Origin of the sequence: Wolbachia endosymbiont of Drosophila aff. chauvacae BK-2020 (assembly GCF_032848195.1) — a bacterium.
GTDB classification, from domain to species: domain Bacteria; phylum Pseudomonadota; class Alphaproteobacteria; order Rickettsiales; family Anaplasmataceae; genus Wolbachia; species Wolbachia pipientis.
Map to the genome: position 1 here is coordinate 980,412 of NZ_CP136586.1, position 57,671 is coordinate 1,038,082.

General features: G+C 35.1%; 48 protein-coding genes and 3 pseudogenes (1 of these 51 only partly in view). 25 read left to right on the plus strand and 26 right to left on the minus strand.

The window, feature by feature from the left end; genetic code table 11:
- The first annotated feature begins 108 nt into the window (after positions 1 to 108).
- Positions 109 to 276: a hypothetical protein gene (locus R0F62_RS05230; protein ID WP_155975180.1), complete on the plus strand. Its 168-nt coding sequence runs from the start codon at positions 109 to 111 to the stop codon at positions 274 to 276.
- Positions 277 to 1,018: 742 nt separating this feature from the next.
- Here the strand turns inward: R0F62_RS05230 and ccmA are convergent.
- Complete coding sequence (gene ccmA, locus R0F62_RS05235; RefSeq protein WP_007548816.1) at positions 1,019 to 1,642, minus strand: heme ABC exporter ATP-binding protein CcmA; 624 nt, start codon at positions 1,640 to 1,642, stop codon at positions 1,019 to 1,021.
- A gap of 3 nt (positions 1,643 to 1,645) precedes the next feature.
- A complete protein-coding gene (locus R0F62_RS05240) occupies positions 1,646 to 2,077 on the minus strand; it encodes a hypothetical protein (protein WP_274979327.1) in 432 nt (143 codons plus the stop codon).
- Between the two features lie 190 nt (positions 2,078 to 2,267).
- Here R0F62_RS05240 and aspS point away from each other — a divergent pair, with 190 nt between their 5' ends.
- Positions 2,268 to 4,070, plus strand: a complete 1,803-nt coding sequence (gene aspS / locus R0F62_RS05245; RefSeq protein ID WP_038198726.1) for an aspartate--tRNA ligase — start codon at positions 2,268 to 2,270, stop codon at positions 4,068 to 4,070.
- Between the two features lie 61 nt (positions 4,071 to 4,131).
- The gene (locus R0F62_RS05250; protein WP_274979328.1) at positions 4,132 to 5,394 is read left to right on the plus strand and encodes an MFS transporter; all 1,263 of its coding nucleotides are present in this window, start codon (positions 4,132 to 4,134) and stop codon (positions 5,392 to 5,394) included.
- A 7-nt stretch (positions 5,395 to 5,401) separates the two neighbouring features.
- Here R0F62_RS05250 and R0F62_RS05255 read toward each other — a convergent pair whose 3' ends face one another.
- Together R0F62_RS05255 and pdhA are read right to left on the minus strand one after the other, a co-directional pair.
- Positions 5,402 to 6,325: an RluA family pseudouridine synthase gene (locus R0F62_RS05255; protein WP_006279888.1), complete on the minus strand. Its 924-nt coding sequence runs from the start codon at positions 6,323 to 6,325 to the stop codon at positions 5,402 to 5,404.
- A 408-nt stretch (positions 6,326 to 6,733) separates the two neighbouring features.
- The gene (gene pdhA / locus R0F62_RS05260) at positions 6,734 to 7,714 is read right to left on the minus strand and encodes a pyruvate dehydrogenase (acetyl-transferring) E1 component subunit alpha (protein WP_006279887.1); all 981 of its coding nucleotides are present in this window, start codon (positions 7,712 to 7,714) and stop codon (positions 6,734 to 6,736) included.
- A gap of 55 nt (positions 7,715 to 7,769) precedes the next feature.
- Between pdhA and hemJ the strand changes: the two genes are divergently transcribed.
- The 3 genes from hemJ to miaB all read left to right on the plus strand — a co-directional run bounded on the left by hemJ (position 7,770) and on the right by miaB (position 10,463).
- A complete protein-coding gene (hemJ, locus tag R0F62_RS05265; protein WP_010082641.1) occupies positions 7,770 to 8,198 on the plus strand; it encodes a protoporphyrinogen oxidase HemJ in 429 nt (142 codons plus the stop codon).
- 53 nt (positions 8,199 to 8,251) lie between these two features.
- Positions 8,252 to 8,530: a hypothetical protein gene (locus R0F62_RS05270; protein WP_138265071.1), complete on the plus strand. Its 279-nt coding sequence runs from the start codon at positions 8,252 to 8,254 to the stop codon at positions 8,528 to 8,530.
- Between the two features lie 613 nt (positions 8,531 to 9,143).
- The gene (gene miaB / locus R0F62_RS05275; protein WP_010962578.1) at positions 9,144 to 10,463 is read left to right on the plus strand and encodes a tRNA (N6-isopentenyl adenosine(37)-C2)-methylthiotransferase MiaB; all 1,320 of its coding nucleotides are present in this window, start codon (positions 9,144 to 9,146) and stop codon (positions 10,461 to 10,463) included.
- A 139-nt stretch (positions 10,464 to 10,602) separates the two neighbouring features.
- On the opposite strand, the gene R0F62_RS05280 is transcribed toward miaB, so the two are convergent.
- Entirely contained in the window at positions 10,603 to 12,069 is a 1,467-nt protein-coding gene (locus R0F62_RS05280) for a peptide MFS transporter (protein ID WP_317051351.1), read from the minus strand.
- Between the two features lie 176 nt (positions 12,070 to 12,245).
- Here R0F62_RS05280 and R0F62_RS05285 point away from each other — a divergent pair, with 176 nt between their 5' ends.
- Together R0F62_RS05285 and R0F62_RS05290 are read left to right on the plus strand one after the other, a co-directional pair.
- A complete protein-coding gene (locus R0F62_RS05285) occupies positions 12,246 to 15,581 on the plus strand; it encodes a class I tRNA ligase family protein (RefSeq protein ID WP_274979330.1) in 3,336 nt (1,111 codons plus the stop codon).
- Between the two features lie 67 nt (positions 15,582 to 15,648).
- Complete coding sequence (locus R0F62_RS05290; RefSeq protein ID WP_274979331.1) at positions 15,649 to 18,126, plus strand: hypothetical protein; 2,478 nt, start codon at positions 15,649 to 15,651, stop codon at positions 18,124 to 18,126.
- Here the strand turns inward: R0F62_RS05290 and pheT are convergent.
- Together pheT and R0F62_RS05300 are read right to left on the minus strand one after the other, a co-directional pair.
- On the minus strand, positions 18,117 to 20,456 hold the full coding sequence (gene pheT / locus R0F62_RS05295) for a phenylalanine--tRNA ligase subunit beta (protein WP_274979332.1): 2,340 nt from the start codon (positions 20,454 to 20,456) through the stop codon (positions 18,117 to 18,119). The genes R0F62_RS05290 and pheT overlap by 10 nt on opposite strands.
- Positions 20,457 to 20,568: 112 nt before the next feature.
- Complete coding sequence (locus R0F62_RS05300) at positions 20,569 to 20,832, minus strand: hypothetical protein (RefSeq protein WP_010962582.1); 264 nt, start codon at positions 20,830 to 20,832, stop codon at positions 20,569 to 20,571.
- A gap of 229 nt (positions 20,833 to 21,061) precedes the next feature.
- Here R0F62_RS05300 and R0F62_RS05305 point away from each other — a divergent pair, with 229 nt between their 5' ends.
- Genes R0F62_RS05305 through R0F62_RS05330 form a run of 6 tightly spaced genes read left to right on the plus strand, consistent with a single transcriptional unit; the run spans position 21,062 to position 25,656 of the window.
- Entirely contained in the window at positions 21,062 to 21,787 is a 726-nt protein-coding gene (locus R0F62_RS05305; RefSeq protein WP_022626288.1) for a F0F1 ATP synthase subunit A, read from the plus strand.
- A 59-nt stretch (positions 21,788 to 21,846) separates the two neighbouring features.
- On the plus strand, positions 21,847 to 22,074 hold the full coding sequence (locus R0F62_RS05310; protein WP_274979333.1) for a F0F1 ATP synthase subunit C: 228 nt from the start codon (positions 21,847 to 21,849) through the stop codon (positions 22,072 to 22,074).
- Between the two features lie 3 nt (positions 22,075 to 22,077).
- Positions 22,078 to 22,557, plus strand: coding sequence for a F0F1 ATP synthase subunit B family protein (locus R0F62_RS05315; RefSeq protein WP_010962584.1), 480 nt, complete (start codon positions 22,078 to 22,080; stop codon positions 22,555 to 22,557).
- Positions 22,558 to 22,565: 8 nt separating this feature from the next.
- Positions 22,566 to 23,042, plus strand: a complete 477-nt coding sequence (locus R0F62_RS05320; RefSeq protein ID WP_274979334.1) for a F0F1 ATP synthase subunit B family protein — start codon at positions 22,566 to 22,568, stop codon at positions 23,040 to 23,042.
- Between the two features lie 5 nt (positions 23,043 to 23,047).
- Entirely contained in the window at positions 23,048 to 24,646 is a 1,599-nt protein-coding gene (locus R0F62_RS05325; protein WP_038198745.1) for a glycosyltransferase family 2 protein, read from the plus strand.
- Positions 24,628 to 25,656, plus strand: a complete 1,029-nt coding sequence (locus R0F62_RS05330; protein ID WP_038198748.1) for a COX15/CtaA family protein — start codon at positions 24,628 to 24,630, stop codon at positions 25,654 to 25,656. The genes R0F62_RS05325 and R0F62_RS05330 overlap by 19 nt, the downstream gene beginning before the upstream one ends.
- Here R0F62_RS05330 and R0F62_RS05335 read toward each other — a convergent pair.
- Together R0F62_RS05335 and R0F62_RS05340 are read right to left on the minus strand one after the other, a co-directional pair.
- Complete coding sequence (locus R0F62_RS05335; protein WP_317051352.1) at positions 25,605 to 27,680, minus strand: acetyl-CoA carboxylase biotin carboxylase subunit; 2,076 nt, start codon at positions 27,678 to 27,680, stop codon at positions 25,605 to 25,607. The two genes, R0F62_RS05330 and R0F62_RS05335, sit on opposite strands and share 52 nt — an antisense overlap.
- Before the next feature lie 72 nt (positions 27,681 to 27,752).
- Positions 27,753 to 28,508: an ankyrin repeat domain-containing protein gene (locus R0F62_RS05340; RefSeq protein WP_274979337.1), complete on the minus strand. Its 756-nt coding sequence runs from the start codon at positions 28,506 to 28,508 to the stop codon at positions 27,753 to 27,755.
- Positions 28,509 to 28,658: 150 nt separating this feature from the next.
- On the opposite strand from R0F62_RS05340, the gene gltX reads away from it, so the two are divergent.
- Both gltX and sdhA read left to right on the plus strand, forming a co-directional pair.
- Positions 28,659 to 30,080 (plus strand): glutamate--tRNA ligase, encoded by a 1,422-nt coding sequence (gltX, locus tag R0F62_RS05345; RefSeq protein WP_274979336.1) that lies wholly within the window; start codon positions 28,659 to 28,661, stop codon positions 30,078 to 30,080.
- A gap of 745 nt (positions 30,081 to 30,825) precedes the next feature.
- Positions 30,826 to 32,625, plus strand: a complete 1,800-nt coding sequence (gene sdhA / locus R0F62_RS05350) for a succinate dehydrogenase flavoprotein subunit (RefSeq protein ID WP_317051353.1) — start codon at positions 30,826 to 30,828, stop codon at positions 32,623 to 32,625.
- Here the strand turns inward: sdhA and R0F62_RS05355 are convergent.
- The 6 genes from R0F62_RS05355 to ychF form a co-directional block, all read right to left on the minus strand.
- The gene (locus R0F62_RS05355) at positions 32,597 to 34,495 is read right to left on the minus strand and encodes an ankyrin repeat domain-containing protein (RefSeq protein ID WP_274979229.1); all 1,899 of its coding nucleotides are present in this window, start codon (positions 34,493 to 34,495) and stop codon (positions 32,597 to 32,599) included. The genes sdhA and R0F62_RS05355 overlap by 29 nt on opposite strands.
- A 294-nt stretch (positions 34,496 to 34,789) precedes the next feature.
- Positions 34,790 to 35,395: a guanylate kinase gene (gene gmk / locus R0F62_RS05360; protein ID WP_022626283.1), complete on the minus strand. Its 606-nt coding sequence runs from the start codon at positions 35,393 to 35,395 to the stop codon at positions 34,790 to 34,792.
- The gene (locus tag R0F62_RS05365) at positions 35,379 to 37,184 is read right to left on the minus strand and encodes a pentapeptide repeat-containing protein (protein ID WP_070356815.1); all 1,806 of its coding nucleotides are present in this window, start codon (positions 37,182 to 37,184) and stop codon (positions 35,379 to 35,381) included. The genes gmk and R0F62_RS05365 overlap by 17 nt, the downstream gene beginning before the upstream one ends.
- On the minus strand, positions 37,177 to 38,370 hold the full coding sequence (locus tag R0F62_RS05370; RefSeq protein WP_274979228.1) for an ankyrin repeat domain-containing protein: 1,194 nt from the start codon (positions 38,368 to 38,370) through the stop codon (positions 37,177 to 37,179). Before R0F62_RS05370 ends, R0F62_RS05365 begins: the two co-directional genes overlap by 8 nt.
- A gap of 146 nt (positions 38,371 to 38,516) precedes the next feature.
- Entirely contained in the window at positions 38,517 to 38,645 is a 129-nt protein-coding gene (locus R0F62_RS06690; protein ID WP_348994354.1) for a hypothetical protein, read from the minus strand.
- Entirely contained in the window at positions 38,638 to 39,732 is a 1,095-nt protein-coding gene (gene ychF, locus R0F62_RS05375) for a redox-regulated ATPase YchF (RefSeq protein WP_010962597.1), read from the minus strand. Before ychF ends, R0F62_RS06690 begins: the two co-directional genes overlap by 8 nt.
- A 117-nt stretch (positions 39,733 to 39,849) precedes the next feature.
- Between ychF and R0F62_RS05380 the strand changes: the two genes are divergently transcribed.
- Together R0F62_RS05380 and R0F62_RS05385 are read left to right on the plus strand one after the other, a co-directional pair.
- Positions 39,850 to 40,782 (plus strand): OTU domain-containing protein, encoded by a 933-nt coding sequence (locus tag R0F62_RS05380; protein WP_274979227.1) that lies wholly within the window; start codon positions 39,850 to 39,852, stop codon positions 40,780 to 40,782.
- 75 nt (positions 40,783 to 40,857) lie between these two features.
- Complete coding sequence (locus R0F62_RS05385) at positions 40,858 to 42,033, plus strand: CCA tRNA nucleotidyltransferase (protein WP_010962599.1); 1,176 nt, start codon at positions 40,858 to 40,860, stop codon at positions 42,031 to 42,033.
- Here the strand turns inward: R0F62_RS05385 and R0F62_RS05390 are convergent.
- Positions 42,017 to 43,747 (minus strand): coiled-coil domain-containing protein, encoded by a 1,731-nt coding sequence (locus R0F62_RS05390; protein WP_317051354.1) that lies wholly within the window; start codon positions 43,745 to 43,747, stop codon positions 42,017 to 42,019. The genes R0F62_RS05385 and R0F62_RS05390 overlap by 17 nt on opposite strands.
- Positions 43,748 to 43,882: 135 nt before the next feature.
- A pseudogene (locus tag R0F62_RS05395) lies at positions 43,883 to 44,416 on the minus strand (HK97 family phage prohead protease).
- 568 nt (positions 44,417 to 44,984) lie between these two features.
- Here R0F62_RS05395 and R0F62_RS06830 point away from each other — a divergent pair.
- The 3 genes and pseudogenes from R0F62_RS06830 to tatC all read left to right on the plus strand — a co-directional run.
- A pseudogene (locus R0F62_RS06830) lies at positions 44,985 to 45,065 on the plus strand (WPE palindromic element domain-containing protein); the annotation flags it as partial.
- Positions 45,066 to 45,669: 604 nt separating this feature from the next.
- Complete coding sequence (locus R0F62_RS05405; protein ID WP_010962604.1) at positions 45,670 to 46,767, plus strand: type I glyceraldehyde-3-phosphate dehydrogenase; 1,098 nt, start codon at positions 45,670 to 45,672, stop codon at positions 46,765 to 46,767.
- On the plus strand, positions 46,764 to 47,525 hold the full coding sequence (tatC, locus tag R0F62_RS05410) for a twin-arginine translocase subunit TatC (protein WP_274979079.1): 762 nt from the start codon (positions 46,764 to 46,766) through the stop codon (positions 47,523 to 47,525). The genes R0F62_RS05405 and tatC overlap by 4 nt, the downstream gene beginning before the upstream one ends.
- A 53-nt stretch (positions 47,526 to 47,578) precedes the next feature.
- Here the strand turns inward: tatC and R0F62_RS05415 are convergent, their stop codons facing one another.
- Positions 47,579 to 48,034: an arginine repressor gene (locus R0F62_RS05415; protein ID WP_010081874.1), complete on the minus strand. Its 456-nt coding sequence runs from the start codon at positions 48,032 to 48,034 to the stop codon at positions 47,579 to 47,581.
- A gap of 125 nt (positions 48,035 to 48,159) precedes the next feature.
- On the opposite strand from R0F62_RS05415, the gene R0F62_RS05420 reads away from it, so the two are divergent.
- From R0F62_RS05420 to R0F62_RS05430, 3 genes are read left to right on the plus strand one after another with little or no spacing between them, the layout of a single operon-like run.
- Positions 48,160 to 48,894: an ABC transporter substrate-binding protein gene (locus R0F62_RS05420; RefSeq protein WP_274979080.1), complete on the plus strand. Its 735-nt coding sequence runs from the start codon at positions 48,160 to 48,162 to the stop codon at positions 48,892 to 48,894.
- Complete coding sequence (locus tag R0F62_RS05425; RefSeq protein WP_022626279.1) at positions 48,894 to 49,541, plus strand: amino acid ABC transporter permease; 648 nt, start codon at positions 48,894 to 48,896, stop codon at positions 49,539 to 49,541. Before R0F62_RS05420 ends, R0F62_RS05425 begins: the two co-directional genes overlap by 1 nt.
- Entirely contained in the window at positions 49,525 to 50,166 is a 642-nt protein-coding gene (locus R0F62_RS05430) for an amino acid ABC transporter ATP-binding protein (protein WP_274979081.1), read from the plus strand. The genes R0F62_RS05425 and R0F62_RS05430 overlap by 17 nt, the downstream gene beginning before the upstream one ends.
- A gap of 390 nt (positions 50,167 to 50,556) precedes the next feature.
- Here the strand turns inward: R0F62_RS05430 and R0F62_RS05440 are convergent.
- Positions 50,557 to 51,754, minus strand: a pseudogene (locus R0F62_RS05440) (phage major capsid protein).
- A 48-nt stretch (positions 51,755 to 51,802) separates the two neighbouring features.
- Here R0F62_RS05440 and R0F62_RS05445 point away from each other — a divergent pair.
- Positions 51,803 to 52,096, plus strand: a complete 294-nt coding sequence (locus R0F62_RS05445) for a hypothetical protein (protein ID WP_010962608.1) — start codon at positions 51,803 to 51,805, stop codon at positions 52,094 to 52,096.
- 192 nt (positions 52,097 to 52,288) lie between these two features.
- Here the strand turns inward: R0F62_RS05445 and R0F62_RS05450 are convergent, their stop codons facing one another.
- From R0F62_RS05450 to R0F62_RS05480, 7 genes are all read right to left on the minus strand, one after another.
- Complete coding sequence (locus R0F62_RS05450) at positions 52,289 to 53,086, minus strand: hypothetical protein (RefSeq protein WP_274979083.1); 798 nt, start codon at positions 53,084 to 53,086, stop codon at positions 52,289 to 52,291.
- Between the two features lie 49 nt (positions 53,087 to 53,135).
- A complete protein-coding gene (gene pyrF / locus R0F62_RS05455) occupies positions 53,136 to 53,810 on the minus strand; it encodes an orotidine-5'-phosphate decarboxylase (protein ID WP_274979084.1) in 675 nt (224 codons plus the stop codon).
- A 30-nt stretch (positions 53,811 to 53,840) separates the two neighbouring features.
- Positions 53,841 to 55,163, minus strand: coding sequence for a coiled-coil domain-containing protein (locus R0F62_RS05460; RefSeq protein ID WP_274979085.1), 1,323 nt, complete (start codon positions 55,161 to 55,163; stop codon positions 53,841 to 53,843).
- Positions 55,164 to 55,331: 168 nt separating this feature from the next.
- The gene (locus R0F62_RS05465) at positions 55,332 to 55,784 is read right to left on the minus strand and encodes a hypothetical protein (RefSeq protein WP_274979086.1); all 453 of its coding nucleotides are present in this window, start codon (positions 55,782 to 55,784) and stop codon (positions 55,332 to 55,334) included.
- A 162-nt stretch (positions 55,785 to 55,946) separates the two neighbouring features.
- On the minus strand, positions 55,947 to 56,450 hold the full coding sequence (locus R0F62_RS05470; RefSeq protein WP_274979087.1) for a hypothetical protein: 504 nt from the start codon (positions 56,448 to 56,450) through the stop codon (positions 55,947 to 55,949).
- A 183-nt stretch (positions 56,451 to 56,633) separates the two neighbouring features.
- On the minus strand, positions 56,634 to 56,870 hold the full coding sequence (locus R0F62_RS05475) for a hypothetical protein (RefSeq protein WP_274979088.1): 237 nt from the start codon (positions 56,868 to 56,870) through the stop codon (positions 56,634 to 56,636).
- 92 nt (positions 56,871 to 56,962) lie between these two features.
- A protein-coding gene (locus R0F62_RS05480; protein WP_274979089.1) for an ATP-binding protein crosses the window boundary here: on the minus strand, positions 56,963 to 57,671 show its 3' portion. The gene runs 461 nt beyond the window's last position; 709 of the gene's 1,170 nt are visible here — the last part of the coding sequence; the start codon falls outside the window, past its right edge; the stop codon is at positions 56,963 to 56,965.

The window sequence follows — 57,671 nt, forward strand, 5'->3', positions numbered from 1 at the left end:
AACTTCATATTTAATCTACTAAATAAATAGCACATGTAGCTTATTGCTTGACAATAGGATCTAATTGTTGTCTAGATTCCAGCATCACGCGCACAACTGTACGAACATTTGTTTGCGAAGAAATGTTATAGCTGGTTTTGCCTCAAACACAAAGATGTCATCCGAGTAGCTGACTACTTGGATCCAGAAAATTTTGCTGCGAGTAAGCAAATTTGTTTGGTCAGCATAGAAAGTGGAATGTGTAAGCGCAGCCTCAACAGGTTGTCATCCAAGTAGCTGACTACTTGGATCCAGATTGGATACTGAGTTGGTGAGTATAAAAGTATAGCTAACGCGAGCTCTACGTCATACCGCCGCAGAATAATTAACCGTCATACCGCGATTCATTCGCAGTATCCCTTCGCGGTATCCCTTAGCCGCTAACAAGCAGCGGGATGACGAGCTTATCGTCATGCCACCGCGAACCGTCATACCGCGATTCATTCGCGGTATCTCTAGATCCCGCTAACAAGCAGCGGGATGACGGTTGTCGTTTAGCTATAAATATTTAAGAAATTTACTAAACAGAAAAAAAGGCAAAAGAAGCCCCGTAGTTGGCTAATTACTTACATTATACTTTCAAGTATGGCGTTTTTTTATTCTAAACGCTTAATAACCGCGACTCAGCTGCTTTTAAATGCAACTAACCTTAGCTATAAATATTTAAGAAATTTACTAAACAGAAAAAAAGGCAAAAGAAACCCTAGGGTAGCTAGTTATTCACTATCCATTTTTTAAGTTGGCGTTTTTTTATGTTTTAAACGCTTTATAAGCGCGTTTCAGCTTATGTAGGTAGAAGTTTGATAAAGACATAAGGTGCACATAGTGCAAAAAATTAAACATGAGACGCCAGATACGTGAGTTTTTTTGTCATTTAATCTGTACAGAGAAGATAAATAAATAGCTTCAGTGTTTATGATAAGGGGGCTGGCGGAGTTTGTCAAGCAAGTTTTTTATTTCTAGCGGTTATTGCCAAAAACTATACAAGAAGTCTATTGAAATTACGTATATCAATCGTTGTAAAATCACACAATTGCTCTGTAGAGCTATGCCCTGTAATAATTACTATACCATTTTGCTCAGAGCGTATTGAGATTAGGTTCAGCACTAATTCACACGTTGCACTATCAAGATTACAAAATGGTTCATCTATCAGCCAAACGTTTGCATTAGAAATCAAGAGGCGAGCAAGCGCAACTCTCCTTTTCCAACCTGCAGAAAGTTCGCCATATCTAATATTAAGTACAGGTTGCAACTGCAAGCAACAAATAGCTGCCACAATCAATTCTCTAGTATTGCGTATTCCTGCCCAGAATTCTACGTTTTGAGCAACAGTTAAGCTATCTTTACAGGCATTCTTATGGCCTATATAGACCATAGAAGATATATAGGATTTTGGATCATCATATATATCTTTTCCGCAGTGCCTTATATTGCCTGATACCGGCGGTAAAAGTCCAGATAAACTTCTAATTAAGCTGGTTTTACCACTACCATTTGGACCAGTGATTAGAATCTTTGATTTTAGCTCAGCTTTAAAACTGAGATTCTTAAATAGTACCTTATTATTACGAGTGCAGGATAAATTTTCACATTCAAGCATGGATTATCTGCCCTTTCCCTTATGTTTACCTTGAGTTGAAGCCTGAGCTTTTACAAACAGCTCCCAAAATCCTTTCTGTCCGCCTTCTCTATGTATCAATTGTGCAAAACGCTGCATTAAACCATTACCCATCATAACCATCTTTGTCCATTTACCTACCGGTTTTGCTATGTCAACTATTTCTGGATCTTCTTTATAAACTTGCACATCTTTTTGCTTCTCACGCAGTATTTCCTGTTGTTTCATCAACTCTTTTTGCTTATTTTTTTGATATAATTCATTGAATTTTCTGTCTTCTTCCCACTCTTCTTTAAAAACTTTTCTAGGCAATATGATTTTTCTAATGCGATTTTTGTATATTTTTCTCAAAAAGAGAAATACTTTGACTATAGCAAGTAATGCTATACTATATATAATAATTTGTCCGAAAGACATTTTCTGTACTCAGCTTACGCCACATTATATTATACCATAATTATAGAAATTGTGCAATTTTTGTGTGAGTAAAGACAGTATAAAAGTAATACTGCTCTATTTCGTAAACTGGACAAATATCTGACGAATGGGCTTGTATGTGGTAAGGTTTATTTCTATACTTTTTAAAGAATTTAGAAGTGAAACAAATATGAACTGCTACAAGACTCACACGTGTGAAGAATTAAGAAAGAATGATGTAGAAAAGGAAGTTACCCTTTCTGGATGGTTATATCGTAAGCGCGACCATGGTAACCTAATTTTTGTTGATTTAAGAGACTTCTACGGAATCACTCAGCTAGTATTTAATAATGACAAAGACTTTTTTGATGAGATATCAAATTTAAAATTGGAGAGTGTAATTACTGTTACAGGAATAGTTGAAGCTAGAACTGAAGATACGGTAAACAGCTCTATTTCTACCGGAGAAATCGAGGTGATAGTCAACAATTTGCGCGTTGAGTCGGAAGTTGAGTTCCACTTTGATGAAGAAATAGCAAAAGAAGAAAGAAGTATATTGGCAAGCATTACCGGCGAGCAAGAATACCCAGAAAACATGAGATTTAAATATCGATTTCTTGACTTAAGACGTGAAAAAGTCCGCAACAATATTATTTTGCGCTCACAAATTATTGCAGAGCTCCGCAAGCTCATGATAGAGCGAGGATTTTTAGAGATTCAAACTCCAATACTCACTGCTTCCTCTCCTGAAGGAGCACGCGACTACCTAGTGCCAAGCAGGCTAAATCCTGGCAAGTTCTATGCATTGCCACAAGCTCCGCAGATTTTCAAACAGTTGCTCATGGTTTCAGGGTTTGATAAATATTTCCAAATTGCACCGTGTTTTCGTGATGAAGACGCAAGGGCTGACCGTTCTCCGGGAGAGTTTTATCAGCTAGATCTTGAAATGTCTTTTGTAACTCAAGAAGACATCTTTCAGATTATTGAGTCTACCTTATATAGAGTGTTTGCTAAATTTTCTCGCAAGTCTGTCGATAAAGATTTTCCACGCATTACATACAAAGAGGCAATGCTTAAGTATGGTTCTGACAAGCCAGATTTGCGTAATCCACTATTAATCAGCGATGTTACAGAAATTTTTCGTGATTCAGGGTTCAATATTTTCAAAAGCAATATTGAGCGTGGTATGGTAGTGAGAGCCATCCCTGCACCTAAAACAGCAGAGGAACCACGCAGCTTCTTTGATAAAAAGATAGAACATGCGCAAAAAGAATTCGGTGCTAAGGGTCTCGGATATATAACGTTTGATAAAGATGGAACTGCGAAAGGCCCAATTGCTAAATTTCTTGATGAAAATAGGCTAAACCACATAAGAGAAGCAACAAACATAGAGCCAGGAGATAGTGTATTTTTTGCTTCTGACAAAGAGAATGAGGCGGCAAACATTGCAGGAAAAGTACGCACTCTTTTAGGGTCAGAACTCAGTCTTATAGATGATAATATCTTCAAGTTTTGTTGGATCATTGATTTTCCATATTTTGTATATGACGATAAAAGTAAAAAAATCGATTTCTTTCATAACCCATTCTCCATGCCACACGGTGGTCTGAAAGATTTAGAGGACAAAAATCCACTGGATATCCTTGCTTACCAATATGATCTTGTTTGCAATGGAATAGAACTGTCAAGTGGGGCGATTCGTAATAACAAACTGGATATCATGTATAAAGCTTTTGCCATTGCAGGTTATAGCCGGGGAGAAGTTGATACAAGATTCGGTGCACTTGTACGTGCATTCAGATTTGGTGTTCCTCCTCATGGTGGAATAGCACCAGGAGTTGATAGAATAGTTATGCTGCTTGCTGATGAGCCAAATATTCGTGAAGTAATCTGTTTTCCTATGAACCAGCAAGGTGAAGATGTTCTAATGGGTGCTCCTTCCAAGGTGGAGGATAAGCATTTACGTGAATTATCCTTGAAGGTTATTGAATGAAAAATTTTATAGCAAGGAGCACCGGTTAATGATATATTAGGTTATGTTAAATTGAAAGACCATGAATAATATCCAAAAAGCAATACTATCGGGCATGATCTGTAACATGATTGTGTGGTATGAACTCACTCTTTTTGGAGTATTAACAGATACAATCATCAACGTTTTTTTCCCATCAGAAGATCATTATTTGAGTACACTCAAATTCCTTGGTGTTTTTGCAATTGGTTTTGCGTTTAGACCAATTGGTGCAGTAATTTTTGGTTATATGGGAGATAAGTATGGCAGAAGAAAGACTTTACTTACTTCAGTAATATTAATTTCAATATCATCCACAATTATGGGAATTATACCTGGGTATAAAGAAATAGGGTTGCTTTCACCTGTATTGCTTGTGTTTTGTAGAATAGTGCAAGGAATAACTGCAGGAGGTGAAACAAGCATTAATACAGCATTTACGATAGAGCATTCAAAAGATAAAAAAAATCTAGGTTTCTTAGGAAGTATGAAGCCCTTTAGCGGAGCCCTTGGAACGCTCTTATGCATAACAATGATATTTATCTGCAAAAGAGTTACAGGTGAGAACTATGAAATATGGGGATGGAAGTTGCTTTTTTATTTTTGCTTTTTTTGGGGGACAATAGGTTTTTTAACTAGGTACATATTAAAAGAAAGCTTAGCATATAAAACTAATAAGTACGCTAATAATTTAGCACATTCACCATTGTTAGAACTAGTAAGAAACTATAAAAGACCGCTTATTATTTCAATCAATCTGGGAATTGCTCAGAATGCAATTGTCTACGCAGCAATAATGTTTTATAATATATCAATAAAAGAGCTAGTTATTTTATCTATTAGTGTTAAAGATTTAATGAGGATAGTAATACAGGCTGTATTTGCAGCATCTGCGGTACTTTTTGCAATTTTATCTGATAAAGTTGGAAGAAAACGCGTAATGATTCCTGTACTGATTATGCTATCTCTGATTGGTACATGTGTATTACCATTATTATCTTCCGTTAACCACTATGTCGTAATAATAACTTACTTATTGATTACTATACCAGTAGGTGCATCTTTTGGAATATATGGTTCTGTTATTTGTGAACTGTTTCCAACAAAAGTAAGATGCACTGGCGTAAGCTTAGCAAATAATATATCTGCAGGAATTTTTGGTGGCCTTTCTCCATACATATGCATGTGGCTTATAGAAAAAACCGAAACAAAACTTGCAGCAGGCATTTATCTTACTGCCTGCGCATTAATTAGCCTAATATCTGTGCTTCAAATTAAAGCCAAAGACAGAAAAGTTGATTGGTGAAATCGTTTCAGTCGAAAAATAGCGCTTCAATGGATTTTTCGATGTGTTTAGTGATAGGAGCGGTGATAGTGATTTCTTTATTGTTTGGCAGTTTTAAAGATAAAGAATGCGAATGAAGGTGAATTTTATTTGCTATCCCATCAATAAAAGCTTTTTTACCACCATATTTACCGTCACCAAGAATAGGGCAATTTATATGAGCTAAATGTGCACGTAACTGATGGGTTCTGCCGGTAATTGGTTGTAATTTTAAATAAGCAACATTGTGTTTGGATTTTGCTATAATTGAAAAATGCGTAGTGGCATTCTGAGGTGAATTTTCATCAACGACCACTTTTTCTTGACCTGAAACATATTTTTTCACCAATGGATAGTCTATTGTTCCACTATCCTTGCTCGGTATGCCAGAAGTTAATGCTAAATAAGTTTTTTTTACTCTTCGTCCTTTAAATTCTTCCATAAGGTATCTGGCAACATTAGCGTTGCGTGCGAATATTATCACTCCACTCGTATCTCTATCTAGCCTATGGACAATTTTAAATGTTTCTCCCTCTCTTATTTGGTCAAGCAAATCACTCATGCTAATCTTTACTTTTACGCCACCTTGAACGATGACCCCTGCGGGTTTGTTTATAGCTAGTATATATTCGTCTTCATATAATATGTTCTCTCTTAGTAGATTCACTAACTTTTCATTATATTTGCGATCAGAATTAGCGTTTTCAATATAATTCAAGTGCTTCAGCGTTATAGTTTGCCCAGAATTTACTCTATCACTGGACTTTGCTTTGCAATCATCAACTTTGATTAATCCTTTCCTTAAAGATTTTTCAATTACAGATTGCTTTAGATCAGGAAAGATTCTTCTGATGTACCTATCCAGCCTAACGTTATCGTCTTCTATTAATATGGTTTTTATACTTTGTAGCATTCCATTATTTATAATGAATATCTAGTGAAATGTCAATTATTGGTGTCATTCCAGTGTCAAGCACTGGAATGACACCGAAGGGGCTACTGCCGTCATAAAGGAACCAGTGTCAGCTACTCGGATGACAGGAGAAGGAGACTACTGAGATGACAGCTAGCCTGACAACCGTCATCCCGCTGCTTGTTAGCGGGATCTAGAGATACCGCGAATGAATCGCGGTATGACGGTTCGCGGCGGCATGACGTAGAGCTTGCGTTAGCTATACTTTTATACTCACCAACTCAGCTGGATCCAAGTAGTCAGAGCACTGGGATGACAAAAAAAGGAGGGCACTTGGATGACGGGAGAAGGAGCTATTTGGATGACATCGTTTACTATACAATGTTTGTACAGTTCTGGATAAAAAAATTAGCTAACAAATTTATAAACATCAGTATACAGCTCATCAACGCTTGGTTCTTTACTATTTTTGGCAAAATCTTCCGACTTTTTTACTAAATCACGTATTTCCTTATCAATTACTTTGCACTCTTCTTCTGAAGCCATTTTATTATCTGTCATGTATTTCTTTAAAGTGCTTATAGGGTCATGATTTTGCTTCATATCTTCAACTTCTTCTTTTAAGCGATAAGTAGCAGGATCTGACATTGAGTGACCGCGATATCGATATGTCTTCATTTCAAGCAGGATAGGCCCTTTTCCGCTGCGTGTGTGTTCCGCTGCTTCGCTTGTAGCCTCATAAACAGAGAAAAAATCCATTCCATCAACTTGTTTTCCAGGAATACCAAAACTTTCTCCTCTTTTATATAACTCTGTTACTAAAGTTGACCTTTGCACGGAGGTTCCCATTGCGTATTCATTATTTTCTATGATGTAAACCACAGGCAACTCCCACAAAGATGCCATATTAAACGATTCATATACTTGTCCTTGATTTGCAGCACCGTCGCCAAAATATGTAAATACCACATTATCTTTTTTCTTATATTTATTAGCAAATGCTATTCCTGTGCCAATTGGAACTTGTGCTCCCACTATTCCATGCCCGCCGAAGAATTTTTTTTCAACGTCAAATACGTGCATCGAACCACCTTTACCTTTCGAGCATCCTGTTTCTTTGCCGGTAAGCTCTGCCATTACAACATTTGGATCAGAATCACATGCGAGCATTAAGCCATGGTCTCTATAACTTGTGATAAAAGCGTCACCTAATTTTGATGCAGCTTGAGTTCCAACTGCAACTGCTTCTTGTCCTATTGATAGGTGACAGAACCCGCCTATTAATCCCATCCCATATAATTGTCCTGCTTTTTCCTCAAATCTGCGTATGAGTAGCATTTTCCTGTAGAATCCAATTATCTGTTCTTTAGTGAAATTTTCTGCTTTCATATCGATTTCTTTTTCATTAAACTAACACAATACCAGGAATTTTAAATTTTTGCTAATGAACTATTACCACTGGCTTGAGGCTTTTCACGTTATCTCTGTTATCATGTGGATGGCAGGTATGCTTTATTTACCCAGGCTTTATGTCTACCATGCAACTGTAAAACCGGGATCGGAAAATGATAGCTTGCTTCAAACAATGGAAAAGAGGCTACTTAGATATATCATAAACCCTGCAATGCTTTTCTCACTTGGTCTTGGAATTACACTAATGGTTATTAGGGAAGCATATCGTGAAGGATGGTTTCATGTAAAAGCATTTGCAATACTTTTGATGTTAATTATTCATATGCTACTTGCAAAATATAGGAAAAATTTTGCAATGGGTTCGAATAAGAAGTCACATATTTATTTTCGCGTTTTAAATGAAGCAGTTACAGTATTGATAATAGTTATAGTTATTATGGTTGTTGTAAAACCTTTTTGACTGACCTTACCCAAAAAAAGCAGAAAGCTCGTATCTGTTCAGATGCATGGCTAATGTACAATACTGAAATAAAAATTCCAGTGCTCCCTTTCTTGTCATCCCAGTGCTTGACACTGGGATCCAGCTTTCTTTACAAATTCACCAAAAGTGCTTCATTCTATAACGCAAAACCCATACTCACCAAACTCAATGCATTACTTGCAATTAAGTCTCCTGGATGCCAGTGTCAAGCTACTCGGATGACACCATTCTTTTTCCTGGATCCCAGTGTTAGCTACTTGCATGACACCATTCTTTTTCCTGGATCTCAGTGGGCTTTGTTGCATCGCTAGCTATGATGGATAAAGATAAAAAAGGTAGAGAATATCAGTAGCTTATTATTCTGGTATTTATAACAAGAACGGTCAGTGAATACCTAAATTTGAGTAAAAGAAATTTCACTACCACTCACTAATCCGGCTAAAATTCAAGAATTTCAATGCTTTAGCTATTTTCAATAGAATTAAATTTATTAATATAAATAATAAATTACTATTCTTAAATTTGATCAGATTGATTGCAAAAAAACAAGATTTTCAATAGGTTGCTTATAATCCTAACTATAGTTAGCCTTTCATAAGTAGCGATGCAACAAAGCCATCCCAGTGTCAAGCACTGGGATGACAAGAAGAGGGCACTGCCCTCTTGGATGGAAGCCAGTGTTAGCTACTTTCATGACACCCTGACAACCGTCATCCCGCTACTTGTTAGCGGGATCTAGAGATACCGTGATGGTATGACGTAGGGGTTGCCGAGAACTTGTCATCCCAGTGCTTGACACTGGGATCCAGTTTTTCGTATAATTTTGTCAAAATCTATTGTGCTAGCAAGTTCACTAGCGTCACGCGCTGGTCTGTTAGACATTTACGTGTAGGGTGAAGAAATTTTGAAAAAGACATACCAAATATGAAAGGCCTATATATTAAAACTTACGGCTGTCAGATGAACGTTTATGACTCCGTTTTAATGGAAAATGTAATTAAACCTTTGGGGTTCAACGTTGTTAGTGATGCAGGGAAAGCCGATTTAGTGATACTGAATACTTGTCACATTAGAGAGAAGGCAGCAGAAAAACTTTACTCAGAGCTTGGGAAGATTCATTCGTTACGAAAAGAAATGACTATAGTGGTGGCTGGGTGCGTAGCGCAAGCAGAGGGAGAAGAAGTGTTCAGAAGGGCTCCTTTTGTTGATATTGTTGTTGGTCCGCAGAGTATCGCTACCTTACCGGAGCTGATAGTCAAAGCAAGCAGAAGTAAAGGTCATGTAATAAACACTGATTTTCCTGAAGTTGCAAAGTTTGATAAATTGCCAGATGAATGCTATGGCAATAGCCAGGGGTCTTCTGCGTTTCTTGCCATACAAGAGGGTTGTGATAAATTTTGTACGTTTTGTGTAGTGCCCTATACTCGTGGAGCTGAGTATTCACGGCCAGTGAATGAAATATTTCGTGAAGCATTGAAATTAGTTGCAAATGGGGCAAATGAGATCAATTTGCTTGGTCAGAACGTCAATGCTTACCATGGGGAGTGCGAAGGGGAAGTGTGGGATTTAGGAAAATTAATTAGTCATATTGCTAAAATTGAAAAGCTAGAGAGGATTCGTTATACAACTTCTCATCCAAGAGATATGCATGAATCTCTCTACTTGGCACATGCGGAAGAGCCAAAGCTCATGCCGTTTGTTCACCTGCCTGTGCAGTCTGGTTCGAATAAAATATTGCACGCGATGAACAGGAAACACACTGCAGAGGAGTATTTGGAAATAATAGACAGATTTCGCAAATTGAAACCTGAAATCGAATTTTCTTCTGATTTTATTGTTGGTTTTCCTGGAGAAACCGAAAAAGATTTTGAAGAAACTATGAAATTAGTAGAAAAAGTTAGATATGCTCAGGCTTATAGTTTTAAATACAGCCCAAGACCAGGCACACCGGGAGCGGAAAGAAAAGATCAAGTACCAGAAGAGGTTAAAACAGAGCGCCTTCTTCGTTTACAGAAATTAATTAGTAAGCAACAACTTGAGTTTAACCAGAGTATGGTAGGTAAAACTATACCTGTTCTATTTAGCGATAAAAAAGGTAAACACCAAAACCAAATTATTGGTAAAAGCCCATATATGCAATCAGTGTGCATTGATGATTCTGAAGATAAATACAGGGACAAAATAGTAAATGTGAAAGTGTTGGAAGCTCGGCAGAGTAGTTTGCTGGGGTGTGCATTTCACTGATTTTAAGCAGCGTTAAATATAAATCTTAAGCAAAGAGTATTGAAAAAATGCAATCATAATCTTTTTCAAAAGTTACAAAGTTTAATTGCTACCTCTGCTGAACGGGTACCTTAAACCTACAAATTTGAGCTTACCTATATCAATTTTTTGTACAAGATGAGTTAGTAACAACTTTATGTATAAAATTGAAGAAGAATAAAAATACAATAACGAGCATTAAATTAAATATTCCCACCTTTAAAAAACCCTCTTTATATATTTCTAAAGATTCTAAATAATTTATTTTACCATTTACTGAAGGAACTGACATAAATTTTGATATTACAACTCCGGCTAGGTTAGAAAACGCTAATGACAGCATTACTATACCCATCACTACTCCTCTAAGGTTTTTGGGGGCTAGTGTAGTTGCTTGTTCTTGGACTAATGGAGCAATACATAATTCTCCCAGTCCCATAAAGGAGATAGCAATTATTAAATATAAGTATTCTACTTTACCTTCAATGTTAGAGTTTAAACATCCTATGTACAGTGTGAAAAAACACATAGCCATTGTCAGAAGGCCAAGGGTAAACATGGAAGTTGCATATTTTTGCTTAAACTTCATGTATGTTCCAAAAAGAAAGCCAAATATTATAATTGACAAAGGATTTATGGCTTGAGAAACTGAAGCTGGGATTGTTATACCTAATACATTGTTAATAACGTTTCTTTCGGTGAATAAGTTAACCAAAGAGCCAAGCTGCATTTCTAAAGCAAAAAAACACAAGAAAAATACCACAAGAATAGATAATGCCACTAATTTTCGTCTTTGTTCTGCTGATAATTTAGATATTATATAAATAAATATGCCCAGAGCTGTTATTCCAATAAATATGAGCATATTAGTAAAAAATTCACTATGTATAAGCATTTTAGCAATTATTGATGATGACAGAAAGCTTCCTATCAATACTATACCAAAAATTTTAATCCCTAATATGCGCTTATTCATAAGCTCTGGATAAGGAGAAAGGCCGCTATCTCCTAAAAGATTCTGAAATTTGAGAAAAAAGATTAGCCCTATAGACATCCCAATACCAGCTAAACCAAAGCCGTAGTGCCAGCCAAACAAGTGGGCTACATAACCACATGAAATAGAAGCCAATATTGCTCCAATATTCACACCTACGTAAAATAAAGTAAAGCCTCTGCTACGTTCAGGATCGTCTTTGCCATAGCATGAACTAAGTAAGTTAGTTACGTTCCCTTTAAACATACCAGTACCTATGGCTATTAGAGATAAACCTAAATATAATAAACCTGGTTCAAACTTAACCAATGACATGCAAGCATGACCTGCTATCATCACTATCCCTCCAAGCAACACCATGTTGCGGAATCCCATCAACTTATCAGCTAAAAAACCTCCAAGTATTGGTATAGCATAACCTGTTGCAGCAAATAATGAGTAAATAGTAAAGGCCCTCTCATCAGTGAAACCTAAGTGAGAAGTCAAAAATAGGACCAAAAGTGCCCTCATTCCATAGTAAGAGAAACGTTCCCACATTTCAACAAAGCACAACATTTTTAAAAATTGTGGAAACTTATCTGTCTTCTGATCCATAAAATACCCCTAAAGCTTGGGTTAATGTTAAGTAAAACAATAAAAACTGCAAGTAAAACTTAAAAAAAGGTATTGGAAGCTCGGCAGAATAGTTTGTTGGGGTGTGAGCTACGGAAATATTTTTGAATTTGTAATTTTTCAGAAAGCCCTATATTCTTTAGTTTTACATAGCGAATATGAAGTCAAAGCATTATCCTGATACAGTAAGTAGTCCTGATTTTTTATCGTTAGAAAAGGAAATCATAAAATTTTGGCAGGAAAACAAAGTTTTTGAGCGGTCAGTTGAAGAACGTTCCAAGGATAATTGTTTTGTCTTTTACGATGGGCCTCCGTTTGCAAATGGACTTCCGCATTATGGACATTTACTCACTGGTTTCATCAAAGACGCATTTGCAAGATACCAAACTATGCTTCAAAAAAGGGTTGAACGTAGATTTGGCTGGGATTGCCATGGATTGCCGGCTGAGATGGGTGCAGAAAAAGAACTTGGAATATCTGGTAGAACTGAGATAGAGAAGTTTGGTATAGATAAATTTAACGATCATTGCCGTACTTCTGTGATGAAATTTTCATCAGAGTGGGAGAAGTATGTAAATAGGCAAGCAAGGTGGGTAGACTTTCACAATGACTATAAGACTATGGATAAATCATTCATGGAGTCGGTCATGTGGGCATTCAAGCAGCTTTATGATAAGGGTCTGGTGTATGAATCAGTGCGCGTTGTACCATATAGCTGGGCATGCGAAACTCCATTATCTAATTTCGAAACAAGGCTTGATAACGCGTATAGAGAAAAAGTTAGCAAAGCTGTAACTGTTGCATTTGAGCTTTTAGAAAACCCACAGCAATTTAAAAGTGTTAAACGAAAGTGTAAATTACTTGCTTGGACTACAACTCCTTGGACGTTGCCGAGCAACTTGGCTTTAGCAATAGGAAAAGATATTAAGTATTGTGCAGTGTCAGTCCACCCTTTGATGTCATTCCAGCGCGTGACGCTGGAATCTATTTCTGGATCCCAGTGTCTGGGCACTGGGATGACAGGGAGTAGTGAAGGAAGTTCAATGAATGGTGAAATATACATTTTTGCTGAAAGCTACTTAGAGAAATTTATCAGCCACTCTGAACAAAACAATATTCCATATGAAAACTGCAATATAAAACTTAAAGCGAATGATCTTGCAGGTCTTTCTTACAAACCACTGTTTGACTATTTTAAAGACACAAAAAATGCATTTCGCGTTTTTATTGCTGATTATGTGACGGAAGAAGACGGTACTGGCGTTGTGCATACTGCCCCTGGATTTGGTGAGGAAGATTTTTACCTTTGCCAAAGCCATGATATTCCAGTTATTTGTCCAATTGATAACAGTGGAAAATTTACTGCTGAAGTTTCAGATTTGGCAGGGGTTCATGTTTTTGATGCCAATGATACAGTAATAAAAAAATTGAAAGGGCAGGGAAGTTGGTTTAAGACTGAGCAATATATTCACAATTATCCACACTGCTGGAGAACTGACACTCCTTTGATCTATCGAACTATGCCTTCTTGGTATGTTGCTGTTACAAAATTCAAAAGCAGAATGGTAGAGCTAAATAAGAGAGTTAATTGGATACCAAACCACATTAGAGATGGTCAATTTGGAAAATGGCTTGAAGGGGCACACGACTGGTCAATTTCACGCAATCGATTCTGGGGTACGCCAATCCCTGTATGGAAATCAGATGATGCGAGATATCCAAGAGTAGATGTATATGGTTCAATAGAAGAACTGGAGAGAGATTTTAATGTTAAAATAGACGACTTGCACAGACCATTTATCGATACTTTAACAAGACTAAATCCTGATGATCCAACAGGAAAATCAGTTATGCGCCGTGTACCTGACGTGTTTGACTGCTGGTTTGAATCTGGCTCGATGCCATTTGCGCAAATCCACTATCCGTTTGAAAATAAGGAGTGGTTTGAATCTGCGGATTTTATCACTGAATACATAGCGCAAACCAGGGGGTGGTTTTATACGCTCTTTGTATTGTCCACTGCTTTGTTTAATAGGGAACCATTTAAGAACTGCATATGCCACGGTGTTGTTTTGGATGTAAAAGGGCAAAAATTGTCCAAACGTTTGAATAACTATGCAGATCCAATGGAGGTTTTTGATAGATACGGTTCTGATGCACTGCGTTTTCTTATGCTTTCTGGATCTATTATTTGTGGTGGTAATTTGCTACTCGATAAAGAAGGAAACTCAATACGAGATGTTCTGAAAAACGTAATAAAACCTATTTGGAACAGTTATCACTTTTTTACTATGTATGCAAATGCAGATGGAATTAAAGCTGAAGTTTGTAAGGATTATCAAACTACTATTGATCGCTACATGATTTCCAAATGTTTTGAAGCTGTAGAAAGTATCCAAGCTTCTATGAACAGCTATAGCTCCCAAGAGGCTTGCAAAATTCTGATAGATTTTTTTGAAGTGCTGAATAACTGGTATATTCGTCGCAGTCGCGAGCGTTTTTGGAAAAGTGATTTGGATCAGGATAAAACTGATGCTTATAATGTTCTATATACGGTTTTTTATTACATACTAAGAGCTGCAGCTCCTTTGTTGCCACTTATAACAGAGAATATATGGCAAGGGCTTAAGTATGAAGAAACATCTGTTCATTTGGCTAATTTTCCACAATTAGAGAAGTTTGATAGTCAGCTCATTGCCAAGATGGATCTAGTGAGAGAGGTGTGCAACTCTGCACTTTCGATCAGAAACACTTTTAATATACGTATCAGACAGCCGCTTGGCAGTATGATCATTTATCATCAGTCTTCCTGTAGTTTTCTTGAAGGTGAACCGCTTTCTGTCATCCCAGAGTTCTCTCCTGTTATCCAAGTAGCTGACACTGGGATCCAGTGTGCTGCAGATTCAAATGAGTACCAGGAGATGATAAAAGATGAGGTGAATGTAAAAAGCTTGGAATTAGTAAACAGACTTGAAGGTATTGCATCACTAGAGTTAAAGCTAAATTTCCCACTGCTTGGGAAAAGAATTCCAGACAAAATCAAGAAGCTAGTTCAATATGTCAAGGAGGGAAAATGGAAGCAAGTTGAGAATGAGCAGATATTTCTAGGAGACGAATCAGAGAACTATATTATAGAAAAAGGCGAATATGAACTATTGTTAAAAGCAAACAGTGAATATTCCTCTGTATTTGATAACAATAAAGGGATTGTCATTCTAAATACTGAACTAAATGATGAATTAATTCTAGAAGGGTTAGCGAGAGATGTCGTGAGGCTCATTCAAGAAACCAGAAAACAAGCTGATTTTCATATATCAGATAGAATCAGAGTAATAATCAAAACAGAAGAAGAGAAAATTAAGGAAGCAATAAATACGTGGTTTGAATATATAAAAGAGCAGACCCTTGCCTTATCTTTGGACATTAATACAGAAATTGGAACTAACTTCTATTCTAAGGAATATCAGGATTTAAGTGTTAGTATTGAGCGTTAAATTTTTAATAAAGTGCAAGATTGTCAGTATTTATGCTATACTTAAGGTAATTGGATAAGGTTATAATATGAATAAAGCTGTTGCAGATGATTATGAAGAAGTTGTTAACAATAGTGGTGGTTTAGGTAAAGCAGAATCTGTTGTTACTTTGGAGGAGGAAGAAGAGTTTTTTGATGCTATGGAAGCTGTTTCTAATGTAGAAGAAGGGAATAATTTAGGTCTTGCTACTTCAGAAGAGGAAGAAGAATTTTTTGATGCTGTGGAAGAACAAGAGCCGTTAGCTAATTTTAACGTTCCACTCAGTATATTTCATTATAAAGATTATAACTCTGATTTTTTTACTTCCTGGTATAATATATCAAGCGAAATATTTAAGGAAATAAATAGAACTTGCCCAGAAAAGAAAATATTAAATTTAGCTCTGTCAGTTTTAATGCTTCCTTATATTGCTTTTACTGCACTGGGATTAGTCGTATGCAGTAGATTTCAAGCAAACAGCAAGACACAAGACAGTGTAGGGGAAGATAAGACAAAAAAGAGTGAAACTGGCGTGCCAAAAAGATTGGCATATGGTGTTCTTGCTGCAATAGCAATTTTTGTTAATATGGCTGTACTTGTAGCCTTAGTTGTTCCTGCAACAATTGCTTTGGCTACTTTTTATCTTTTCAATAGAGATTTATCTCACTCTTTAGTTACTGCTCTTAAAATAAGTATGGGGCGGTATTCTAATAAGCATCAAAATATTGAGGTGTCTTTTCATGAAAAGGAAGTTACTGGACCAAATATTGCGTGGGATATGGAAATAGAATTTCCACCGCAATTTAAACGATTGCTTAGAGATTTGTATGAAAATGAAAATAACAAGTGGTTTGATGTGACGCGGAATTCAGAGCATAGCATCGTACTGAAATTGTCAACTAACATCAATTTAAAAAATGGTCTTAAGCCCTTACGCAACGAAATCAAGGATGTGCTTGCAACTTCTATTCAGGAATTTGCGAAGACTATGGAAGAACTGATAAAGCTAGAAAAGAAAGAGATTACATATGATAAATTGAACGAATTCAAGTCGAAAGTGGTAGATAGTATAGGTCCTAATTTGACAAGTCACTTAATACAAAGTGCTTATCAAGTTGCCTTTATACAAGCAATTAAGTTTCAGCGAGATAGACGGGGAGAAGATTTTTCGCTGGAAGATGAGATAAAAAATTCTTTAGTGAGACAGGAATTAGAGAGTTTAAGAGGAATAGGTCAAACAAGGTGTAACAATATATATAAGAAATTAAAAGAAATACATGAAAACAGTAACTTAACAAATGACACCTTAAAAAGGGGGTTAGAAGACCTTTTTAAATTCGAATATGATGATCAAGAGATTGAGCGCAGGCTGATAAAATCAGTAATGAAAAAAGTTCAAGGTAAGTTAAGTCAATCAGATATACCGGATAAGGAGAAGCAAAGCCTAAGGAAGCAGCTTGAAGATTTAGAAAAAAAAGTAAAGGTTCCATCGGATAAGGAAGCTTCAGCTAAAATAAATGACTTTATAGAAAAGATGTATTTAGAAATAAAAAAATATAAAGTGCAAAGGTTACTTCGAGAACAAAAAAAGGGTGTTTTACGTTTATGCAAGAAATTAAGAAAATATGGTGAATCAGGTCTAGCAGAAATAATTGAAGCTTTTCGCGTGCAAGATGAAGGACATTTAGAAAAATCTACATTAGAACAAACACTCAAAGATCAAAATAAGCGTTTACAAGCTGAACAAGATAACAGGGAAAAAGGGCATCCGGGTACAAGATCAATAGAAGTGCTCTTAAAAAGGAATGAAGAAATTCTGAAAGCATTAAAACAGTTAGAATTAGGCAAAAAAGAATTATTGATAAATGAAGAAACAAAAAATGATTATAAAGAAGAACTAACGTCTCGTGAAAAAATAAAATTTGCAGTAATAGAAGATGATTTACTGAAGGTATTCAAGCTTGAAACTTTTGATGAAAAAGAAATCAAGAAGTTATTAGAAAGAGCAGAACTGGAGTACTGTTTAGCAGAAAAACGCATCAAATATCCTCTAATTAAAACAAAAGATAATATCAAACATTTTAGTCAAAATTTATTGTCTCCTTTGATAGACAATTTGACAAAAAATATAATAAATAATATACCAGGAAATAGTGAAGGTTGTATACAGAAAGTTAAGAACTGGAGTAAAGTTATGTTTGGTGCAATAAAGATTGGAGCATCAAATGCTTATAAAGAGACTACAGAGAGAAAAGCGTTAAATGTGGCACATAATACTTATAAAGAAGGAGAGACATTTCTTCAATGTTTTCAGTCAAATTATGAAGGTATTGGAGCCTTTTTAGGTAATTTATTTTCTGATGATGGGGTAACATTTAAAAATGATGTGTGGCCTAAAATAGAAGAGCATTTGCATGGAATGTGGGATAGATTTTTCAAGGATATTGAATTCAATATTGGAAATAAATTGGATGAAGTAAGTGTGACACAGCAACGGCAGGAAACTATGATTGTGACTCAACGATAAGTTCTCAAAGTTCCTCCGGTATTTTCACATACTAAATTAACTATAGCACTTGATTCTTTTTGGATCTCTTTTTCAGTTAAAGTGTGGATTGGAGAGCAAAAAGTAACTGACAACGCTATAGACATCTTATTCGGTTCTATATTATTTCCATGGTATACATCGAATATCAAAACTTCTGTGATGAGCTCTGAGCTTTTTTTTATCACATTGATTATGTTACCTACTTCCACATCCTTATTTACTATAAATGCAAAATCACGTTTTACACTTTGGTATTTATAATCGATAAATTTCTTTCTACTGACAGGTAAATTTTCAATATTTTCTAGTATTACCTCAAAACCTACAACTTTTTGCTTGATATCAAAAAGATCTAATATATTAGGATGCAACTCTCCAAAATAACCTGCTACTTTATTCTTAAAAGAGAGAGTGCCTGACTTTCCTGGGTGGTAATGTTCTTTTTCTGCTTTCTCTATCGTTAAATTATCACAATTAACGTTAAAAAACTCCAAAGCTGCTATGCAATCAGCCTTTGCGTCAAAAACATCTACTTTCCTATCAGTATTATAATGGTTTCGCGGTAAATTATTTCCTGACCTAATTCCACTTAAAACATACTTAGACTGAGCTTCACCATCGTAAATCGGCCCGATTTCGAAGATTGCAAGATCAGATATTCCATGGGCAATATTATCAGCAGTAACTTGCAATAAATTTGGCATAATACTTGGTCTCATTATATTAAAGCTATTGTTAAACGGATTATCGATGATAAATAACTTATTCGAGTAACCAAATTTTTCAGCTGTTGATTCACTCATAAACGACCAGGTTAGCACTTCATGAAACCCTCTGTTTGTCATCAAAATACGCAAATTGTCGTATGTACTATCTACTTCTTCAACATTATTTGGTAGTGGTTCTTCTTTTATTTTGTCATAGCCGTATATCCTTGTTACTTCTTCGATTAGGTCAGCCGGTATTGTCACGTCCGGTCTCCAGCTTGGTACTTGTACATTCCAATTGCCTTCGGTTTTTTTATCAATACTAAACCCTAGTTTCGTTAAGATATCAAGCACCTCATCAGGCGATACAGACACACTTCCAAACTTGTTCACATCCTGATAATCAAAGCTCACCTTGGTGTCAGCACTATCTAAACTGCCAGCAGACACTACGCTTGAGGTTTCTCCACCACATAAGTCCAGAATCATTTTAGCTGCAAGGTTGAGTCCATCAAAAGTAAATTCAGGATCAACTGAACGTGCAAATCTGTAACTAGCGTCTGTGGAGATGCCGAGCTGCCTTGAAGATTTAGTAATAGAGATGGGATCGAACCAAGCAGACTCTAAAAAGATATCAGTAGTTTCAAGAGTACATTCACTGCACTTACCACCTATAATTCCAGCAATTCCATGAATATTTTTATCACCTGCAATAACGCTTATGTCTTTGTTTAATAAGTATTCTTTACCGTTCAAACCAGCAAATTTTTCTCCGTCGTTTGCTTTGCGTACTGTGAGCTCTCCTTCTATTTTTTTTGCATCATACGCGTGCATTGGGCGGCTGAAAGATATCATAATATAGTTCGTGATATCAACTATTGCAGAAATGGAGCGCATTCCTATCGATTCCAGCCTATCTTTTAACCATTTTGGGCTTTCTTGATTTTTTACATTGGCGATGTATATTCCACTAATAAAACTTTCCCCGTCAGTAACTTCAACATCGATTGGTGAATTTATGGAGCTGGTAAGTTGTGGAATGCTTAAAGTCTTTAATGTCCCAATTCCAGTTGCAGCAAGGTCGCGAGCTATTCCATAAATGCCTAAGCAATCTCCACAGTTTGGAGTAACATTTATATCAATTACAGGGTCACAATTGAAAAATTTATCCCCTACTTTATAATCATCGGAAAGCTCGATTATTCCTTCACTTTCCTCTTGAACCAGCGCAAGTTCAGAAGCAGAGCAGAGCATCCCTTCACTTAGCACTCCTCGTATTTTTGTGGGCTTGATTGTGAAATCACTTTCTGGCAATGTGCTACCAAGAGATGCAAGCACAGTTTTCATACCTTCTCTAACATTGTTTGCTCCGCAAACTATTTGTAGAATTTTACTTCCGTCATCTACTTTACATAATTTTAATTTATCAGCATTTGGATGAGGTACGACTTCTAATACCTCTGCAACGATAAACCCAGTCAATCTGGAATTATCGATCACATCTTCTACTTCTAACCCTATGTGAGTTAATTTATCGGTAATTTCTTCTAAACTAGCATTGGTTTCTAAGTACTCTAATAACCAAGATAATGTGAATTTCATGGACCTAAAAAGAAGTGAAAAAGTTATTGTAATATAAAATGTAGTGCTTTTAAAGCTTGTTGTAGTGGAATACTTCTACATCATTGTTTATGATGTAGAAGCTTTTGTAACTTTATATCTTCTTGCGAAGAGAAAGAATTTTTTCTATATCACCTTTTAAATCTATCTCCAGAAAGAATTTAAGACTTTCATAATCCCAGGCATCCTCATCAATGTTACCATCAAAAAAGAAGTGTATTATTGCATTGTTGAGTCCTATGTAATAATCGCGAGTATCTTCGTCAAGGAAACAATCTACTGATTCGATGTATCCGTTACCAAATTCCTGCTCCAAATTTAAAGGATGATTAGTGTTAATAAAATCTATTTCGTTCATTATATACCTCACTAAAAATTAAATTATAATCAAAATAAGATATTAAGTCAAGATATTGAATAATTTAACAAGATTAGTAAATTTTAAAATACAGAGCTGACTGTAATTAACATTCTAATTACATATTTTGTTAATATGTTAATGTTATAATAATACAGAGCCTTATCTTAATTCTTGACTTTGTCCTATAAAATTCATACTTTATTTACTGTTTATAATTCAGATTAAAATGGCACTAAATCCACTGGAACAGTTTAAGGTATATACAATAATAGAGTTACCTAGGTTATTTGGGTATGACGTAAGCTTTACCAATTCATCTTTTTTCACGATGATTTCGGTGATATTGATGATACTCTTTTTGCTTTTTGGAATAAAGAAGGGGTCAGTAATACCAGGATATTTGCAAGCTGCAGTTGAGTATGTATATGATTTTGTTATTTCAATAATAGAAAATAACACTGGAAGCAAAGGCTTGCAGCACATTCCATTGATATTCACAGTATTTATTTTCATTTTATCGTGTAATTTAGTTGGTGTTCTTCCTTATAGTTTCACGGTCACAAGTCATGTGATAGTCACCTTCGCTTTATCGATGGTGGTTTTTATTTATATAACGATTGTTGGATTTAAAGAAAGGGGAGTAGAATTTTTACGCATATTGCTACCAAAAGGAACTCCTTCGTGGCTTGCACCTATAATAATTATTATTAAGTTGTTTGCTTATTTAGTAAGGCCGGTTAGCCTATCAATAAGGCTTGCAGCAAATATGATTGCTGGTCATACAATCATCAAAGTGATAGCAGGGTTTATTGTAAATATGAACATATTTTTCACTCCTGCGCCGTTTTTGTTCATAATTGCATTGATAGGATTTGAAGTATTTGTTGCAATTTTACAAGCTTATATATTTACTATATTAACATGTGTATATTTGTCAGATGCAGTAAAGTAATTGACTTCCTTGTAGAATATTTTACAATTATATTATAAAGAAATAATTAAAGGTAATATATGGATTTAGTAGCTTTAAAATTTATAGCAATTGGTTTAGCTGTGTTTGGAATGCTCGGCGCTGGTTTAGGTATAGCTCATATCTTCTCTGCTATGTTAAATGGGATTGCGAGAAACCCTGAATCAGAAGGTAAAATGAAAAGTTATGTTTATATTGGTGCTGCCATGGTTGAAATCATGGGATTGCTTGCGTTTGTACTTGCAATGTTATTAATATTTGCTGCTTAACAGATGCCACAGCTTGATGTTTCAACCTTCTTTTCTCAAGTTTTTTGGTTTTTAATTTTTTTCTCTTCACTTTTTTTCGTAGTAAGTTGTTTATTTTTGCCAAAGTTAGATGAAATAATAAGCACTAGAAGTAAAGAAGTATTGGGTTCTTTTAATAGTTCTGTTCATCTTTTAAGACTTACGGAAGATCAGATTACCAAGTATAACGCAGCTTTAACCCAAGCTAGAATACAGGCAAAAAAAATCATAGATGATGCACTTGCTCAGGTAGAAGAAATGAGAGCTAATGTTAAGAATATATTAGAAGAGGAAGATAAAAAAAAGAGCAAGCTTATTGAAAAAAAAGTGGCAGAATTTAAATCTGAATATACTGATCAGTTAAAACAAATGGCTACTAGTATTGCTTTAATTTATTATACTAAATTGACTAATTCTGAAATTGAAGAGGAATTTATTGCTGACTTGGTGTCCAAAGAATTTTAGGGGTTTTTATGTCTACATCACTGATTATCGGTCTTGCCTTCTTGGTAAGTTTTGTCCTTTCGTATAAATTGCTAAAGAAAGTGATAAAAAATGCGCTTAACAATAAGCGTAACAAAAGCAAATTTTCAAGTGAAGAAACTGAAAAATTCAGGAAAGATATGTTGGAGTATTACAAAAAATCTTCTAAAAAATACAAAGAATTAGATGCAGAAGTTAGTAAAATGATGAATGAAGCACTTGATAAAGCTAATAGTATCATTAAGCACAATAGACAGCAGCTAGATCAGACATTAGATGACAATGCCCATTCTAACTTGAAGAAAGTCACTGACCAAGTTGAAAAAGCTCTTGGAGATTTACAGGCTAACACAGCGAGTATAGCTGCTGATGCTGTAAAAAAAATAATGCATGAACGTAAAGATGATAAGCGTAGTAGCGAGGTCATATCTTCATTTTCACGTGACTTAAATAAAAAATTGCATTAGGTTTAATGCCTATACTTCAAGCTGATAATGTAGAAAAAATTAAGTTTGATTCTAGTTTGTGCAAAGAGCAAGAGAAACTTTTTTACTATAAATTTAATATAATTCCTTGGCAAAAATTAAATGATACTACTTTTTTTATGGTTGAAGACACAAGCCGAGATATCAACCGTTGGGTCGAAGCTCATTACGGCATTGACTATGTATTAATAAAAGTGGATAGCGAACAGATTTTAAATCTTCTTAACTCGCACTTTGGTATTTCAGAATTTGCAAGCAACTACTTATATTACAAGAATCCTAATTTTTCAGCTAAAAGCATTAAACTAAGCTCAATATTTTTTGCTTCTTTCTTTATTGTAACTTCAATTTTAACACTAACAGAGAAATATACATATTTTGCTTTGATGTTGATATTTATAATCGGATGTTCTAGTTATTTATTCAAGTTTATAGCTACAGTTTTTAGCTTATGTGAAACCTCTAATCAAAAAGTGGATTATAGTAAGCTGAATGAAGAAGATTTTCCTATATATACTATTTTATTGCCTGCTTTTAAAGAAAGTGCAGTGATAGAGCAATTGATCGAAAGCATTGAAAGTTTGGATTATCCAAAATCAAAATTAGATGTGAAGCTTCAGGTAGAAAGTGATGACCAAGAAACGCTAGCAGCTATAGAAAAGTACACTTTACCGCAGTATTTTGAAGTAATAAAAGTGCCTCATTCTTTGCCTAGAACAAAAGCCAAGTCATGCAATTATGCTATGAGCTTTGCTAGAGGAAAGTATGCAGTAATATATGATGCGGACGATAAACCAGACCCATTGCAGTTAAAAAAAGCACTGATTGAATTTAATAAGGACGACGATAAGCTTGCCTGTGTACAGGCGAAATTAAATTACTACAATTGTGATTATAATTTTCTCACAAAATTCTTTTCTCTGGAGTATATGAACTGGTTTCAATACTTATTGCCTGGATTCCAAAAAATGAACATGCCGATACCTTTGGGTGGTAGCAGTAATCATTTTTCAGTAAAAATTCTAAAAGAAGTGTTTTTCTGGGATGCTTATAGTGTTACCGAAGATGCTGACCTTGGTTTGAGACTTGCGCAAATGGGATATAAAACCAGGATGATTGACTCAGAAACATTGGAAGAGTCACCAATTGCTGTATTTGCTTGGATTAAGCAAAGAGCGCGCTGGATCAAAGGCTATATGCAAACTTATATTGTTCATTTAAAAAATATAAAGTCACTTTATAAACACACTGGATTTAAGGGAATTTTGCTATTGAATCTTTTTGTTGGCTCTGCAGCTTTTATATTTTTTACTACTCCATTTTTACTGCTTTCATTGATATTAACTAAAGTTTTAAATGAATTATTTTTGTACTACTTTGTAGTGGTATACGTTACTAACCTGATTCTTTTGGTAATAGCTGTCAAACAGCAAAAGATGCCTTTTTATTTTTATATAGTATCGATATTTTTTCCGGTCTATAGTCTGCTACATAGTGTTGCAGCTTTTCTTGCCTTATGGGAATTTATTCTTTACCCTGAGCGATGGAACAAAACTCAGCATGGTTTATGGAAGCAAAACCTGTAGCTATTTGGCTTTTTCTCTGCTCGGTCATGGTAATTCTCATGGTAGGGATTGGTGGATTTACCAGACTTTCAAAAGCAGGATTGTCAATCACGGAGTGGAAACCCATTACTGGAACATTACCACCACTGAGTGAACAAGACTGGCTACAAGAAAAATTAAAATACGAAGCTACACCTGAATATAAAGCACTTAACTATGGTATTAGTATGGAGGAGTTTCGCGCTATATACTTAATAGAATATGTACACAGATTGGTTGCAAGACTAACAGGTTTAGTTTTTGTCCTGCCATTTATATATTTTACATTAAGAAGAAAAATATCTAAAAAGGTAGTAATAAAGCTATTTGTGGCATTATTATTTGGAGCTTTACAAGCTTTTGCTGGTTGGTATATGGTAAAAAGCGGCTTGGTAGCCAAGCCTCATGTTAGCCACTATAGGCTCGCACTTCACTTATTATTAGCATTAATTATCTTTGCATTATTTTCATATCAATTTTTTGATTACCAAATCAGGCCAAAGCAAACTAAACTTAAGATTAGTTGTAACACCAAGTACTACGTAGGAATTATTTTAGTTCTGATCATGATACAAATAATTTTCGGCGCATTTGTTGCAGGATTAAATGCTGGTCTAATTTACAATACCTTTCCACTAATGGACGGACAAATCGTTCCAGAAGATTTATTTTTCTTACAGCCTACATGGCTGAATATCTTTGAGAACAGAGCGACAGTGCAATTTATACATCGAGCACTGGCATTGCTAATACTAACTTTGGTAGTAATACTCACAGTAAAAAATGCTAGCATAAAACCGGTATATATTATGCTGCTCTCCGTCGTCATTCAGATCATTTTAGGTGTAATTACTCTATTATTGCACATACCAATAGCCATTGCCATAGCTCATCAAGTGTTTTCATTTATCTTGTTTGGGTCAAGTTTGTACTTCTTATGTTATTTAAGAAAGCAGACTACATCACCAATCTGCACATTTTTTCCTTCTTGAACGGGAATATTTTTTATCACCATTGCTGCTTCAGCACATATGATATTTTCCATTTTCATTGCCTCCACCACAAATAAAGGTTGTCCTATTTCCACCTGATCTCCTACATTTACGTGCAATTTAACTAATAAACCAGATATTGGGGATTTTACAGCATCTGCTGAAATCCCTTCTGTTTCATTATTTAGCATTAACCTACTTAATTCAGCTACATGAGGCTTAAATATACAACACTCAGCTTTCATGCCTGCATGCCTTATGAAGTACTTGCTGCCTTGTCTTTCTATTTTAAGTGCTATATTGGTATCGTCATTAATTGTGATATATAGCAATCTATAACTTGATTTCCACTTGCCTATAACGGAGTATTTATTGTGATTATATACCGTTATTAATATATTATCTTGGTATTTTGCATTTACGGAGTACTCATTGTCATTTATATTCACTATGAATAAATCTCTTGCACGTTCACCTGCCATCCGAGTAGCTGATACTGGTGCCCCTTCTTTTTTACTAAATTCCAGTGTCACGCACTGGAATGACACCTGAGATGTTTCATTCACTGCTTTATGATGGTACCTTTCTTCATTTTCCAAATGAACATATAACGCAGTGAAAATAAATATTTTAATATACTCCTCTGTAACAAAATCGCCGTGAAACCCACTAGGGTAATGATCTGGAATGAATCTCGTATGGAGCTTTGCTGCGATAAAATTTGGGTGATGGAAGATGGATTCTAGAAATTCTATATTATTTGTTACTCCTTCTATATAGCATTCAGACAATGCTTTTTGCATTCTGCTGATCGCTTCTACTCTATCTTTTCCATATGTTATCACTTTGGCAATCATCGAATCATAGAACATGCTAATTTCTGAACCTGCAGCAACTCCATCATCTATTCTTACATAATCATTTTCACCCGGTTTATCGTAATATTTTATTCTTCCGCTGGAAGGGAAAAATTTCTTCGATGGGTCTTCAGCGCAAATTCTACTTTCTATTGCAGAACCAGTAAGTTTAATATCATCCTGATTGAATCTCAATTTCTCTCCACAGGAAGTTCTAATCATTTCTTCTACTATGTCTATTCCAGTTATAAATTCTGTTACTGGATGCTCAACTTGCAATCTCGTATTTACCTCAAGAAAATAGAAGTTTTGGTCTTTATCTATAACAAACTCAACAGTGCCTGCTGAAAAATAGCCAACTTGCTTTGCCAGAGAAACACATTGAACATACATTTTTTGTCTTACTTCTTCACTAATGAATGGACTTGGCGTTTCTTCTATTATTTTCTGATTATTCCTTTGTATCGAGCATTCTCTTTCTCCAAGACAAACTATATTGCCATATTTATCTGCTATGATTTGTATTTCAATATGTCTTGGCAACTCTATATATTTCTCTATAAAGATACTGCCATCCTTAAAACTTTTCTCTGCTTCATTTGTGGCTGATGTAAATGCTAGTTCAATTTCTTTTTTGGAGTGTACAATTCGCATTCCTTTGCCACCACCGCCTGATGCAGCTTTGAGCATAACGGGAAAACCGACCTCTTTAGCAACTTGAGCTGCGTGGGCAGCATCGCTGATCTTACCCATATATCCTGGCACTACATTCACTCCAGCTTTTCTTGCAGCTTCTTTTGCTGTTATTTTGTTGGCTGTAACTTCTATTGTTTCTGCACTGGGACCGATGAAGTCTATATTATGTTTTTGAAGAGCACGTGGAAAATCTGGATTCTCTGCTAAAAAACCATAGCCAGGATGAACTGCCTCAGCACCTGTTTCAACTGCTACTTCACATATTTTTTCAATGTTTAAATAACTGAGGCAAGATGGCGAAGGGCCGATATATCTTGACTCATCTGCTTGTCTTACATGCACAGAATTTACATCTGCATCCGAGTATATGCACACACAAGATATACCCATCTTATGGGCAGTTCTGATAATCCTGCAGGCAATCTCTCCTCTGTTTGCTATTAAAATCTTACTGTACTTCTTTTCTATCATCGTATGAGTATACTTTCTGAAGTTAAGAAAGTAAATTTCTATATCATTGCCTGCAAGTAATTTCTAGCTTCATCAAACACCTAAACTTTCTCCTGCAAGTTGTACATTAGCATTTTCCACTAAAGTGCTTTCGTTATGCAAGGCATGTATCTCGCTACATGCTTTAACTGACAGGTATGTGACTCCGCCAGAAGCTATTGCAACCATCGAGCTTAGTGCAAAAGATTGAGAAACTAAAAATAAAAAGTATAAAGACAAACATAAAGCAGCGATACATGCTATCGCTCCTATTATATATAAGCACAGGTGAAACTTCCGGTTACATATAAAGCTGTCTTTTATGCCTGCGATTTGCTTAATTTCTTTCTGTTGTGCAGCATTTAAGTAATAAAGAGGAGTTTCCCTCTTCTGATTAAAAGCATAGTCTTTACTGCAGAGCGCATCTTTAATATATTTTTTATTACATTTGAGTTCCTCTTTCAATCTGCTTACTTCTTTCCGATCTCCAGCTTCTTCTGCTTTCGTAATTTTGTTATTAGCTTCCTTCTCTAAGTTATTCACAATCTCTTTTACTGCAGGCAGCAAAATTCCATTTCTTGCTGCTTCATGAAATGGATTATCTCCATATTTATTATGCACAGTTACAGAAGCAATGTCCTTCTTACAAATGCCTACAAATTTATCTTTGTTTTGTATTCTTGCAGTTAAATGCAGGAGATTATCTGCCTGTACTCTTTGTTTTGTTTTATCAAAAGGGCCGGCGTAACGCCAATCGATATTAGTTTCATTATCTGCAAGCAATTTTGCTATATCTCCAAGTCCACCGATAACTCACCTCGCTATATTCAACCAATACTAAGTTATACAACACAATTTAATGAAAAACAAGTAAATTTTATCTCTCAGAACAAATAAATTCTAAATTGTTACAAACATAAATTTTAGCTATCATCATTTACATTACTGTAACAGACAAATATGCCAGGTATAGTCACGAGATTTGCTCCATCACCAACAGGATTTTTGCACATTGGAGGAGCTCGTACTGCGTTATTTAATTGGCTCTATGCAAAGCATCATGGTGGCAGGTTTTTGCTAAGAATTGAGGACACCGACAGAAAACGTTCAACACAAGAAGCAATTGATGCAATTATAGAAGGGCTAAGATGGCTCGGTATGAGCTATGATGGGGAAATAGTATATCAGTCAAAAAGAATAGAGCGGCATAAAGAAGTAGCAAACCTTTTAGTTGAAAAGGGTAGGGCGTATCACTGTTACTGCCCTGAAGATGAAGTTGCAGAAAAGAAGGCAAAAGCAAGAGAAGAGGGCAAGATATACAAGCATAAATGTACTACAAAACCTCCTTCTTGTCATCCAAGTAGCCGACACTGGAAAAATATGTGGTCACGCGCTGGAATGACATCGGGTGTGAGGTCAGTTGTCCGCTTTAAAGTGCCAGATTCGCAAGAGATCGTCATTGATGACAAAATATACGGCCAAATCAAAGTAAATAGCGACCAGCTTGATGATATAGTGATCTTACGCTCTGATAACACTCCAACATATATTTTTGCCGTGGTAGTTGACGATCATGATGCTGGAATAACTGATATAATACGTGGTTCTGACCATCTCACTAATACCTTTAAACATCTGCTAATATACCAGGCTCTTGATTTTGACATTCCACGCTTTGCACATGTGCCGCTTATCCATGGGGAAGATGGGAATAAGCTATCCAAAAGGCATGGTGCCACAAGCGTTTGCGATTATGAAAAGATGGGAATATTGCCAAAAGCGATGCGTAATTACTTGCTGAGACTTGGCTGGAGTCACGGCAACGATGAGATTATTAGCGATGAGCAAGCAATAGAGTGGTTTAATTTAGAAAGTATTGGTCGTTCACCTGCACGGCTCGATTTCAAAAAACTGGAGCATTTGAATAACCACTATATTAGTAATATGAGCAATGAAGATATTCTGACTCTAATGCTTAGAGAAAATACTCTAACTGACAAAAAAAAGGGCTATTTACTGCAGGGACTGACAGAGCTAAAAAAAAGAGCAAACTACCTGACCGAATTATTGGATTTAGCAAAATTTTATATTCAAGATCCGCCACTTGATTTAAGTGAAGAGGCTGAGCAAATTGTCAAATCTAACCTCGATATAATCAAGTTACTTGTGTCATTTCTGTCAAAGATCGGTGATGAAAATTGGAATAAGGGTTTTTTATCTTCTCAGATCAAGGAATGTGCAAAATTGCACGATATGAAAATAAGCGATGTATACCACTCATTACGCGCCCCTATAACTGGAGTAATGGATGCACCTGGAATCATTGATATCATGGTGATTCTTGGTAAAGATGAGTGTATAAGAAGGTTACAAGCAATTTAAATGAAATAAGAAAATTTCTTGACAAGCTTTGCCAGCCCCTTTATCATGACAGTGAAGCTATTGTATTTGCTTTCGCCAATCTGCAGATTAAAAGGTAAGGATTACTTAATGTATCGGCGTCTTATGTTTAATTTTTTGCAGTATATAGATACTGTATGTCTTTACAAAACTTCATCTACATCTAGATTTTTATCTAAATAAGCTGAACGCGCTTACAAAGCGTTACAAGACATCAAAAAATGCCAATACTCGACAAAGATAGTAAAAGACTAGCTAACTCGGGGATTCTTTGTCTTTTTTTCTGCTTGGTAAATTTCTTAAACATTTGCAGCGTAGGTTAATTGCAATTAAAAGCAGCTGAATTTCGCTTGTCAAGCGTTTAAAACATAAAAAACGCCAATATTTTAAAGCGGATAATAACCACGGGGCTTCTTTTGCCTTTTTTTTCGTTTGGTAAATTTCTTAATGTTTATAGCTAAACGACAATCGTCATCCCGCTGCTTGTTAGCGGGATCTAGAGATACCGCGAATGAATCGCGGTATGACGGTTCGTGGCGGCATGACAATAAGCTCGTCATCCCGCTACGTGTTAGTGGCTGAGATACTGCGGCGGTATGACGTAGGATTGCTGTCATCCCGCTACTTGTTAGCGCCGCGGCGGCATGACGTCTTAACTATAGAAAACTTGTATAGATTTTTTCTACTTCTGTGATATCATAAGCCTGTAATGATAAAATAAGTAAATATGGATAAGTCAGCGTATGAGATCATAGAACATGAGTATGACGTGGTAGTAGTAGGTGCAGGTGGAGCAGGGCTCAGAGCAACGCTTGGGATGGCTGCAACTAATTTTTCAGTTGCCTGCATTTCTAAAATTTTCCCTACACGAAGTCATACAGTTGCAGCACAAGGCGGAATTAGTGCAGCTTTAGGTAATATCGGTGAAGACGATTGGCGCTGGCATGCATATGACACAATAAAAGGTTCAGACTGGCTTGGTGATCAAGATGCAATAGAATATATGTGTAAAAACGCTGCTAAAGCTGTTATTGAACTTGAAAATTTTGGCGTACCTTTTTCTCGTACAGAAGATGGCAAAATATACCAGCGTTCCTTTGGTGGAATGACAACTCACTTTGGTAAAGGAAAATTAGCGCAGCGCACTTGTGCGGCAGCAGATAAGACTGGGCACGCAATCCTTCACACTCTATATCAGCAGTGTCTTAAATTCAACGCTGAATTTTTTGTTGAATACTTTGTGATTGATTTAATTATGGATAGCGAAACATGCTGCGGAGTTCTTGCTTGGTCGCTATGCGACGGCACATTACATAGATTTCGTGCGCATAGAGTGGTGCTAGCAACAGGTGGATATGGACGTGTTTATTTCTCTGCAACAAGTGCGCATACCTGCACAGGTGATGGTAATGGCATGGTAGTAAGGGCTGGATTACCACTTGAAGATATGGAATTTGTACAATTTCATCCAACAGGAATATATGGCTCAGGGTGCTTGATGACAGAAGGATGCCGTGGTGAAGGGGGGTACCTCGTTAATTCTCAGGGCGAGAAGTTTATGGAACGTTACGCACCAAAAGCAAAAGATTTAGCTTCCCGTGATGTGGTAAGTCGCGCAATAACAATTGAAATTAGAGAGGGAAGGGGGTTTGGACCAAAAAAAGATCATATGTATTTAACTATAGCGCATCTTGATCCGGAAGTAATAAAACTCAGATTGCCGGGCATCAGCGAAACCGCAAGAACTTTTGCTGGAGTTGATGTCACTAAAGATCCAATACCGGTCATTCCGACTGTTCACTATAACATGGGTGGCATTCCAACCAATTATTATGGAGAAGTGATCACGCTGAAGCAAGGTAAGGAAGAGGTAGTAGATGGACTATTTGCAATTGGAGAAGCTGCGTGTGTCTCTGTGCACGGTGCAAATCGACTTGGCTCTAACTCGCTTCTTGATCTTGTGGTTTTTGGTAGAGCTGCAGCGCTCAGAGCAAAAGAGAAGCTAAAGTCCGGTACACCACATAAAAAATTGCATTCAGACTGCACAGACTGGATAGTAGATAGATTTAATAAAATGCGATTTGCTTCCGGTGGGCTAAAAGTAGCAAAAATACGCGGTGAAATGCAGAACACTATGCAAAAATACGCATCAGTTTTCCGTGTTGCTGAAGTTTTAGAAGAAGGCAAAAAAGCTATAAAAAAGGTAGCAAAAATGATGCCTGATATTTCACTTGAGGATCGCAGTATGATGTGGAACAGTGATTTAGTTGAAGCGCTGGAGCTTGCTAACATGATCCCACAAGCGGTTATTACCATGGAATGCGCAGCTAATCGCGAGGAAAGCAGAGGTGCACATGCTCGTGAAGACTTTCCTGAACGTGATGACAAAAACTGGATGAAGCACACTATAGCATGGCTTGAAGAAAAGAAAGGGCAAATTAACGTAAAAATTGATTATAAAAAAGTGGCTGAAAAAACTCTGAGCGGTGAGATTGATTTCATAGCGCCAGAGAAGAGGGTTTATTAGTCAGCCCATCTAGCTTATTCATGAATTGACGTAGTATTGATACATCGCTCATTTTAGTAGCTGGGTTTTCTGTATGCTCTGATTGATCTGATGCTCTAGCATTAAGAGCATTTTCTAACTTTAAGTAAATAGGGTAACACATTGCACAAACCGCTATGGTCACCGATAAAGCGGCTGCAGCTATCATGTTTCCTGCTAAAGCACTAAATACTGTTGCAAAAATTAAACCTCCGAGTATCCATTTTACTGGAAGACTTATATTCTTACGAGCATTCTTCTTAGAAAAATGCTCTTCAAGTTCTTCTTGTGTTTCTGGGTCAGGGCTAACACCTGTTATATCTTTGATTCTTTTTGTAGTCTGATAATATTTTTGCTTACGATGCTCTTTAGGTATTGTTATATGGTCACTTTTATTCTCAGCACCATTTTGTAACAATTCTGCACAAAATTCAGCAGTATAATAATGTTTTGTGGGCCTTGATCTAACCCACCTAGAAAAGTCTTTTAACTTACTAGGTATCTTTTCTGTTTGTCTAATTAAAGCAACTTGCGCTGGATATTTATCATCTTTATTTTGAGCGTTTATAGCCTTATGCAATTTTTCTGAAGATATTACTCCTTTTTTTTCAAAATCTAATATTAACTTCAAATATTTGATTTTATATTCTCCTTTAAGTAAAGCAATGTGGTGTAAGGCATTATTTTTATTTGCACCTTCAAGGCTAATGTTCGCCCCCTCTTGCAATAGTTCTTTAAAAAGTTCTTTATCATTATTTTTAATTGCTAAATGTAACGGATAATCACTATTACTATTTGGAGTGTTTACAGTATGTGCCACAATTTCTTTAACTTTTGCTTCTGTCTTGATTTTTATTTCCTGCTTTAGCTCAGCCTTTTTAGCTAATTTCTTTAAAAATTTACAATAGTATTCATTTTGCCCCTTAGACAATTTTTTTAAGCTTTCCTCAGGTAATTCTAACTGATCATGGCTGGCTCCATGCTCTAACAATTTTGTAAGAAACTTAAGTATGTTATCGTTATCTTGGATTGTGTGAGACTTATGTTTTTCTTTTGTTATCTTGTTAATTAGTGCCACCTGAAGAGGGGTCTGATTTTCACTATTAATGAGTTGTGCTAGATCTTTCTTGGTGACCGTTTTTATTAGAATACCTAGAAACTTGCGTTTCTGTTTCTTTTCCAACGATACGATAAGGTGTAAAATATTGTTTCCTTTTTCATCTTTTATGCTGCTAATATCCGTACAATCTTTTAGATATTTTTCAAATTTCCTGTTATTTCCATTTTTGATCGCTTTTAGTAATAGAGCATTGCTATTTGTTATTTCGTTGCTTTTCTCTACTTCTTGATCTTCATTTGCTGTATTAGGGTTACTGATTGAATGTTTCTCATAATCATCACCAGCATCGCTACTGTAGTCACTTTCAATTCCACTGTCCCTACGATCATTTTGGTTACAATATTTGCTATTATAAGTAATTTCTGAAATTGCTTGCTTTACTCGCTCTTTTGTTTCATTTGATATTTTTTTCGATCGTTCTATTGCTTTATCTAGCACTGGAAGGAAGCATTGGACATAATACCTATAATATTTTTCTTGTTCTCTAAGTGATTCTTCTAATTTAGTTAATACTTCAGGACTAGCATCTTTTTCAAATAACCTTTTACACTTCTTGAGGGTTCCATCTTGACCTCTTGGTTTTTCACGCTTGTGTTCTTCTTTTTTTACCTTTCTCTCTATAATGCCATACAATTGCTCGTCTTTTCTATCCTGCTCTTGCTTTTTATTTTTATCTATGCATTCACCTAATTTATCTGCATTAGTAGTTAGTGCAGTTATATCTATACCCATACTAAAACCTCAATATTAAAAGCTATTTAAGTTGTCAGCACTAAACTAACAACCAAGAAGTTTGACTTTTAAATTGAGCTAAACGTTGTATATGTGATCAAAATATAGGTGGAAAGGCAGAAAATTAATTTCTGTGAGAAAATTTGCCGTCATAGTTAAACCTCACTTGAACAGTTGCTACTATTTTAACCATTTAATCTTAAAAAATAATAAATATAGCTAAACTGTGAAATGTGCTATTGGCTAAAATAGGATAAGAAACTATAGCTGCAAATATCCAAATTGATGTTTTTATCAGTCTTCCAGACTTGGTTTTTCTTTTAGTTTTTTAAGTCTTTCTTTATTTAGTATGGAGCTTATCTCTTCTACACTTTTATCAATATCATCATTGATTATTACATAATCATATTTATCACGTTTGCTTATCTCTTTTTGAGCTTCGGCTAATCTGCGCTCTATTTCGCTTGCATCATCACTATTACGCTTTTGCAAACGCAACCTAAGCTCTTCCATTGAAGGGGGAAGTATAAAAACACTCACAACTTTTTTTCTCATGAGCTTGAATAAGTGAAATGCTCCTTGCCAGTCTATGCTGAGTAAAACGCTTATTCCACTGCTCAGGTTTTGCTCTATAAAATCTCTTGGTATACCATAAAAATTCTCAAAAACTTTGGCGTATTCAAGCATTTGGCCAGCTTTGCATAACTCGTGAAATTTTTCTTCGGTAACGAAAAAATAGTCTTTTCCATTTATTTCGCCGGGGCGAGGCTTGCGTGTAGTCATAGAAACAGACCTAACTAAATTAGTTGATTGCTCAAGTAATTTTGCTGATATAGTAGTTTTTCCAGCTCCAGAAGGGGAGGATAGAACCAATAATACGCCCTCACTTTTTACGGTCATTTTTCTTTGCATTTTTTAACATGGTGCTTTTTGGATCAGAGTTTAAAAAGCTAGAACCTTCTAAATTAGAATTTGATAAGTTGGTGCCAATGAGAGAAGAGTTATCAAAGACAGTATAGCGCAAATCGGTTTTTTCAAAATTTGCCTTATTCAAATTAACGTTTACAAACTTTGCTCTACTCAATGTTGAATTAGAAAAATCGGCATTTTCTAAATTCATATTCTTAAATTCAAAGTAAGAATAATTTACATTAAATTTTTCACCCTGTGATATTTTCTCTTGCAAATCTCCAATTGAAGTTATAGCATTTTCTAACCCTGCAAGTTTTTTCTGTCCTTGATTGTCAATCAAAATCGAATTATCAAACTTGCAATCTGTTAAATGAACATCAGCAACTGAACTTTTATATATGCTTGAAGAGTGAAAAGACATATCACTAATTGTTGAATTACTCAAATTGCTAAGAAAAAAACTAGTTTTCCTAAAGGCATTAGCGTGAAGCAAAGAAGATCTGAAATCGCTTTCAATAAAATTTGAATTAGTTACTTTTAAATTGGACCAACTCGAATTATCAGCTAATAAATTAAAGAATGTTGAATTTTCTATTTCACTGGAATCAATATTATGGCGAGAAAGTGTACTGTTATAAACTTGAGAGTCTTGGATTTTTATCTTATACATTGAAGTTGTAGAAAGGTCTGAATCTTCTATCTTCACATAGGTGAATAGTGAATGGTCAAAAAATGAGCCATTCATGTTAGAATTTGCAACTTTAGTATTATGAAACTTTCCGTGACGAATGTCAGCATTAGAGACATTAACTTGATGCAGTTCACTAAAACTAAAATCAATATTGGATAAATCAGCATCATGAAGATTTGCTTCAGAAACATATGCATGTTTTATCTTGGAACCATTTAGTATAGATTGAACAAAACTTGAATTATCGTCATTCACATAGGAAATTTGTGTGTTGCTTAAATCAGTTTCGTCGAAGTTACTGTTAATTATGATAGAAGAATTAAGGCAAGCATCGGAAAGATTGCTACCTGTAAAGTCTGATTCTTTTAACTCTGCACCATATATGTTAGCATTTTTTAATGAAGAAAATTGTATCTTTAATTTATATGCATCCACTCCAAAGAAACTTGCATTATCAAGGTTGTTTTTCTGCATAACAGTATCGTTTATTTCACTATCACTAAAATTTACGTGGCTAACATTCGAGTTTGATAAGTTGGAGAAATTCATTTTCACATTCGAGAAATTAGTATGCAAACCAATTACGTTGTGCATACTTACTTTTTTGAGATCGGAACTGATAAAATCAGCATAACTAACATTAGACTGATCAAATACGATATCTGTTAAGTTTGCAGAAACAAATTTTGTAAAACTCAAATTTGTACCTTTTATTTTAATGCCATGTAAATTAGCATTGGAAAAATTAGCACCACGTAAATCAACATCAATGAAAGACACATCGGATAAATCGGTGTTAGAAAAATCGGCACCAATCAGACTTACTCCATCAAAAACAGATTTACTTAGGTACAGTTGGTTAAAATTAGCTCCATTTAAGTTAGAACCAAAACCTTTCTTAAAATCTTCTGGCACGCCCTCTTTGTGGCACTGCACTAAAAATTCAGCAAAGTCTTTTTTACTGTAAGATACGTATTTTGCATCACGCAAAGCGTTTAAAAAATCACTAATCTGATTTTTTTCATCATTTGTTTCGTTTCCATAACATAAATGACCAACTAAAATTAATATCAAAAATCTAATCATCTTGCTTATCGCACTGTATTTCTTTCGTTTTCACAGCCCAATCGTACATTGCTGAGCTTTCTTTATTGTCTATTTTTCTATCCTCCAAAAGATGTGGCATCATTTCGGCAATCGCATTTATTATATTGATCTGCTTTTTTTCGATTGCTATATCAATTGGGGATTGAAAATTATTGTTAACTACTCTAAGATCAGCACCTTGTAATAAGAGAAAGCGCACTATGTCTACCTCACCTTGTTTAACTGAATAAATGAGAGGAGTATCACCCAATTTATTTCTAAACCTTAGTATCTCTTGAATTGTTAATCCAATTTTTTCTAGCTTACTTATTACTCCTCTTAAGCAAGTTAAGTTGTTCTTCTTAATGCAGTAAAAAAATTGCTTACTGTAATCATCAATAAACACAGTTGTAGGAAGATGCTCATTAAGGCTATCATATTGTCGTTTATATATTGACTTGCTTTGTATGTCTTGATGACCCCATTCTTTTATTGGTTCTCTGTTTAGCTTTGTCCATTTTTGTAAACTTTTCTTTTCACTTTGCTCTTCTTCATCTTTTTTAGTTATAGGTTTTACTCTATTGCGGTCCTTGGAATTACTGTTTGTTTCTTTCACTTTTTTTTCTTCAGACTGATTCTCTACTTTTTCTTTTTTTCCCTCTAATAATTGACTCGCATCACTTTTTGAAAGTTCATTATCTTTTATATCAATCTTCTGATCAGCTTGTAGATTTTTTTGCGGGTTAGCTGTATTCTCATTTAAATCAGCACTTAAAGGCAAAGGCTCTGGTTTCAAATCTTTATTCACTTCTTTATTGGCCACATTTGGTAAATTTTGAGCAAATTTGTCTGTGCTTCCTTCTAGCTGGTCATTTGGCAAATCTTTATCAATCCTTTCACCTTCACTTATAGTTTTTTCAACCACGAAAGCTTTGTTCTCGTTGTGTTGCAGTTTCTCTTTATCGGTAGTGCCGTCTAATCTTTTGCTCTCAGCCTCTTGTGTTTGTTTAGCATCGACGTTGCTTTTTAACTCATCTTTTTGATTTGTGCTATCTTGCTTCCTTACACCTACATTTTCGTTTTTATGAACTGATTCAATTTTCTTTTCTTCAAGCTGCTCTACGGCAAACAGGATGGGTGATCCGAATACGACAGCTAATAATATAAAATATAAAATATTCTTCATAAATATCCCAAGCATAAGCTTAATTAAAATGATACTATAATCAAATGATTAATCTACAGTAAAAAATGCCTTAGGATTTAATTTATAAAAAAACAATAGATTTTTTGTATCTGTTCAGGGGCATCGCAAATATTGAAGCAAAGTGGTCAGTGCTTACTGTACGAACATTGTGGTTTGAGAGCAATCTCCGCTAGGGAGGATGTCATCCCAGTGCCCAGACACTGGGATCCAGAAAACTTAACTTTAAATAAGTGGCTGCATAATAAACTACACATTAAACCTAAAGTGCATTATATCGCCATCTTGCACGATATAATCTCTGCCTTCAAAGCGAATTTTTCCTGCGTCTTTGCAAGCTGATTCACTTCCATACTTTATGTAGTCTGCAAAGCTTATTGTCTCTGCTTTTATAAAGCCTTTCTCAAAATCAGTGTGGATTACACCTGCTGCTTTATCGGCTGTTGACCCTATTTTTACTGGCCATGCACGTGCTTCTTTGGGGCCCACAGTAAAGAAAGTTATCATACTCAGCACTTCATACATAATACGCGCTACTCCATCAAGGCCTGATTCTTGTAAGCCAAATTCTGATAAAAAACTCTGTTTTTCCTCTTCACTATCAAGATTTGCAATATCTGCTTCGAGTTTTGCTGAAATGCAATAAAATTTGCTTTTATTTTCCTCCGCCATCCTCTCTACCTTTTTAGATAATTCATTGCCAGTTATAACATTTGTATCTTCAACATTGCAAACGTACATAACGGGCTTTGTTGTCAGCAATTGAAGCAACTTCATCTCATCTTCATTGATATTCTCCAAACTTCTTGCAGGTTTACCTAATTTTAAAGTAGCTAATACCTCTTGCATTAATTCAAGTTGTCTCTTTAGCTCTTTATCACCTTGCTTTGCTTTCTTTTCCAATTGAGGAAGCCTTTTTTCTATGCTATCAATATCAGCTAGGATTAATTCCATTTCTACCACTTCAGCATCTGATATTGGATCTATTTTACTGTGTATATGGCTGATATCGTCATCCGTAAAGCACCTGAGCAGATGAACGATGGCATCAACTTCTCTGATATGGCTTAAAAATTTATTGCCAAGCCCTTCGCCTTTGCTCGCACCCTTTACCAGACCTGCAATATCTACAACTTCTAATTGGTTGTAGATTACCTTCTCTGAGCCTGCAATTGCTGCGATTTGTTTCAAACGTTGATCTTTTATCGAAATCTTGCCTATATTTGGCTCGATTGTGCAAAAAGGATAATTTGCAGCTTCGGCTGCACTTGACTCTGTAAGCGCATTAAATAAGGTTGATTTTCCTATGTTTGGTAACCCAACTATACCGCAGTTAAAACTCATATTTGCTATGTAAAATTATAACTATTGCATAATTTAAAAATTTCTGCTATACTTAATTAGTCGCTTATTGACAATTTTGTTGGTATAGCAATATATAGCTTAAATTAAGGTAAAACTATGACTACAGCTAAGAAACGGAAACTACCAAGTGACTTTCATGATGTTGAGGTTGGAATAAAAAGGCCCAGGATCTCAGGGCAAGAAATAACTCTTTTAAATAGTAACCCTTACCCTGACAATTTCTATGTAGGACAAGCAATTGGTAATGGAAGCTGTTTTTTTGACTCGTTCAGGCAAAGTCTAGAACAACAGACAGGAGAGCAAGTTACTGCCGAAAAATTAAGAAATGATTGTAGGGAATTTGCGCAAAAGAATCCACCAAAGTGGTTTACAAATGCAATTGTCAATAGTCATGATAACAGTGGCCAGCACCGTAGTGAAACTGTAGATGATTATACAGCAGGCATTATGCGTAACAGTAGGTGGGGTGATCCTGACGTTGAAGGCAGAATACTTTGTGAAAAGTATAAGGTAAAGCTACATGTTATAGAGAACCAGACTGTTGATAACCAAGATCTGTCTTTGCATGAATTAATAGACAATTCAGGTTCAAAAAGTGCAGGTGAATACAATAAAGTTGATTATGATGATAGTAGTACTGTGCATGTAATAAACAAAGGCGGATTGCATTTCGGACCATTGCTTGATAGAAATAAAAGTTCAGCAAAACAACTGCAAGAGGAAACCAAACTTAAACAAGAGCAAGAACAAGAAGATTTCCTATTAGCAAAAAAACTGCAGCTAGACGAGATCTTAGAATATTGTAACCTTTCAAAGGATATCTCTGAGAGAGCAGAGATTGAAAAGGGATTTGATAAGTTATTGGCAGAAAATGCTGATGGAAAAATTGGTGATGTTGTAGGGCAGTGCGTTAGTGATATAAAGCAGCGCATAGAGCAGCAAAACCCTTCAAGTTTACTAAGATGTGGTACGGAATCGATGGCAGAACCATTTCATCAACAACGAGCACCACAACTTGTAAAATCTTAATAGCCCTGTATATTTTTATATAGGGCTTTTGCAAGCATTTCATATAATATGAACTTGCAGTACGTACTAGCCTAAATGCAAGTTGACCATGAGACTAGTTTAATTATTGATGCCATAGAGGAATTTGGTGGTGAGGCTAGGCTTGTCGGCGGGTGTGTGAGAGACTCAATTTTGCAGCGTGATGTCCACGACATCGATTTAGCTACTAATTTGCTTCCCAATCAAACGATTAAAGCGCTAAAACTCCGTAATATAAAAACTATTCCAACTGGCTTAAAACATGGAACTATCACTGCGGTTCTAAATCAGAGGTCTTTTGAAATTACGACACTAAGGCATGATGTGAAATGTGATGGTAGGCATGCAAAAGTAGAATTTACCAATAATTGGCAAGCGGATGCTTCAAGGCGCGACTTTACATTTAATGCTCTGTATGCAGATAAGCATGGCCATATATATGACTACTTTGGTGGTATAGAGGACTTAAAAGCGCGAAGGTTAAACTTTATAGGCAACGCTGAAGATAGAATTAAAGAAGACTATCTACGTATTCTAAGAGCTTTTCGTTTTCATGCAAAAATATGTGTCGGAGATTTGAGTGATGAAATACTAAGCGTATGCAAAAAGCATTCGCATATGATCCAAAACCTCTCTGGAGAGAGAATAAGAGATGAAATACTTAAATTGCTGGAGTGCAATGATCCTTTTCCAACACTTAAGAGCATGCAAGAATCTGATGTTTTGCAAAAGATTATCCCAAAAGAAGTAAAATGCGAAATTCTGTCTTCGCCACTTCTTTTGGGCACTGATGCACTAGTAAAATTAGCGTTACTCCTTAGGGCTACTAAAAAAAATGACAGGTTAAGTCTTGGAGAATATGTAAGCAAATTTTTACGTCTTTCGAACAAGCAAAAGAAAAAGCTGCTATTTTTACTATCCAACGATATCAAAACAGAACTCTCAGAAAAAGAGCAAAAAAAATACATATCTTTATTTGGTAGAGAATTATATTGTGATTTAGTGAAAATTTGTGGTGTTGAGTCTGGAGAAAATGTTGATGAATACATTTCATTTGCTAACACATTCAATATTCCAAAATTTCCTTTATCTGGCGATGATTTAATAAGTATAGGTCACCAGCCAGGAAAAAGTTTAGGTAGAAACTTGGAATTGCTAAAACAACATTGGGAAGATAGCTCCTACACTTTAACAAAAGAGGAGCTGGTGCTTTATGCTAAGAACCTATTCTAACTGCTTTCTGACTGTTCAATGAATGTATGCTTGCAATATTAGGGGAACTCATAGAGGAATTAGGTATATGTTCTTTTTTAGCTTTTTCTGTTAATTGATATTCGTTTACTCCTCCTTGAGTTTGATTACACATTCCCTGATCTGGAGATAAAAATTTATCTCTTATGCTTAATGCCAGTTGTAACTCTTGAATCTTATTTGAAAAACATTTCATTTTAGCCTCTGTTAATTTTCCTGTAACAATTTCTTTAAGCAATTCTCCTGAGTCGTTATTATTATTATTCTTGCTATTAAAGCTGTGCAAGATAGAGTCTACAATCTTATTTACCCCTTCTTGTTTGTTAAATTCTAATTTTTTTACGCATTTTCTAACAGAAGGTGACAACTTGGCTTTTAACGTGTCATCTCGTAGTTCTTTACCCATATTTTTTCCAATGTTACAATGTTCGTTGACAACTTCTTTAACCTTAGCTTCTATGATCTCCCTTGCGGATTGTTTCAAATTACTTTCTAATAATTCAAGCAGCTTACTGCTTTCAAATTTGCCATCATCTTGATTTGATAGAGACTTTATAGTTTCATTAAGCACGTTATGGCACAAGTGTTTCTCTTTAAATTCAGGAAAACCTTTTTTTAACTCCTCGTTTTTCCCAGATAAAAAGTTATTGAGACCCTTATCCCTAGAAAGCTTATTGGGCAAGTTTCGTAATTTTGAAAGAGTTGATTTTGCAGTAGATACTGTACTCACTGCACCTGCCTTTTTAGCCAATTGACCTTCTTTTGCTTCCTGTAGTTTCTTAGTGTCAGCTTTCAATTGACCTTCTAAATCTTTAGATTCTTGAACACTTTGTAATTGCTTCCCCAAGTTCTCCATTTCACCCAATTGAGCAGTCAATGTATTCACACTTAATCGTAGAGCTTTGTTTTCATGACCTAAGTCACTGACTTTATTTTCTAATTCAGTATTTTTGTCTTTAGCCTGACACAATTTATCAGTCTGTGATTTAAGTAAAGCCACTAATTTGCTAGCTTGCCATTGTTGATTCAATTCAATTAATTTATCCTCCTTGTCCTTTAACCTACTCTTAAGTTCTATTATTTGTGCTTGCAGACTTTCATTATCTTTCCTAGTAGCTTCAATTTCTTCTCCTTGCTCTCTTATTATCATGTATTGATCAAATATAGTTTTCTGTTGTTCATCAACTTTATCCTGCATTGCTTTTTTATCTTGTTTGTATTTGGTTAGTTCCTCTTCTCGTTCGCCTGCATCTTCTGTAAGTCCCTTATAACTCTTTTCAAGTCCTTCAATTGCAGATCCTAATTCTCTATTTTCTTCTTTTAAGGAAGCATTTTGTAAACGTTCAAGTTCTAATTCCTGATTTATGCACTCCAGCTGTTCTTCTAATGCTTCATCATCTTCCTCTGTTATCAATGCTACTCCATCAGTCTGAACCCCTCCATCTTTGTTTATCACTACACTTTGGCTCTCTTTCTCTACAACTTCAGGTTTTAAGTCAACTTGAACACTTCCATCTATTGTCTTAAAAGCATCAGTTTGAACTTCATTGTTTGCAGTAGTTTTATCGTAGTACAAAATATTTTCTGCCCATCTATTCCATCTCTTGGGCAATATTCGTCCAATCGTTTTTAGATATAACCAAGCAAATACAGTAGACCAGCTGTATTTTTTTTCCTTATTATTAATATTTAGCATAAAATTACCTTATTTTTTAACTTTAATTTACAGAAAATTTTAATAGTAATAAAGTTATATATATTAGTATAAATGTTAAACAAATACTAACGCAGGTGTCAAATTATGGTAAAGTCTTTGCCTGCCTAATACACTTTAAGCAGAAATGTACATGTCTGCAAGTACAGCATTTGCTTTTTCTATCGCTCTTGCTAACACTCCCTGTTCATTGTTCTGATTTTTCACATTGATTACCTGAGCAGCCAAGTTTGCAGGAAAAGTGACCAAACTGACTTCCCATAATTCCACTTGTTTTCACACTCTAGCTCCACTTTTATGATCAACATCATACTCTATAGGTATATAGCCGATGGAAAGTCCGTTAATTGCCCCAGTTTTGAGCATCAAATACACTTCTTCTGCTTTCTGAATACCCAAAAGTAAATGTGCGGTGATATACAGGCCAACATCATTTTCATAAATATCTATGATACTACCTATAGGTTCGTCAGGATTATGCTGCCAAAGGAGTTTTATTTTATTTCTGTTTAAATTTTCCTTAAATGCTCCGGGCAATATCAGATCATTTTGTTTATCAACTATGTTAAAAACGCTCGCATAACCAGAAAATACACCGTTTTCTCCTATACTTTTTATTGACAATGGTGAATAGAGAAATTTCTTATTCATAAAGCCTCCTGTAGTATTGGGAATTTTGTTTCGCAATGCACTGCGATATAATTCTATTATATGCAGTGCTCTAAAAGGGGGAAGCACTTTCTTAGTTACTAAAAACGCTAAATTGTAATATGGTACAATGTTACAACGATGTCATGAAAGTAGCTGAAACTGGTTCCTTTATGACGGCAGTACCTTCTCCTGTCATCCGAGTAGCCTCCTTTTTTTGTCATCCCAGTGCTTGACACTGGGATGGCTTTGTTGCATCGCTACTTATGAAAGGCTAACTATAGTTAGGATTATAAGCAACCTATTGAAAATCTTGTTTTTTTGCAATCAATCTGATCAAATTTAAGAATAGTAATTTGTTATTTATATTAATAAATTTAATTCTATTGAAAATAGCTAAAGCATTGAAATTCTTGAATTTTAGCCGGATTGGTAAATGGTAGTGAAATTTCTTTTACTCAAATTTAGGTATTCATTGACCGTTCTTGTTATAAATACCAGAATAATAAGCTACTGATATTCGCTATCTTTTTTATCTTTAATCCATCATAGCTAGCGATGCAACAAAGCCCACTGGGATCCAGAAGACTTAATTTCAACCAAGTGGCTGCATAATAAAGGCTGGATTCCAGTGTCAAGCACTGGAATGACATCACAGGGGCATTGACCTCTCTTGGGCTCTTTTAGCTATAAACATTAAGAAATTTACCAAATGAAAAAAAAGGCAAAAGAAGCCCTGGGGTTATTATCTGCTTTAAAATATTGGCGTTTTTTATGTTTTAAACGTTTGACAAGCAAGATTTAGCTGCTTTTAATTGCAACTAACCTACGCTGCAAATGTTTAAGAAATTTACCAAGCAGAAAAAAAGACAAAGAATCCCCGAGTTAGCTAGTCTTTTACTATCTCTGTCAAGTATTGGCATTTTTTGATGTCTTGTAACGCTTTATAAGCGCGTTCAGCTTATTTAGATAAAAATCTAGATGTAGATGAAGCTTTGTAAAGACATACAGTATCTATATACTGCAAAAAATTAAACATAAGACGCCGATACATTAAGTAATCCTTACCTTTTAATCTGCAGATTGGCGAAAGCAAATACAATAGCTTCAGTTTCATGATAAGGGGGCTGGCGGAGTTTGTCAAGCAAGTTTTTAGCCCTGTCTCCTTGCTATAATGTTCATATCGATAGAAAAGCAAAAGAATAAAATGAAATATCAAGTGATATCCTCTATAATTAAATTTTTTGAATGAAGAGATGACGATTCGTGTAGGAATTAATGGTCTGGGTAGAATAGGCAGAGGCGTATTGCGTGCTATTTTCGAAATAGAAGAATATAGCAAACAAATAGAAGTTGTAGCTGTCAATGGATCGCTCAGTGCAAAGCAGCATGCACATTTGATTAAATATGATTCTGTTCATGGCAAATTCAGTGGTGATATTGATTTTAATGAGTCTCAAAATTGGATTTCTATAAATGGCAAAAAGTTTTCTTTATATAGAGAACGGAATCCTGAAAATATTCCTTGGAATGTTGATGTAATACTTGAATGTACTGGTGCATTCAATAAACGTGAAGAAGCAATAAGGCACAATGCAGAGAAAGTAATTGTCTCTGCTCCAGTTCCGGATGCTGATGTCACTATAGTTTATGGTGTGAATGACGATATGCTCGAAAAAGAGCATAAAGTGATATCAGCAGGTTCTTGCACTACAAATTGCCTTGCTCCGATTGTGAAAGTCCTACACTCCAGTTTAGGTATAAAAAGCGGTTTTATGACTACTATACATGCCTACACGAATGATCAAAATGTTCTTGATGGTAATCATAAAGATTTGCGTAGAGCAAGGGCTTGCGGATTATCTATGGTGCCAACTACAACCGGGGCAGCAAAAACAATTGGTTCTATAATTCCTGAATTAAAGGGCAAGCTAGATGGCACTGCCGTCAGAGTTCCGGTTAGCAATGTTTCTATGGTTGATTTTACATTTACGACTGATAAGAAAGCGACCGTTAAAGAAATCAATGAAATGTTTAAGGATGCAGCTCTCTCCTCTACGTCATTCCAGCGCGTGACGCTGGAATCTAATTTCTGGATCCCAGTGTCAGCTACTCGGATGACATCAGAGGGTACTAGGATGACAGAGGGTTATCCAATGTCAAATGTACTTTCTATATGCGAGGAACCTTTAGTCTCAATAGATTTTGTGCATAACCCTTATAGTGCAATTGTGGATTTAACTGGTACATATGTTACAGGTGATATATGCAGGGTTGCAGCGTGGTATGACAATGAGTGGGCTTTTTCGCTGAGAATGTTAGACATAGCATTATTGAGCTATAGTAAAGTATGAACTGGAACTCAAGCAAATACGCCTCATTTTATGAGCACTTTGCGGAACTCAGAAAAAGAGTTATCTTTTGCTTTCTATTTTTTTGCGTTGCTTTTGGTTTTGGTTATTACTTTAAGGAAAATATATACCGTTTTTTACTCGCACCTTTAATAGAAGCAACAAAAGGTAGCGAAGGTTTTTCTTTAATTTACACAGACTTAACAGAGGCATTTTTTGTGTATCTCCAAGTTGCAATAATGAGCGCACTTTTGTTTTCTTTTCCTGTGTTTGCATGGCAATTTTATATGTTCTTAGCACCTGGGTTATATAAAAGTGAAAGGGCAGTGTTGTTGCCATACTTGATTGCAACACCGGTTTTATTTGTAACGGGAGCTACTGTAGTCTATTACTATATATTTCCTTTAGCCTGGAAGTTTTTCATCACTTTTGAACGTAGTGGGAAATCTTTCGGTATACCAATAGAGTTTATGCCATCAGTTAGCGAATATTTAGACCTCGTTCTCCAATTTATGTTTGCTTTTGGCACTGCATTTCAAATTCCAGTAATACTCACATTAATGGTGAGAGTAGGGTTACTCACTACACAAAGTTTGTCAAATAAACGCAGAATCGCGATAGTGGTAATTTTTATTATCGCTGCAATCTTAACTCCACCTGATGTATTAAGCCAAGTAGGGCTTGCAATACCTATGCTGATTCTATATGAATTGTCCATTCTGATATGTAGGTATATTGAAAAAAAGAAGACAAAGATTTAAACAAAGAAATCCCTCTTATCTCCTTTATATCACATTTTTAACTTACAACATTCTTATTCAGGACTTAAATATGGAAATGTTTCATAAATTGATTGTAATACTTTGTTAAGTTCAGCCTTACTTTTGATGATCAATAATACTGTATCATCACCTGCTATAGTTCCTATAATTCCTATGTTTTTGCTATTATTTAATGAATAAATAACATACTTCTGATCTAGAAAGTAAGCTAGGCTGCTAGCTTGTCCTGGTTGAGTGTGTAGTACTATTAAACCAAAATCCGAAATTTGCATATTAAGTATTAATGGTAATCGATATTGGTTGATGTCAATTACTTTATACATACCAGCAACTTTGGCAATTTTAAGTTTTTTTAATTTTCTTGATAAAGTAGCCTGAGGAATGTTGTGCCCTCTTTCTTTAAGCAAGGTCTGTAAATCGCTCTGCTCTAAAATTTCGTGATTTTGAATAATATTTAAAATATGTTCACCTAGTGTGTTGTCATGCATTATGCATTTTTCTCATATTGAATATGTAATAAGTATATTTGAAGTTATATTCATTATTTCTTGACTATTCAATTTTTAATGTCTATATTCATAAGATGAATAAAATATGAATATAAATTAGTAATATGAAAAAATATATTTTAAATGCTATTATAGTGATAAGTATTCTATTAACAGGATGCAAGGAAAATAAACACGATAATATCATTAGATTTGCAATTTCTGCAGATTATCCACCTTTTGAATATTATGAAAATGGTAAATTTACTGGCTTTGACATTGAGCTTGCTCAATTAGTAGCAAAAGAGTTAGGTAAAGAAGCGATATTTAAAGATATGCAGTTTAGTGCTATATTTGCAGCATTGCAAAGTAATTCTGTAGATGCTGCTATATCTACTATTGGTAGCACAGAAGAGCGTGAAAAAAATTTTGATTTTTCAAATAGTTATTATACAGGGGAATTTGGTATTCTATATCACAAAAATAAACCCATAGCCGGTATAAACAACTTAACTCACAAGAAGATAGCCGTTCAACTAGGAACTGTCATGGAAATTTGGCTAAAAGAGCATGTTCCTACAACAGCTCAAATTATTGCTATAGACAATAATAATCAAGCTGTAGAAACATTAAAGTCTGGTCATGTTGATGGCGTCCTAATTGATGAATTCCAAGGTAAAGTATTTAGCAAAAAAAATCCTGGTCTATCATGGCCAGCCACTGCCAAGTTAGATGGTGGTTATGTTATTGCTGTGAATAAAGGATCTGCTTTAAAGGATAAAATAAACGAGGCATTAAAAAGTTTAGAAAGTAAAGGTGTAATACAAAAAATAGCAGAAAAATGGCTAGGAGATAACTGATGCAGGAATTAATTTCTAATTTCTTGTTTGTTGGAACAGGCCTTGCCTTTACTTTAAAATTATTGATTGGAGGACTGCTTTTAGGTGTGAGTCTAGGGGGATTATTGTCAGTACTCAGATATAATAAGATCTGTATTCCATTAATTAATGGAATTATATCTGTAATACGTGGCACCCCCCTTATATTACAGTTAAGTGTTGTTTATTTTATGACCCCAACCATTGCAGGAATTAAATTAAACATATTTAGTGCTGGCATTATAGCATTTGGTCTAAATAGCTGTGCTTATATTGCTGAGATTTTACGAGCTGGTATTGAAACTATATCAAAAAACCAGTTTGAAGCAGCTAAAACTTTACAAATACCTAGTTTCTATATGTGGAGAGATATTATATTACCACAAGTTATTAAAAATATTCTTCCTGCAATGATAAATGAGATCATTGCACTCCTTAAAGAAACGGCATTAATCTCTACTATTGGTGGTGTTGATATTATGCGCTCTGCGCAAATGCTTGCAGCAGAACAATTTACTTATTTTATACCACTTTGTCTTGCTGGGGCTTATTATTACGCTCTTGTATTACTAATTGAATATATAGGCAAAAAGATTGAACAGAAAGGTATATATGATAAAAATGCATAATGTTTGTAAATTATTTAATAATGTTCCAGTACTTAATAATATTAACCTGATTATAGAGCAATCTATAGTTGGTCTTGCTGGTCCTTCTGGTAGTGGTAAATCAACATTGTTACGTTGTATACAAAAACTCGAAGTTTTAGATTCTGGTAGCATTGAATGCAATGATAGTACTGGTTTTGTATTTCAGGATTTTCAACTTTTCTCACATATGACTGTCTGGGAAAATCTTACATATGCTCCCAAACTTAAAAACAAAACTCAGGATCAAAGTGATTCACTACTTGAGTCTTTGGGTATTGCCTCTAAAAAAAATGATTACCCTAGTAATCTATCCGGTGGGCAAAAACAGCGGGTTGCGCTTGCCAGAAGCTTAATGATGAATCCAGGGATTCTATTATGCGATGAGCCAACGTCTGGTTTAGATGTAGCAACAATAGTCGACGTTGTGGAACTACTACAATCAGTTAGAGATATGGGTATTACTATGATTATCGCTTCTCACAATTTGGATTTTTTAACAAAAATATCAGATCGGATTATTCTGTTAAAAAACGGAAAAATAATTGTAGATATCAATCCTAAAGAAATTGATGAACCAACAAACTATTTAAAAAATAATTATTAAAAGAGAATCACTCATATCATACTGAGAGCTATAACAGATCTTAGCATCGAAAATTACATAATATACATTATGGAAAACAAAATTACATAATGTAAGAAGCAATGCTAAAAATAAAATCACATAATATAGCAAACTATAGCTAACCCAAGAAAGGTTTTCCTACGTCATACCGCCGCGATATCTCAGCATAGATTCCGCTAACAAGTAGCGGAATGACGAATTTTTGTTTTTCAAACTGTCGGTAAATCTAAGTCAGTTTAGCTATATGTGTCAAGCACTGGGATGACACCCTCCTGATGGGCCAAAATCACAATGTTCGTACAGTTATGGAATGAATCGCGGTATGACGTGTTGCTTTGATCAGCTATAAAGATGATGCTGCGGAAGTTTTTAGTACTTACTCGCAACTTTCAACAATTTAATAGCACTGGTGTTTACAACCTCTCCGCCGACACGCTTAGTGACAAAAAACCTCACATAAGGTTTATTCGTATAAGGGTCTCTTAATATTCTCATTCCTCTGTTATCTACAATCTTATAAGCTTGTTTGAAATCTGCCATCGCAATTACTGGTAGCTGATTGTTTGGCGCTGGTGGCATATCGGCAGATTGATATACTGGTTCCCATTAAAGTATCTGGAGCTTCAAGCGACAGACTTGGCTGCCAGAGATACTGACCTGTTTGAGATTTTAGCAGCCTGATATCCTTCAACGTACTCCTGTTCATCAAAAATGACGCATTTTTGGAATAATATTCGTCCAGAGAGTAATACAACATCATTATTGAATCACTATCTAATTTTTCAGTTTTAACTTGCTCTATTTTATTATAACTGTTTCCATTTTCATAAGCTAAAATTCCTTTTGGTTGAAAAGTGCCCTCACCCTTAATGAAGGCTTCGCTTTCTTCCTTACTAAAAGTCTCGGCAATCTTTTCCACCAGCCAACTCTCAACATCGACAAACGCATCATCGAGTAACTTTTGTGATATTTGTGGTTGAGCATATAACTCGTAAGTTGTGACGGAAATCTTTTGGATTTTGGGCGTGTCCGTATCTTTTGCAAAATCATACTTAGACTTATTGCCACCGTCCTCATCATCTACTGTTTCACTGCTCCAACCTGCACCGGCGCGGTCAAAATCTTCTATAATGTAATCCAATGTTTCAGTAGAGATTCTTTGACTGGAGCATATTTGTCGCATTGGGGACGAATCAGTTACGCGCTTGTTTATGCGTTTTACAATATGCGGAGTAACTAGATACCCCCCGATATCACTGTCATCTCCACTGAGGGTTTTGTGTGATAAACCGCTTTCCATTCCCTTGCGGATATAATCAGAAAAATATTTATCGCTTGTGCTAAAATCTGTATTTACTTCTGGGCGTTGAGCTGCAGTTTCGATCAAGTCTAAACGCTCTTTGCAACTATCAATGGCATTATTTACCTTGCATAGCTGCTCAATTGTTGCAGAATCAGCACGCCCTTTGCTTTCAATTTCTTTTAGTTTGCGATCATTTATTAATTTAAATTGCTCCCATGATGAAGCGAGTTCATTGATACGGTGAGCGATATCGGTAAGTGACATAATAGCTTCCTTTGAAAATGAAATAAAAATGGAAAGAAGGTAATAGGAATGGCATCCATAGATGTTTCCCACAGTTGTACGAATATTGCAATATGGTACATAGTAAACGATGTCATTCCAGTGCTTGACACTGGGATCCAGCTTCTATGCAACTTAATTAAAAACGTTTGTTTTAGCGTAAGACAACTACCTTTAGCTCATCAGCTCAGTTATAAGCAAAATTTCTGGATTCCAGTGTCAAGCACTGGAATGACATCATCTGTTGTGCAATTTACCTTTAAAAATGAATATCCGTACAGTTATGTGCTTGGCACTGAAATGGCATCATTTTTTATCTGTTGAAAATGTAAACCGAAAAATAGCGTGGCACAAAGTGCCACGCTTAGTACTGTAAGCTTAATCCAGTAATTAAATTAAGCGAGGTAAAATAAAAGATAATGACACTATATAATGTTCGTTCTTTTATGTCAAGCACTTTTTTGAATTTTTTTGGTGATAATTTTTATCCAGTTATTTTATTATTGTAGTATAATTTCAATGCCAGATACTATCATTATGATCACTATCTAAATTTAAATCGTAATTATCATCAAATTTATATATCCCCTCCATCTCTTCTCTATGCAATTCATGTGAATCACCTAAAGCTTTTTGATTAGAAACGTCAACACAATACTGTAACAGTGCTCTTAATGCTCCAGCACTATCTTGATCTAAATTAAAATTGCTAAAATCAAATTTCTGCATATTCTCCACATGTCCTTCTCTACATAACCTACATATCTTAGCAAAAGCCCTTTCACTTTCTCGACTCCAAGCATTAAGAAAGTAAGGATCTACTACTTTGCTAAATTGTTTCTCTATCTCTTCAAGAGAGCTCTCTGGATTAAGTTCTAATATTACTTTGAAAATCCCACTGCCATGGAATCCATAAAATTTACTAGATAAGCTATCTTTTACAAAATTAACTGCATCATCTATTGTAACACCAGAGCGAGATTCAAATATCATCTCAAATGCTCCATAACAACTATCAATACCAAAATTAATTATTTTTTCCATAAAATCAATTACCTCTTCTAAGGAAATTTGTGGCTTATTCCTCAAGATAACTTCTAAACTCTTGACAAAATTATGCCCATGCTGACCCATAGCATGGGTTTTCCCATTTATTGTATAATGATATAGCTTCTTATTTTCTATTATATGCTTATTGCACTGGTAGATATGTAGCTTATTCAATTTGCCAGAATATTCCTCTATTTCCTTATCTGGTGATTTTGAGCGGAATTCCTTGATTACTTCGCGTATTATTCTATTGATATTACTCATGCTTATTCCTAATTAATATGTTAGTATTTTTATAAATTAAGTTATTATATTAAAATTCTTTCATGGATTTCAATATTAGCTCCGCACTACTTGTAGTTTTTGCAATGGGTCTGCCAATGACGATATAATCAGCTCCTGAATTTATTGCTTCTTTTGGTGTTGCTGTTCTTTTTTGGTCGTCATGACCTGGATCTATACGAATTCCTGGAGTAATAATTTTAAAGTCTTCACCGCATTCTCGGCGCACTTCCTGAGCTTCCAATGCAGAACAGACTATTCCATAGAGTCCAATCTTTTTTGCAAGCTTTGCAAGCAAAATTACCTGTGATTTTACTTTTCTTGCTACTCCAAGCTCGTTTAAATCCTCATTGCTCATACTAGTTAGCACTGTCACTCCAATCAGCTTTATTTTTGTGCCTTGCACTACACTTAGCGCTTCTTCAAGCATTTTTGTCCCACCGCTGATGTGCAGAGTTAACATTTCAACGTTCAGAACTTTTATTACTTCAACTGTTTTAGCTACAGTGTTTGGAATGTCATGCAATTTCAGATCTAAAAAAATTGGTACATTGCATTTTGCAACTTCTTGCACTCCAGAAAGACCTTGAGCAGCAAAAAATTCTAATCCCAGCTTTACCATGCCAACTTTACCACGCAGAGCATTAGCTAGAGAAATAGCCTTATTTAAGTCTTGTGTATCCAGTGCGCATATTATTGGGTTCATTATCTTGCATGATTTATCTTATAATAAGACTCATTGTTGTGTTTTGCAAATACTTTCACTCTGATTGAACTGACTGCGTTCATAAGATTCTGTCAATAGTGAATTTGGCAACTTGGTCGAGGTGGATGAGCGACTGACAAATAATGATTCATATCCAAGATCTTCCAGCGAAGAAGAAGGCGTTTCGTCTGGCAAAAGCCGTGCAATTTCTCCTTGTAACGCAGACTTTAATATTTGAATCGTATCTAATATTGCTTTTCCATCATTATTTCTTATTGGTTCTTCTATATTGTCTGTTACGCATCTTATCAACAGTTGCGCAAAATTCACTTGTTTTTCTTTCTCTTTCAAAAAATCTTCTATTTGACTGTCTCGTTCTAAAAGTGAATTTCTTAAACTTTTTACTTCATTATTACAATCTTTTCTTATCCCATCTAACTCAAAAGATTGATTTTTAATTAAACCATTTGCTTCATCTAACTCTTCAAATTTCTCTTTTAATTCTTTAGATAAATTTTTCTTTTCTTTGTTGACCTCTTTAATTTTACATTGTAGCTTATCTAAGTTTGCATGCAGCCTTTCTTGTTCTTCACGTAATTCCTCTACTTCTTTAGAAAGTTTATTTTTTTCCTTATTCAATGCCTCTACTTTTTCACTAAGTTCATGTTTTTTCTCACGTAGTGCCTTTTGTACTTCACGTAACGTTTCTATTCTATCATTTAACCCCTTATTCTCTAGCTCTAAATGTTTATTATCATCCACTTCCATCTTCAGCTTTGCAATAAATCTACTTCTTTCTTCCAACTGTTTCTTTAAACATGAGATTTCAAGTTTTAATTTCTCTTCCTGCTCATTAAGCTTACCTATTTCCTTTCTTGTTTTGTCCAATTCATTGTCTATTTCAAACGTACGATTCTTTTCTGTTTCTAATTTTTTCTCTAAAGATTTTTTTTCTTCAAGAAGAGATTCTCTCTCAACTTCTGACTCATTTACTTTCTGATCCAATCTTTTTGCTCTCTTGTCTAAATTTTGCTTTTCTCGAGTTAATTCATGTTTTAATTTTTCCACTTCTTTGTTTGCAGCTTTTTCAGCTTCCTTTCCTAGAGTTATTTTATTTTCTAACTCTTGCTCTTTCTGAGCGCATTTATTTCTCTCAACCTCTATTTTTTTATTATTACTAATTATTTTATACGAAAGTGCAAGCACCAAAACAGATAATGTAGCTAAAGCAAGAATTAGAGGAAGAGGCACATTAGAAGTTACAATAAGCGCTAAAGATGTAAGTAACGTAAGAGTAGCTAAGGAACTAGCTATAAAATAAAATGTGTTAGCCTCACTAAGCAAATTGCTCATTACTCCCCTCCTCCCCCCACGTTCAGCAGTCTTGTATATATTTATTAAAATTCTCTTATCTGTGGAGGAATTATAGTGCTGCACCTACAACAAACTTTCCTTTTTCAGTCTACTAGCTAAAAATGGCTAAGGTTTTATGTATCCAGTGTACAACTGTACTCAAAATGTCTAGTGGCTATTGATCGGGGTAGAACATCCACTGGTATATCCAGGATCTTCCACAAATGAAGGAACAGACGTTTCGCCTGGCAAATATTGTGCAGCTTCTTCTACTAACACAGACTTTGTTGCTTGAATCACTTGTAATATTACTTTTTTATCATCATCTCTGATCACTTCATTTTCCCTTACTAATTTTTCTACCTCATCTGTTACATATTCTATCATCCGTTGCAAAAAAAGCACTTCTTCTTTTTTCTTTTCCAATAAAGCTTTTTGAAGTTGTTCTATTTGAGAGGATTGCTTCAAAAGTGAACTGTTTAATTCTTTCACCTTATTACCGCGATCATCATTCACTGTTGTTAATGTGTTATCAGATTCTTTCTCTTCTTTTTGTAAAGATAATGACTCCTTTTCCAGCTCCTTAATTTTAGATAAGTACTCTTTCTCCTTTGTACACAATTTATCAACTTTACTTTCAAGATCAGTGCGCTTTTGACGTTCATCACTAACTTTACCTTCTAATTCTTTCTTTTCCTTTTCCGACTGGCATAACTTCTTCTCTAATTCTTCTATGTCGCTTTCTGAGCTCTCATGTTGTTCTTCCGATTCTAAAGTTTTTAATTATTTTACTTCTTCTACTTCTACTTTTTTTCTTAACATAGTTAATTGAGTACGCAGAGAAGAAGCTTCCCTACTTTTATGTTCTAATTCCAAGTTTAATTCATCTTCATATTCCAATCTTAAGCGTAACTCATCTTCATATTCTGACTTTAAACATAACTTATTCTTTTCACTTTCTAATTTGCATTGACACAATTCCTCCATTAAAGAATCCACTTTTTCATTCAATCTTGTATTTTCATCACGTAACTCTTGGTGTTCAAGAGAAAGCATCTCCTCCTTATGTTCTAACTGACCTTTTACTTTTGCTTCCAATTCTACATTATTACTAATTATTTTACATGAAAGTGCAAGCACCAAAATAGATAATGTAGCTAAAGCAAGAATTAGAGGAAGAGGCACATTAGAAGTTACAATAAGCGCTAAAGATGTAAGTAACGTAAGAGTAGCTAAGGAACTAGCTATAAAATAAAATGTGTTAGCCTCACTAAGCAAATTGCTCATTACTCCCCTCCTCCCCCCACGTTCAGCAGTCTTGTATATATTTATTAAAATTCTCTTATCTGTGGAGGAATTATAGTGCTGCACCTACAACAAACTTCCCATCTTCAGTCTGCTAGCTAAAAAATGACTTAGACCTTGTGTATCGAGTGTACCATTGTACTTATAAGTCTAGTTAGCTATGGATCAAGGTAGAAGGCACTGGCATAGTCCAGAATCACATAAAGGGTCATTCAGCTTATGTGATGGTCTGGATGTGTATTGCTGTGATTCTCCTATAGAATTTTCAATTTTCCTGTTAGTCTGCTTATTCGACACCTCTCCAATATTATATTTAATACAAAAATTTTTAATTATAGTATAAGCAGAAGTTTCAATCTTGTTGTTTAACTTTTCAACTATATAATTTATAAAATATTCCACATCTGCTGCTGAGATAGAGAGTGTTGTAAGTCTTGTTTCGTTTAAAATTCTTGAGATAGCATGCTTGTACTTTTTATTTTTTAATTTTTCATTCAGACCATCTTCAGTATATTCTTAAGTATATTTCCTTCTATCATAGTAAACTTGAGTTTACTACTCAAACGACTTCCCCTAACAAGTGATGCATCTAAATCTTGCAGACTAACATTAGTTGTAGCAAACACCGTCACACCTTTATCAGCTTCATCGAATCTAGTGAAAAAATAATTTAAAGGTACTCGATTGGCATCAGTGCGTCCCTTGCCAAAGCTGTCGATTTCATCTATAAGAACTATACAAGGAGCGTTTTCGTTTGCTTTATTAAAAAGCTCATTTATATTTGATTTTTCAAGCAAATCAGCTCCAGAAACTTTTATAAATGTAGTTAGAGATATCAGCTGATCCCCAATCGCCTCAACAATTGAACTCTTACCAGCTCCTCCTGGACCGTGAAAAATGAATCCTCTTTGTATTTTTTCTTGCTCTTCTTCTGAATCACCTGATTTTGCTGAAGACACTATATTAATATTATTTTTTATTGATTCATAAATATTTACTAATTTTGTTTTTATCTCTTTTATAAATATAAAATCCTCAAATGCTTTCTTCCCTCTTTTTTCACCTTTTGCGCAAAATTTCATAAAAATCTTTTCTTGTGTTTTACTTTCTGTTGCAGCACTAGCAATCTTTGCCTTTAGCTCTTCCATTTCATCTTTTGTTGCAGCACTACCAATTAGCTTTTCAACTTCATTACTAAGCTTA

Coding starts and splice junctions, on each gene's coding strand:
- ccmA (WP_007548816.1), bottom strand. CDS start 1,642: ATGCTTGAATGTGAAAATTTATCCTGCACTCGTAATAATAAGGTACTA.
- R0F62_RS05240 (WP_274979327.1), bottom strand. CDS start 2,077: ATGTCTTTCGGACAAATTATTATATATAGTATAGCATTACTTGCTATA.
- aspS (WP_038198726.1), top strand. CDS start 2,268: ATGAACTGCTACAAGACTCACACGTGTGAAGAATTAAGAAAGAATGAT.
- R0F62_RS05250 (WP_274979328.1), top strand. CDS start 4,132: ATGAATAATATCCAAAAAGCAATACTATCGGGCATGATCTGTAACATG.
- R0F62_RS05255 (WP_006279888.1), bottom strand. CDS start 6,325: ATGCTACAAAGTATAAAAACCATATTAATAGAAGACGATAACGTTAGG.
- pdhA (WP_006279887.1), bottom strand. CDS start 7,714: ATGAAAGCAGAAAATTTCACTAAAGAACAGATAATTGGATTCTACAGG.
- hemJ (WP_010082641.1), top strand. CDS start 7,770: ATGAACTATTACCACTGGCTTGAGGCTTTTCACGTTATCTCTGTTATC.
- R0F62_RS05270 (WP_138265071.1), top strand. CDS start 8,252: ATGTACAATACTGAAATAAAAATTCCAGTGCTCCCTTTCTTGTCATCC.
- miaB (WP_010962578.1), top strand. CDS start 9,144: ATGAAAGGCCTATATATTAAAACTTACGGCTGTCAGATGAACGTTTAT.
- R0F62_RS05280 (WP_317051351.1), bottom strand. CDS start 12,069: ATGGATCAGAAGACAGATAAGTTTCCACAATTTTTAAAAATGTTGTGC.
- R0F62_RS05285 (WP_274979330.1), top strand. CDS start 12,246: ATGAAGTCAAAGCATTATCCTGATACAGTAAGTAGTCCTGATTTTTTA.
- R0F62_RS05290 (WP_274979331.1), top strand. CDS start 15,649: ATGAATAAAGCTGTTGCAGATGATTATGAAGAAGTTGTTAACAATAGT.
- pheT (WP_274979332.1), bottom strand. CDS start 20,456: ATGAAATTCACATTATCTTGGTTATTAGAGTACTTAGAAACCAATGCT.
- R0F62_RS05300 (WP_010962582.1), bottom strand. CDS start 20,832: ATGAACGAAATAGATTTTATTAACACTAATCATCCTTTAAATTTGGAG.
- R0F62_RS05305 (WP_022626288.1), top strand. CDS start 21,062: ATGGCACTAAATCCACTGGAACAGTTTAAGGTATATACAATAATAGAG.
- R0F62_RS05310 (WP_274979333.1), top strand. CDS start 21,847: ATGGATTTAGTAGCTTTAAAATTTATAGCAATTGGTTTAGCTGTGTTT.
- R0F62_RS05315 (WP_010962584.1), top strand. CDS start 22,078: ATGCCACAGCTTGATGTTTCAACCTTCTTTTCTCAAGTTTTTTGGTTT.
- R0F62_RS05320 (WP_274979334.1), top strand. CDS start 22,566: ATGTCTACATCACTGATTATCGGTCTTGCCTTCTTGGTAAGTTTTGTC.
- R0F62_RS05325 (WP_038198745.1), top strand. CDS start 23,048: ATGCCTATACTTCAAGCTGATAATGTAGAAAAAATTAAGTTTGATTCT.
- R0F62_RS05330 (WP_038198748.1), top strand. CDS start 24,628: ATGGAAGCAAAACCTGTAGCTATTTGGCTTTTTCTCTGCTCGGTCATG.
- R0F62_RS05335 (WP_317051352.1), bottom strand. CDS start 27,680: ATGATAGAAAAGAAGTACAGTAAGATTTTAATAGCAAACAGAGGAGAG.
- gltX (WP_274979336.1), top strand. CDS start 28,659: ATGCCAGGTATAGTCACGAGATTTGCTCCATCACCAACAGGATTTTTG.
- sdhA (WP_317051353.1), top strand. CDS start 30,826: ATGGATAAGTCAGCGTATGAGATCATAGAACATGAGTATGACGTGGTA.
- R0F62_RS05355 (WP_274979229.1), bottom strand. CDS start 34,495: ATGGGTATAGATATAACTGCACTAACTACTAATGCAGATAAATTAGGT.
- gmk (WP_022626283.1), bottom strand. CDS start 35,395: ATGACCGTAAAAAGTGAGGGCGTATTATTGGTTCTATCCTCCCCTTCT.
- R0F62_RS05365 (WP_070356815.1), bottom strand. CDS start 37,184: ATGATTAGATTTTTGATATTAATTTTAGTTGGTCATTTATGTTATGGA.
- R0F62_RS05370 (WP_274979228.1), bottom strand. CDS start 38,370: ATGAAGAATATTTTATATTTTATATTATTAGCTGTCGTATTCGGATCA.
- R0F62_RS06690 (WP_348994354.1), bottom strand. CDS start 38,645: ATGTGTAGTTTATTATGCAGCCACTTATTTAAAGTTAAGTTTTCTGGA.
- ychF (WP_010962597.1), bottom strand. CDS start 39,732: ATGAGTTTTAACTGCGGTATAGTTGGGTTACCAAACATAGGAAAATCA.
- R0F62_RS05380 (WP_274979227.1), top strand. CDS start 39,850: ATGACTACAGCTAAGAAACGGAAACTACCAAGTGACTTTCATGATGTT.
- R0F62_RS05385 (WP_010962599.1), top strand. CDS start 40,858: ATGCAAGTTGACCATGAGACTAGTTTAATTATTGATGCCATAGAGGAA.
- R0F62_RS05390 (WP_317051354.1), bottom strand. CDS start 43,747: ATGCTAAATATTAATAATAAGGAAAAAAAATACAGCTGGTCTACTGTA.
- R0F62_RS05405 (WP_010962604.1), top strand. CDS start 45,670: ATGACGATTCGTGTAGGAATTAATGGTCTGGGTAGAATAGGCAGAGGC.
- tatC (WP_274979079.1), top strand. CDS start 46,764: ATGAACTGGAACTCAAGCAAATACGCCTCATTTTATGAGCACTTTGCG.
- R0F62_RS05415 (WP_010081874.1), bottom strand. CDS start 48,034: ATGCATGACAACACACTAGGTGAACATATTTTAAATATTATTCAAAAT.
- R0F62_RS05420 (WP_274979080.1), top strand. CDS start 48,160: ATGAAAAAATATATTTTAAATGCTATTATAGTGATAAGTATTCTATTA.
- R0F62_RS05425 (WP_022626279.1), top strand. CDS start 48,894: ATGCAGGAATTAATTTCTAATTTCTTGTTTGTTGGAACAGGCCTTGCC.
- R0F62_RS05430 (WP_274979081.1), top strand. CDS start 49,525: ATGATAAAAATGCATAATGTTTGTAAATTATTTAATAATGTTCCAGTA.
- R0F62_RS05445 (WP_010962608.1), top strand. CDS start 51,803: ATGGCATCCATAGATGTTTCCCACAGTTGTACGAATATTGCAATATGG.
- R0F62_RS05450 (WP_274979083.1), bottom strand. CDS start 53,086: ATGAGTAATATCAATAGAATAATACGCGAAGTAATCAAGGAATTCCGC.
- pyrF (WP_274979084.1), bottom strand. CDS start 53,810: ATGAACCCAATAATATGCGCACTGGATACACAAGACTTAAATAAGGCT.
- R0F62_RS05460 (WP_274979085.1), bottom strand. CDS start 55,163: ATGAGCAATTTGCTTAGTGAGGCTAACACATTTTATTTTATAGCTAGT.
- R0F62_RS05470 (WP_274979087.1), bottom strand. CDS start 56,450: ATGAGCAATTTGCTTAGTGAGGCTAACACATTTTATTTTATAGCTAGT.